General features: G+C 63.3%; 54 protein-coding genes, 1 tRNA gene and 4 pseudogenes (2 of these 59 running past the window's edge). 36 read left to right on the top strand and 23 right to left on the bottom strand.

What is annotated here, in order from left to right; translation table 11 throughout:
• Together G7067_RS15315 and G7067_RS13195 are read left to right on the top strand one after the other, a co-directional pair.
• Positions 1–449, top strand: partial view of a nucleotide-binding protein gene (locus G7067_RS15315; RefSeq protein WP_166325271.1) — the 3' portion only. It extends 304 nt beyond the left edge of the window; 449 of the gene's 753 nt are visible here — the last part of the coding sequence; the start codon falls outside the window, past its left edge; it ends in the stop codon at positions 447–449.
• A gap of 721 nt (positions 450–1,170) precedes the next feature.
• Entirely contained in the window at positions 1,171–1,986 is an 816-nt protein-coding gene (locus G7067_RS13195) for a hypothetical protein (RefSeq protein WP_166325268.1), read from the top strand.
• Positions 1,987–2,123: 137 nt separating this feature from the next.
• On the opposite strand, the pseudogene G7067_RS13190 reads toward G7067_RS13195, so the two are convergent.
• Positions 2,124–3,375 (bottom strand): annotated as a pseudogene (locus G7067_RS13190) (IS3 family transposase).
• Between the two features lie 905 nt (positions 3,376–4,280).
• Here G7067_RS13190 and G7067_RS13185 point away from each other — a divergent pair.
• From G7067_RS13185 to G7067_RS13165, 6 genes are all read left to right on the top strand, one after another.
• Positions 4,281–4,469, top strand: a complete 189-nt coding sequence (locus G7067_RS13185; RefSeq protein ID WP_166325265.1) for a hypothetical protein — start codon at positions 4,281–4,283, stop codon at positions 4,467–4,469.
• Between the two features lie 51 nt (positions 4,470–4,520).
• Positions 4,521–5,552 carry an aminotransferase class III-fold pyridoxal phosphate-dependent enzyme gene (locus G7067_RS13180; protein WP_166325261.1) on the top strand — a complete coding sequence of 344 codons (1,032 nt, stop codon included), beginning with the start codon at positions 4,521–4,523 and terminating at the stop codon, positions 5,550–5,552.
• Between the two features lie 44 nt (positions 5,553–5,596).
• A tRNA-Cys gene (locus G7067_RS13175) sits at positions 5,597–5,667 on the top strand.
• Positions 5,668–5,774: 107 nt separating this feature from the next.
• Positions 5,775–7,112 carry a DHA2 family efflux MFS transporter permease subunit gene (locus G7067_RS13170; protein ID WP_244301131.1) on the top strand — a complete coding sequence of 446 codons (1,338 nt, stop codon included), beginning with the start codon at positions 5,775–5,777 and terminating at the stop codon, positions 7,110–7,112.
• Positions 7,061–7,369, top strand: coding sequence for a hypothetical protein (locus G7067_RS14525; protein ID WP_244301130.1), 309 nt, complete (start codon positions 7,061–7,063; stop codon positions 7,367–7,369). The genes G7067_RS13170 and G7067_RS14525 overlap by 52 nt, the downstream gene beginning before the upstream one ends.
• A gap of 8 nt (positions 7,370–7,377) precedes the next feature.
• Positions 7,378–7,878: a MarR family winged helix-turn-helix transcriptional regulator gene (locus G7067_RS13165; protein ID WP_166325258.1), complete on the top strand. Its 501-nt coding sequence runs from the start codon at positions 7,378–7,380 to the stop codon at positions 7,876–7,878.
• Positions 7,879–7,894: 16 nt separating this feature from the next.
• On the opposite strand, the gene G7067_RS13160 is transcribed toward G7067_RS13165, so the two are convergent.
• Complete coding sequence (locus tag G7067_RS13160; protein ID WP_166325255.1) at positions 7,895–9,844, bottom strand: heavy metal translocating P-type ATPase; 1,950 nt, start codon at positions 9,842–9,844, stop codon at positions 7,895–7,897.
• Positions 9,845–9,973: 129 nt separating this feature from the next.
• Here G7067_RS13160 and G7067_RS13155 point away from each other — a divergent pair, with 129 nt between their 5' ends.
• From G7067_RS13155 to G7067_RS13145, 3 genes are all read left to right on the top strand, one after another.
• Complete coding sequence (locus G7067_RS13155) at positions 9,974–11,083, top strand: XRE family transcriptional regulator (protein WP_166325252.1); 1,110 nt, start codon at positions 9,974–9,976, stop codon at positions 11,081–11,083.
• Positions 11,062–12,240: a tetratricopeptide repeat protein gene (locus tag G7067_RS13150; RefSeq protein WP_166325249.1), complete on the top strand. Its 1,179-nt coding sequence runs from the start codon at positions 11,062–11,064 to the stop codon at positions 12,238–12,240. The genes G7067_RS13155 and G7067_RS13150 overlap by 22 nt, the downstream gene beginning before the upstream one ends.
• A 464-nt stretch (positions 12,241–12,704) precedes the next feature.
• A complete protein-coding gene (locus G7067_RS13145) occupies positions 12,705–14,852 on the top strand; it encodes a choice-of-anchor A family protein (protein WP_166325246.1) in 2,148 nt (715 codons plus the stop codon).
• A 226-nt stretch (positions 14,853–15,078) separates the two neighbouring features.
• On the opposite strand, the gene G7067_RS13140 is transcribed toward G7067_RS13145, so the two are convergent.
• Both G7067_RS13140 and G7067_RS13135 read right to left on the bottom strand, forming a co-directional pair.
• Positions 15,079–15,973 (bottom strand): IS5 family transposase gene (locus tag G7067_RS13140; RefSeq protein WP_425280684.1). Its coding sequence is split into 2 segments (ribosomal slippage): positions 15,079–15,616 and positions 15,615–15,973, totalling 897 coding nucleotides; the frame shifts between segments, so codons are not numbered across the junction.
• A gap of 136 nt (positions 15,974–16,109) precedes the next feature.
• Positions 16,110–16,499, bottom strand: coding sequence for a DUF805 domain-containing protein (locus tag G7067_RS13135; protein ID WP_244301129.1), 390 nt, complete (start codon positions 16,497–16,499; stop codon positions 16,110–16,112).
• A 518-nt stretch (positions 16,500–17,017) separates the two neighbouring features.
• On the opposite strand from G7067_RS13135, the gene G7067_RS13130 reads away from it, so the two are divergent.
• From G7067_RS13130 to G7067_RS13120, 3 genes are all read left to right on the top strand, one after another.
• Positions 17,018–18,199 carry a YibE/F family protein gene (locus tag G7067_RS13130; RefSeq protein WP_166325243.1) on the top strand — a complete coding sequence of 394 codons (1,182 nt, stop codon included), beginning with the start codon at positions 17,018–17,020 and terminating at the stop codon, positions 18,197–18,199.
• A gap of 30 nt (positions 18,200–18,229) precedes the next feature.
• Entirely contained in the window at positions 18,230–19,444 is a 1,215-nt protein-coding gene (locus tag G7067_RS13125; protein ID WP_166325240.1) for a hypothetical protein, read from the top strand.
• Positions 19,445–19,626: 182 nt separating this feature from the next.
• A complete protein-coding gene (locus G7067_RS13120) occupies positions 19,627–21,942 on the top strand; it encodes a bifunctional alpha,alpha-trehalose-phosphate synthase (UDP-forming)/trehalose-phosphatase (protein ID WP_166325237.1) in 2,316 nt (771 codons plus the stop codon).
• A 7-nt stretch (positions 21,943–21,949) separates the two neighbouring features.
• Here the strand turns inward: G7067_RS13120 and G7067_RS13115 are convergent, their stop codons facing one another.
• From G7067_RS13115 to G7067_RS13100, 4 genes and pseudogenes are all read right to left on the bottom strand, one after another.
• The gene (locus G7067_RS13115; RefSeq protein WP_166325234.1) at positions 21,950–23,431 is read right to left on the bottom strand and encodes an ATP-binding cassette domain-containing protein; all 1,482 of its coding nucleotides are present in this window, start codon (positions 23,429–23,431) and stop codon (positions 21,950–21,952) included.
• Positions 23,428–24,242, bottom strand: a pseudogene (locus G7067_RS13110) (ABC transporter permease). The gene G7067_RS13115 and the pseudogene G7067_RS13110 overlap by 4 nt, the downstream one beginning before the upstream one ends.
• Positions 24,239–25,225, bottom strand: coding sequence for an ABC transporter permease (locus G7067_RS13105; RefSeq protein WP_244301128.1), 987 nt, complete (start codon positions 25,223–25,225; stop codon positions 24,239–24,241). The pseudogene G7067_RS13110 and the gene G7067_RS13105 overlap by 4 nt, the downstream one beginning before the upstream one ends.
• A 2-nt stretch (positions 25,226–25,227) precedes the next feature.
• Positions 25,228–26,865, bottom strand: coding sequence for an ABC transporter substrate-binding protein (locus G7067_RS13100; protein ID WP_166325231.1), 1,638 nt, complete (start codon positions 26,863–26,865; stop codon positions 25,228–25,230).
• A 93-nt stretch (positions 26,866–26,958) separates the two neighbouring features.
• Between G7067_RS13100 and G7067_RS13095 the strand changes: the two genes are divergently transcribed.
• Positions 26,959–27,519, top strand: a complete 561-nt coding sequence (locus G7067_RS13095; protein ID WP_166325228.1) for a TetR/AcrR family transcriptional regulator — start codon at positions 26,959–26,961, stop codon at positions 27,517–27,519.
• A 39-nt stretch (positions 27,520–27,558) separates the two neighbouring features.
• Here G7067_RS13095 and G7067_RS15310 read toward each other — a convergent pair whose 3' ends face one another.
• Together G7067_RS15310 and G7067_RS13085 are read right to left on the bottom strand one after the other, a co-directional pair.
• Complete coding sequence (locus tag G7067_RS15310; RefSeq protein WP_425280715.1) at positions 27,559–27,651, bottom strand: hypothetical protein; 93 nt, start codon at positions 27,649–27,651, stop codon at positions 27,559–27,561.
• A gap of 98 nt (positions 27,652–27,749) precedes the next feature.
• Positions 27,750–28,277: a carboxypeptidase-like regulatory domain-containing protein gene (locus tag G7067_RS13085; protein ID WP_166325222.1), complete on the bottom strand. Its 528-nt coding sequence runs from the start codon at positions 28,275–28,277 to the stop codon at positions 27,750–27,752.
• Between the two features lie 246 nt (positions 28,278–28,523).
• Here G7067_RS13085 and G7067_RS13080 point away from each other — a divergent pair, with 246 nt between their 5' ends.
• From G7067_RS13080 to G7067_RS13075, 3 genes are read left to right on the top strand one after another with little or no spacing between them, the layout of a single operon-like run.
• Positions 28,524–28,673: a hypothetical protein gene (locus G7067_RS13080; protein WP_166325219.1), complete on the top strand. Its 150-nt coding sequence runs from the start codon at positions 28,524–28,526 to the stop codon at positions 28,671–28,673.
• A gap of 11 nt (positions 28,674–28,684) precedes the next feature.
• Positions 28,685–28,816 carry a hypothetical protein gene (locus G7067_RS14745; protein ID WP_280115721.1) on the top strand — a complete coding sequence of 44 codons (132 nt, stop codon included), beginning with the start codon at positions 28,685–28,687 and terminating at the stop codon, positions 28,814–28,816.
• 57 nt (positions 28,817–28,873) lie between these two features.
• Positions 28,874–29,206, top strand: a complete 333-nt coding sequence (locus G7067_RS13075; protein ID WP_166325216.1) for a hypothetical protein — start codon at positions 28,874–28,876, stop codon at positions 29,204–29,206.
• Between the two features lie 24 nt (positions 29,207–29,230).
• Here the strand turns inward: G7067_RS13075 and G7067_RS13070 are convergent, their stop codons facing one another.
• Positions 29,231–31,273 carry an NADPH-dependent 2,4-dienoyl-CoA reductase gene (locus tag G7067_RS13070; RefSeq protein ID WP_166325213.1) on the bottom strand — a complete coding sequence of 681 codons (2,043 nt, stop codon included), beginning with the start codon at positions 31,271–31,273 and terminating at the stop codon, positions 29,231–29,233.
• Between the two features lie 409 nt (positions 31,274–31,682).
• Positions 31,683–33,167: a cation:dicarboxylate symporter family transporter gene (locus G7067_RS13065; protein ID WP_166325210.1), complete on the bottom strand. Its 1,485-nt coding sequence runs from the start codon at positions 33,165–33,167 to the stop codon at positions 31,683–31,685.
• A 130-nt stretch (positions 33,168–33,297) separates the two neighbouring features.
• Here G7067_RS13065 and G7067_RS13060 point away from each other — a divergent pair, with 130 nt between their 5' ends.
• Positions 33,298–34,908 carry a sensor histidine kinase gene (locus G7067_RS13060; RefSeq protein ID WP_166325207.1) on the top strand — a complete coding sequence of 537 codons (1,611 nt, stop codon included), beginning with the start codon at positions 33,298–33,300 and terminating at the stop codon, positions 34,906–34,908.
• On the top strand, positions 34,908–35,624 hold the full coding sequence (locus G7067_RS13055) for a response regulator (RefSeq protein ID WP_166325204.1): 717 nt from the start codon (positions 34,908–34,910) through the stop codon (positions 35,622–35,624). Before G7067_RS13060 ends, G7067_RS13055 begins: the two co-directional genes overlap by 1 nt.
• A 174-nt stretch (positions 35,625–35,798) precedes the next feature.
• Here G7067_RS13055 and G7067_RS13050 read toward each other — a convergent pair whose 3' ends face one another.
• Positions 35,799–36,002 carry a cold-shock protein gene (locus G7067_RS13050; RefSeq protein ID WP_166325201.1) on the bottom strand — a complete coding sequence of 68 codons (204 nt, stop codon included), beginning with the start codon at positions 36,000–36,002 and terminating at the stop codon, positions 35,799–35,801.
• Between the two features lie 284 nt (positions 36,003–36,286).
• Here G7067_RS13050 and G7067_RS13045 point away from each other — a divergent pair, with 284 nt between their 5' ends.
• The 5 genes from G7067_RS13045 to G7067_RS13025 all read left to right on the top strand — a co-directional run bounded on the left by G7067_RS13045 (position 36,287) and on the right by G7067_RS13025 (position 42,257).
• Complete coding sequence (locus G7067_RS13045; RefSeq protein ID WP_166325198.1) at positions 36,287–37,192, top strand: NUDIX hydrolase; 906 nt, start codon at positions 36,287–36,289, stop codon at positions 37,190–37,192.
• The gene (gene nadA, locus G7067_RS13040; RefSeq protein WP_166325195.1) at positions 37,192–38,496 is read left to right on the top strand and encodes a quinolinate synthase NadA; all 1,305 of its coding nucleotides are present in this window, start codon (positions 37,192–37,194) and stop codon (positions 38,494–38,496) included. Before G7067_RS13045 ends, nadA begins: the two co-directional genes overlap by 1 nt.
• Positions 38,493–40,199: an L-aspartate oxidase gene (locus G7067_RS13035; protein ID WP_244301127.1), complete on the top strand. Its 1,707-nt coding sequence runs from the start codon at positions 38,493–38,495 to the stop codon at positions 40,197–40,199. Before nadA ends, G7067_RS13035 begins: the two co-directional genes overlap by 4 nt.
• Positions 40,193–41,041: a carboxylating nicotinate-nucleotide diphosphorylase gene (gene nadC, locus G7067_RS13030; protein WP_166325192.1), complete on the top strand. Its 849-nt coding sequence runs from the start codon at positions 40,193–40,195 to the stop codon at positions 41,039–41,041. Before G7067_RS13035 ends, nadC begins: the two co-directional genes overlap by 7 nt.
• Before the next feature lie 61 nt (positions 41,042–41,102).
• The gene (locus G7067_RS13025) at positions 41,103–42,257 is read left to right on the top strand and encodes a cysteine desulfurase family protein (RefSeq protein ID WP_244301126.1); all 1,155 of its coding nucleotides are present in this window, start codon (positions 41,103–41,105) and stop codon (positions 42,255–42,257) included.
• On the opposite strand, the gene G7067_RS13020 is transcribed toward G7067_RS13025, so the two are convergent.
• The 4 genes and pseudogenes from G7067_RS13020 to G7067_RS13005 form a co-directional block, all read right to left on the bottom strand.
• Positions 42,239–43,462: a DUF4192 family protein gene (locus G7067_RS13020; RefSeq protein ID WP_166325189.1), complete on the bottom strand. Its 1,224-nt coding sequence runs from the start codon at positions 43,460–43,462 to the stop codon at positions 42,239–42,241. The two genes, G7067_RS13025 and G7067_RS13020, sit on opposite strands and share 19 nt — an antisense overlap.
• A 111-nt stretch (positions 43,463–43,573) precedes the next feature.
• The gene (gene sufU / locus G7067_RS13015; protein WP_166325186.1) at positions 43,574–44,044 is read right to left on the bottom strand and encodes a Fe-S cluster assembly sulfur transfer protein SufU; all 471 of its coding nucleotides are present in this window, start codon (positions 44,042–44,044) and stop codon (positions 43,574–43,576) included.
• A pseudogene (locus G7067_RS13010) lies at positions 44,041–45,343 on the bottom strand (aminotransferase class V-fold PLP-dependent enzyme). Before G7067_RS13010 ends, sufU begins: the two are co-directional and overlap by 4 nt.
• Positions 45,344–45,469: 126 nt before the next feature.
• Positions 45,470–46,126, bottom strand: a complete 657-nt coding sequence (locus G7067_RS13005) for a DNA alkylation repair protein (protein ID WP_166325183.1) — start codon at positions 46,124–46,126, stop codon at positions 45,470–45,472.
• A gap of 94 nt (positions 46,127–46,220) precedes the next feature.
• On the opposite strand from G7067_RS13005, the gene G7067_RS13000 reads away from it, so the two are divergent.
• Both G7067_RS13000 and G7067_RS14520 read left to right on the top strand, forming a co-directional pair.
• Entirely contained in the window at positions 46,221–46,664 is a 444-nt protein-coding gene (locus tag G7067_RS13000; protein WP_244301125.1) for a trimeric intracellular cation channel family protein, read from the top strand.
• Positions 46,658–46,852, top strand: coding sequence for a hypothetical protein (locus G7067_RS14520; protein WP_244301124.1), 195 nt, complete (start codon positions 46,658–46,660; stop codon positions 46,850–46,852). Before G7067_RS13000 ends, G7067_RS14520 begins: the two co-directional genes overlap by 7 nt.
• Here the strand turns inward: G7067_RS14520 and G7067_RS12995 are convergent.
• Complete coding sequence (locus G7067_RS12995; RefSeq protein WP_166325180.1) at positions 46,830–48,056, bottom strand: MFS transporter; 1,227 nt, start codon at positions 48,054–48,056, stop codon at positions 46,830–46,832. The genes G7067_RS14520 and G7067_RS12995 overlap by 23 nt on opposite strands.
• 200 nt (positions 48,057–48,256) lie before the next feature.
• On the opposite strand from G7067_RS12995, the gene G7067_RS12990 reads away from it, so the two are divergent.
• The gene (locus tag G7067_RS12990; RefSeq protein WP_166325177.1) at positions 48,257–48,733 is read left to right on the top strand and encodes a hypothetical protein; all 477 of its coding nucleotides are present in this window, start codon (positions 48,257–48,259) and stop codon (positions 48,731–48,733) included.
• Positions 48,734–49,018: 285 nt separating this feature from the next.
• Here the strand turns inward: G7067_RS12990 and G7067_RS12985 are convergent, their stop codons facing one another.
• Complete coding sequence (locus G7067_RS12985) at positions 49,019–49,270, bottom strand: hypothetical protein (protein WP_166325174.1); 252 nt, start codon at positions 49,268–49,270, stop codon at positions 49,019–49,021.
• 12 nt (positions 49,271–49,282) lie between these two features.
• On the opposite strand from G7067_RS12985, the gene G7067_RS15305 reads away from it, so the two are divergent.
• Positions 49,283–49,675: a transposase gene (locus tag G7067_RS15305; protein ID WP_425280683.1), complete on the top strand. Its 393-nt coding sequence runs from the start codon at positions 49,283–49,285 to the stop codon at positions 49,673–49,675.
• A gap of 28 nt (positions 49,676–49,703) precedes the next feature.
• Here G7067_RS15305 and G7067_RS12975 read toward each other — a convergent pair whose 3' ends face one another.
• Together G7067_RS12975 and G7067_RS12970 are read right to left on the bottom strand one after the other, a co-directional pair.
• Positions 49,704–50,051 (bottom strand): DsbA family protein, encoded by a 348-nt coding sequence (locus G7067_RS12975; protein WP_166325168.1) that lies wholly within the window; start codon positions 50,049–50,051, stop codon positions 49,704–49,706.
• Positions 49,949–50,653: a DsbA family protein gene (locus tag G7067_RS12970; protein ID WP_166325165.1), complete on the bottom strand. Its 705-nt coding sequence runs from the start codon at positions 50,651–50,653 to the stop codon at positions 49,949–49,951. Before G7067_RS12970 ends, G7067_RS12975 begins: the two co-directional genes overlap by 103 nt.
• 67 nt (positions 50,654–50,720) lie before the next feature.
• On the opposite strand from G7067_RS12970, the gene rsmI reads away from it, so the two are divergent.
• The 4 genes from rsmI (at position 50,721) to dxr (ending at position 54,458) form a co-directional block, all read left to right on the top strand.
• The gene (gene rsmI / locus G7067_RS12965; RefSeq protein WP_166325162.1) at positions 50,721–51,548 is read left to right on the top strand and encodes a 16S rRNA (cytidine(1402)-2'-O)-methyltransferase; all 828 of its coding nucleotides are present in this window, start codon (positions 50,721–50,723) and stop codon (positions 51,546–51,548) included.
• Positions 51,545–52,087 carry a hypothetical protein gene (locus G7067_RS12960; RefSeq protein ID WP_244301123.1) on the top strand — a complete coding sequence of 181 codons (543 nt, stop codon included), beginning with the start codon at positions 51,545–51,547 and terminating at the stop codon, positions 52,085–52,087. The genes rsmI and G7067_RS12960 overlap by 4 nt, the downstream gene beginning before the upstream one ends.
• Before the next feature lie 148 nt (positions 52,088–52,235).
• The gene (locus G7067_RS12955; protein WP_166325159.1) at positions 52,236–53,276 is read left to right on the top strand and encodes an FKBP-type peptidyl-prolyl cis-trans isomerase; all 1,041 of its coding nucleotides are present in this window, start codon (positions 52,236–52,238) and stop codon (positions 53,274–53,276) included.
• 93 nt (positions 53,277–53,369) lie between these two features.
• Positions 53,370–54,458 (top strand): 1-deoxy-D-xylulose-5-phosphate reductoisomerase, encoded by a 1,089-nt coding sequence (gene dxr, locus G7067_RS12950; RefSeq protein ID WP_166325156.1) that lies wholly within the window; start codon positions 53,370–53,372, stop codon positions 54,456–54,458.
• 3 nt (positions 54,459–54,461) lie between these two features.
• Here the strand turns inward: dxr and G7067_RS12945 are convergent, their stop codons facing one another.
• Complete coding sequence (locus G7067_RS12945; protein WP_166325153.1) at positions 54,462–55,193, bottom strand: response regulator transcription factor; 732 nt, start codon at positions 55,191–55,193, stop codon at positions 54,462–54,464.
• 353 nt (positions 55,194–55,546) lie between these two features.
• On the opposite strand from G7067_RS12945, the pseudogene G7067_RS15035 reads away from it, so the two are divergent.
• Positions 55,547–55,846 (top strand): annotated as a pseudogene (locus tag G7067_RS15035) (site-2 protease family protein); the annotation flags it as partial.
• 50 nt (positions 55,847–55,896) lie between these two features.
• Here the strand turns inward: G7067_RS15035 and G7067_RS15030 are convergent.
• Positions 55,897–56,034, bottom strand: coding sequence for a hypothetical protein (locus tag G7067_RS15030; protein WP_244301371.1), 138 nt, complete (start codon positions 56,032–56,034; stop codon positions 55,897–55,899).
• Between the two features lie 42 nt (positions 56,035–56,076).
• Here G7067_RS15030 and G7067_RS15025 point away from each other — a divergent pair, with 42 nt between their 5' ends.
• Both G7067_RS15025 and G7067_RS14735 read left to right on the top strand, forming a co-directional pair.
• Positions 56,077–56,775 carry a PDZ domain-containing protein gene (locus G7067_RS15025; protein WP_341872840.1) on the top strand — a complete coding sequence of 233 codons (699 nt, stop codon included), beginning with the start codon at positions 56,077–56,079 and terminating at the stop codon, positions 56,773–56,775.
• A protein-coding gene (locus tag G7067_RS14735) for a site-2 protease family protein (RefSeq protein ID WP_166325147.1) crosses the window boundary here: on the top strand, positions 56,751–56,776 show its beginning. 241 nt of this gene lie beyond the right edge of the window; the window shows 26 of its 267 coding nt (coding positions 1–26); its start codon is at positions 56,751–56,753; its stop codon lies beyond the right edge, outside the window. Before G7067_RS15025 ends, G7067_RS14735 begins: the two co-directional genes overlap by 25 nt.

The raw sequence follows: 56,776 nt of genomic DNA, 5'->3' as shown, positions 1-56,776 counted from the left end.
GTGTTTATTTGCTGGCAACAGATCAACTTAAGCTCCCGACGGACGTACTTGGGCTGACGCGACTTCCGTACCATTCGAGAGAAGACGGAAACTATCGCGCAGCAGTCAACGGTGCTGCTCTTCAGATCGAACAGCGAATAAGTGCGTTAGGGCCTTTCCAATTCACGGCGCGCTCAAAGGTCAGTGCTGTTGCGAACAACGGTCTAGATCAAGAGCTAGCGATTCTGTGTGCAAACGCTGTAGCCCAAGGATGGACTGTGAAGACAAATAGTCCTACAACTCTGCGGTTGCGCTCTCCAAAAGGAAAAGCACATACTTTCTCGAAAGGGAGCCCGAACAGTACTCGCGAGGCACTTCGGAAATTTGCATCCGAACTCAGCTCCGGAGGGTTGAGGGTGAACAACAGCATCCGTCGACCAGTAGTTGAATCGCCATTCTCGACTACCTAATGCGTATCCCCCTTGTGCTGCTGCCGTGTCGGCGTTTACACAAGGGGGACGACACTCTAACTCGGGCTCTACCGAGAACACCCTTAATGGGCCGCCGTGCCTCGGCCGCATCCCTGAATTGTATTCGGCTCGGGCATCGCGCCTTCTCCGCCACCTGGGCGGGAGCCACAACTTGTAACGCGGCATGTATAGGATAGCGGGCCACCTAAATTCATGCCTGCGAGCCGTCACCTTTTGAGTAACTAGTGGATCTGGGGTCTACATTCGCCACCCCACAGAAGACCTGTGATCTGACTGCTGGCAAACTGGCGGATTCGTTCCTCTACAAGGTCACCCCTGACCAAATTCTTCAGCCATTTGGCCGTGCCGTAGAAGCCTGGGAGGCTATGCATGCGTAGGGCGGCACTGAAAGCTTACGGATGGGGAGATCCATCAAGTCTTTTTTCGCATGAAGGTACTTCCGAGGCAATGGATGGCTCATCTCACCCAAGATCCAATGCACGTCGGAGAGTTCGCCGAAGTTGAGCAGCTTGCGACTTAGTAGAAGTTGCCGAAATGTGAGGCCAACTCTTTCAGTTCAGCAAGGAATGGAAAGTGGACCTCGGTTCATGACCACAGTTTAGCCGTCCTATCGCGAACGGTGGAGGTGCGTCAACGCCCTGTTCATTGATTAGCCGGTGTAGTCTTCAATTCTTCAGCGTATTAGGAAGAGAATTACCCCATGACAAGTTCGGAGTGGCGCCCAGTTCGCGGGACATTGACGACCAGTGACCCGATCGAGGCCTACGGTGGCGTCTCGATCCCTCCCGATATGCTCAGGGAACTGGCGAATCAAATGCAGGCGAGAGATATCCCTTTCCATGTGGATCACAAGCTATCCAGGCCGATCCGGATACGGGGTTTTGACGCCTTTGTGGAGACCCGCCAAGATGGAGTCGACGAATTGAAATTCCGGGCCGAAATCCACGAGGATGACCAGCATCTGCTTGTATCCCACTCTGGGGTATCCGCGACGCTAACAGCCCCGCTGGCTCGTGACCTGAGCGAAGGGCACACAAGCGACGCTGTTATTCGAATAAGTGCTGATCACGCTTGGTTCGCAGATGAGGCTCTCATCGATGCCGAGGAGCAACTTGCCGCGACTGGAGTTGATCGAAAACTGATTGAGGTTCAACGCGCTTACCAGTTCAGCTTTGCTCCTGATCCTCAGATCTTTGTCGACGTCTCATATGCGATTTTCCTTTCGGTTAGCGCCAATGGGATCTGGGACGGAATAAAGAAGCTGTTTAATCAGCGGCGGACGCCCCGCGGCGGAGATTCCTTGGCGGTCACTGCAATCAACGTGTCTATTGCTGACGGTGAGCGCTCGTTCAAAGCGGTCGTCACGACGAACGACGAGACAGTGGCGCGGCGTGCCTTTGATTCGCTCGACCAAGTTGCAACAGGCTTCTTCCAAGACTCACCAGTCATTCCAACGGAAGAGAACCCCAAGAGCGTATCTATCTGGGACGATGCGAGCGGTGTCTGGGGCCCCTAGATTGAAGCCCTGTGCCCGCATAACTAGTCGCTGGCCTGTTGCCGAGCCCGTGGTTGTTTTGACCTGACTTATGGATTTGTTTCCAGATCAGTCACGCTGCGAGAGCTGAAGCGCTCTGGGTTTGTTGGAGACTCAGCTCATTTGATTTCTACCAGTTCTTTGACGCTGGTAACTCCAGCATAGAACGACTCCTCATGCTCTGCCGGGGCACATCACCGAGATAGCTATGCAGCCGCTGCGTGTTGTGCCAATGCACCCAGCCGAGCGTCGCGAGCTCGAGATCATCGATCGTCTTCCACGGCCCCTCTTTCGCTGGCCCACGCACCAGTTCAGCCTTGTAATACCCGTTGACTGTCTCCGCGAGGGCATTGTCATAACTGTCACCAACGGTCCCGATCGAGGGCGTCGCACCTATCTCAGCTAGGCGTTCCCCGTAGCGAATAAACGTGAATTGCGACCCCGCATCAGAATGGCACCGAAGCTCGGGAAGTTTTCTACCCCGTGACCAGCGGGCCATTTCGATCGCATCAAGTACCGTCTCAGTTCTCATGTTCGAGGCGCACCGCCACCCCACGATCATGCGACTGAACGCATCAATGATGAAACACACATACGCGACGCCCTGCCAGGTGGGCACGAACGTCAAATCCGTCACCCACAACTGGTTCGGCCCGTCCGCGGAGAATACCCGGTTCACGAGGTCTGGATGTCTGGGCACTGCCGGGTCTGGTTTCGTGGTCTTCACCCGCTTCTCACGGCCTACTCCCGCAATCTCGAGGATCTTCATGAGTCTCGCGACCTGGTCGCGACCAATACCGATCCCGGCACGCTTCGCGGCTTTCCAGAGCTTACGTACTCCATATACAGAGCAGTTCGTCTCCCAGATCTCGAGCAACTGCGGCGCGACTTCAGCGTCTCTGAGCTGCCGGACCGAGGCTGGTCTCCCGTTCGCGGCGTAGTAGGTTGACGGGGCCACCTGCAGCACGCTGCAGATGAACTCGACCCCGACCCTGCGCCCAGCAACAACATCGTCCTTGTTGCGGTGAATGAATGCCACTAGCTCCGATGTTCGCGGTCGAGTTCCGCCCCGAAGAAAGACGCGGCCCGCTTCAGAATTTCATTCGCGCGTTTAAGTTCACGGTTCTCTTGTTCAAGCTCACGCATACGCGTCTGCTCATCGGTCGTCACTCCAGCATGCACTCCGTCATCAATGTCGGCTTGACGTACCCAGGAACGCACCGATTCTGGTCCATAGCCAAGCTGGTCAGCAACACGCTGCACCGTCCCTTGACTCTTACCGAGTTCTGTCTGGAGAGTCCGTACCATGCGGACCGCGGCCGCTTTCTCCTCAACCGAGTATCTGCGCGCTCTGTTGTTTACTCGTTCCATGACTCCATCCTCTTTCCAAAGTACGGAATCTCCAACAAACCCAGAGCGCTTCAGTTCACCATCGATCTGCGGTTGCGTATGCGCGTGGTTGGCATGTCTGGCCGCGGAGACAATGTTGGTGAGCGGCGTTGCCAACACGGACTGATGCCCCCAGCGAAGATGCAGTGCCTCGTTGTTGATGAAGTGAGGATGCACGATGCGAGTTGCAAAGAAACCCAGGATGAATAGCACCGCCCAAATCGTGAGGATCAGCAGCACGATCCGCAGCCACTCCCAAGGAACGAGAAAATGCACAATCACCAACTCAGCCAAGCTCACTGCGATCATCACCGTAGGGATAGTCATTGTTCCTTTGGTGTATCCGAAGGGTTCTGCGCGGGGAGGCAGCTGCCGTTTCTTCGTAGCTGCCAGGTAGAGGCTTCCGAATGCCCGGAGCTCGGTGACGACGGGGCGAAGCAGAGGCTCTTCTGTTTCGATCCTGTCGAGGAGTCCCGTGTCTGTAGCGTCTGCGGAGCGCCCGAAGCGTTTGAATCTCAGCACAGTGATCGCGAGGAAAGCTAGAAGGAGTGGAACCTCGATTGCCAAGAACAGGCGCAGGGCAATGCCTCCGCTCAGTAATCCCGTGAGGTTGAGCACGAGCAGCGTGAGAACGACAGTGACCGTGAGTGCTGTGTGTACCCGATGCGCCGTTCTCAGCCAAGTGCCTCTCTGCGTCATCCCTCTAGTGTGAACTATGACGCTACGTCGTAGTCAAGCATGTCCCCGGGAAGCTGGGGGCTAGACCTGACAAGGTCTCACCTGCTGCATCCGGATTTCCCCCTATTCTGCTGAACAGATGCAATCTGCTGAACCGTCACTCCGCGTGACCCTGCGTTTCAAATCGATGGTGGCGTAGAATCCATTTCATGAGCACTACGGTCCAGATCAGCGCGTCGGCAGCACAGTCGCTGTCGCGTTGGCGTGCGCAGACTGAAGAGCAGAAGCGTGAGGCCCGGCTCGCTGTGGTTGTAGATCGTGTCGCCTCGAGCATGGCGATGGAAAACGAGCAGGTGTCAGACGCGTGGATCCAACAGGCGAAGCAGACCGGAGTCTGACCCGCAGGTTCACCACGACCCGCTGAGAACTCAGCTACTTGGAGCTAGGTGATGCCGTCGCGCCTCGCCGAACGTCTCGCGCAGCACACGCCCGGCGCACACGCGAAGAAGACGTTTTTCGTCAACTCTGGCGCCGAGGCCGTCGAGAATGCCGTGAAGATCGCGCGCGCCCACACCGGTCGTCGCGTTGTGGCGGCCCTCGATCATGCGTTTCACGGCCGCACGAGTCTCACGATGGCCATGAATCACCGCGTCGCTCCGTATGGCACAAGCTTCGGTCCGTTCGCACCCGACGTGCAGCGCGTACCCAATTCCTACCCGATCCGCGACGGTTTGACCGGCGCTCAGGCAGCCGCCCGCACCATCGAATATCTTGAGCAGCGCATCGGCACTGCGGATCTGGCCGCGATCATTGCGGAACCGATCCAGGGCGAGGGTGGCTTCGTCGTGCCCGCAGACGGGTATCCGCCTGCGCTGCAGGAGTGGGCGACCCAGAACGGCGTCGTATTCATCGCCGACGAGATTCAAGCGGGTCTCGGGCGCACCGGCACCTGGTTTGCGAGCGAGTTTTTTAACCTGGTTCCGGATCTCGTCCTCACGGCGAAGGGCATCGCCGATGGCCTGCCACTCGCCGGGATCACGGGCCGGGCCGAGATCATGGACAGCGCGCATCCTGGCGGACTGGGCGGCACGTTTGGCGGCAACCCCGTTTCGATCGCCGCCGCCCACGCCGTGCTGGATCTCCTCGAAACCGGGGCGCCGTTTGCCCAGGCGGCCAGGATCGAACGGACGCTCACCGACGGGCTTCAATCACTGGCGCAGAAACATGTGGTGATCGGATACATTCGCGGGTACGGCGCGATGATCGCGTTCGAGCTTCTTGAACCCGGCACCACAATTCCGCTCGCGGGCCTCGCGTCGCAGATCGCGGCGCACGCGGCAAAGCGCGGGGTCTTGTTGCTCACCGCGGGCAGTTACGGCAACGTGATCCGTTTCTTGCCGTCGCTCGCCGTCACCAACGAGCAAATCGAGGTCGCTCTCGAAGTGATCGGAGAAGCGCTCGCGGCATACAATGTGGCATAGCCGCACGGGCCGCGCGGACTGGCAACAGTCGTTGCGGCCCACACGGTGGGGTGACCGAATGGCGAGGTCACGACGCGCAACGTCGTGTATGCAGGTTCGAATCCTGCCCCCACCTCGACAGCGGCGGGCGCACCGTGCCGATTAGTTGACAGGGGTCAACGATCTGCATATAGTTGATCTTCGTCAACTAAAGATCGCATGCAGAAAGTTCCCGCTCCTCAGATGTCACAGACACAGACCGAATCCCTGAAAGAATCACCCGTCGAAGGTGTGTTGAAGGGTCGCGAAAAGAACCTCGCGCTCACCGGCCTCTTCATGAGCATGGCCGTCTCCATGCTCTCCATGACGGTCGTTGGTACGTCGATGCCGATCATCATCGCCGATATCAACGGCAACCAGGCAGCCTTCACCTGGGTCGTCACGGGCACCATGCTCGCTTCGGCGATCTCGACCCCGATCTGGGGCAAGCTTGCCGACCTCACCAGCAAAAAGGTGCTGCTGCAGCTCTCCCTGATTCTTTTCACTGTGGGCTCGGCGCTCGCCGGCACCGCACAAGAACCCTCTTGGTTGATCGCGTTCCGCGTGCTGCAGGGTCTGGGGGCGGGCGGTCTCGGTGCGCTCGGCCAGATCGTCCTTGCTGAGATCATCAGCCCCCGCGAACGCGGCAAATACATGGGTATCATGGGCGCAATCATGGCGGTCTCCACGGTCGGCGGCCCGCTGCTCGGCGGCGCCATCACCGACACGCTCGGCTGGCGCTGGAACTTCTACGTTGCCGCTCCGATCGCGATCGCGGCCATCATCGTGCTGCAGCGCACCCTGCACCTGCGCACCGAAAAGCGCAAGATTAAGATCGACTACCTCGGCGCGACCTTCATCTCGCTCGGTTTTGCGAGCCTGCTGATCTGGGTCACCCTCGGCGGTACTGAGTTTGACTGGTGGTCGTGGCAGACCTGGCTGATGGTGGGTGGCGGCCTGCTGATGCTCTTGATCGCGGTGATCGTTGAGCTTCGCGTCGAAGAGCCGCTGATCCCGCTCTCATTGTTCAAGAACCGCACTTTCACCATGGCGGTCATCGCGAGCATCGCCGTCGGGCTTGCCATGTTCGGCACCTCCGTGTTCCTCGGACAGTACATGCAGCTCGCACGCGGCAAGACACCGACCGAGTCGGGGCTGCTGACGATCCCGATGATGGCTGGTGTGCTGCTCGCTTCCACCATTGTTGGCCAACTGATCACCCGCACAGGCAAGTGGAAGGGGTTCATGGTTGCTGGATCCTTCATCATGCTCGCAGGATTGTTCATGATGGGGCAGCTACGCTACGACACCTCCTTCGTGTTTGTCGGTATCGCGATGTTTGTGCTCGGCTCCGGCGTCGGCATGTGTATGCAAAACCTCGTACTCGTGGTGCAAAACACCGTCTCGCCCACGCAGATGGGCGTTGCGAGTTCGGCGGTTACGTTCTTCCGTACCATCGGCGGCACCGCAGGAATGTCCGCGATGGGGCGTTGCTGGCGAACCTCGTTGTCGAATACATCAAGGACGGCCTCAGTAAGCTGAGCCCCGCGAACCTGGTGGGCGCTGACAGTCTTGCAGGGGGCACGATCCCGAAAATTGCGGAACTACCCGAACCGATCCGCATCGTCGTCGAGAGTGCGTACGGTCACGGTATCGGCAATGTGTTCCTCGCGGCATCACCCGTCGCGCTTGTTGCTATTCTGGCGATCATGTTCCTGCCGAATATTCCGCTCAGCAACAAGAGCAACGCCGAAAAGATTGCTGAACTGCGCGCTGAACAAGAACAGTTGGAGCAGTAGGGGTCGCGATGTCCGCGGAACAGTTGGGTGATGCCGTGACCGAAGATGACATGATCGCCCAGATCATGAGCGAGTTCTCCCAGGCATTCGCCTCTGCGCGTATGCGCTGGACTCGCTATGCCGAAGAGGTGCATCCCGAACTGAAGGGTGCGGGCATGCTGGTGCTGCAATCGATCCTCCGCAAAGGGCCGATCACCGCAACGGAGCTGAGCTATCTGCTCGGTATGGATAAGGCTGTGGTGAGTCGGCAAGTCTCGAAGCTGCGGGAACTGGAACTAGCGGAGGCGGTGGCTGCCGCTGAGGATCGGCGAGTCGTCCTGCTGACCGCGAGTGATGCGGCGAGGGCCGCGATCGAAGAACTGCACGCCCATAGCTCGCGCGATTACCAAGAGAGATTCCGAGACTGGGACACCGTGGAGCTTGAAGGCCTGCGAGCCGCGCTCCACCGCTTCAACAGTTCGGCACCGATGGGCGGATCCACCCCCGCGAGTCGCTGCGCCCGACAGTAACGTGGATTGCCCCGCGTTAGGCTCGCGGGGCTGATGTGTCAGGTGAAATCGCGCGCAGCGCCCACAGGATCGCGACCAGGTCGACAATCTCCTGTGTCCAAGCCCCGAGGAGGGCCGGCAAGAATCCGAAGGCAGCCACGATCATCAGGCCGAGGCTGATCGCGATCCCGAGCCAGATGCTCTGCAAGGCGATACGCACGGTGTCCTTCCCGATCCTGACCGCGGTTGCAAGCCCTGAAAAACTGTCGAAGCGGTTTACCACGTCGGCGGACTCGCTCGCGGCCGTCGCACCGCGGGCACCCATAGCAAACCCAACGTCGGCGGCGGCGAGCACGGGGGCGTCGTTGAGGCCATCACCCGCCATGAGAAGCGGCCGCGGCTGCACTTCGGAGACAATTTGTACTTTGTCTTGCGGCCGGCATTCCGCGTGCACCTCGCTGATGTCGAGGGAAGCCGCGATCGGCTCAGCGGTGGCAGCGACATCGCCGGTGACCACCAGCATGCGCTCGAGGCCCAGGGACCGTAGCTCAGCGATGGTGGCGGCGGTATCGTCACGCAGCCGGTCGCGCATCACGAGTGCGCCGACATAGCGCTCGTCGCTCGCCACGTAAATTGCGAGCTCACCGGGCCTAACCTCAGCGCGCTGCAGATCCGCGGCGACTTCGCTCACCCAGCTCGGCTTGCCGACGCGGATCGTGCCGGGTGCGTTGACTACCAAAGTGGTTGCGGCGCTGGTCACAGGGACCGGTGAGAAGACTGCTTCAACCCCATTGGTCGCGCTTTCCGTGGCGGAGTGCACTGGTAGGCGTCCGAGGCCTCGTTCGTCGGCCGCCTGGATCACAGCTTCTGCGAGCACGTGTGAGGAATACACCTCCGCGGTCGCGGCCCACTGTAAGACCTGTTCCTCGGTGAACCCCGGCGCCGGAATCACGTATTCAAGCTCGGGGTGACCGGTGGTGAGCGTGCCTGTCTTATCGAACGCGACGGAGCGCACTTTCGCGAGCTGTTCGAGGGTGCCGCCGCCCTTGACGATGAGCCCTGATTTGGCCGCCCGGCTCATGCCGCCGAGGAACGCTACGGGGGCCGCGATCAGCAGCGGGCAGGGTGTCGCGACGACGAGCACCTCTGCGAAACGCACGGGATCCCCACTCACCGCCCAGGCGATGGCACCAATAGCGATAGCGATGGCGGTAAAGGGCACTGCGTAGCGGTCGGCGAGGCGCACAGTCTTTGACTTGCTCTGTTGGGCGACCTCGACGAGAGCGACGATCTGCTGATACTGACTCTCTGCGGCGATAGCGGTTGTGCGAACGAGGATCGCGGCAGTCCCATTGACGATTCCGCTGGCGAGGGCGTCGCCAGCGGAACGGGTGACCGGCAGGCTTTCCCCGGTGAGTGAAGATTCATCAAACTCGGCGCGCGTAGTGATGAGTTCGGCGTCGACGGGCACGACCTCGCCCGGCCGAACAAGCAGCGTGTCTCCCACGCGGATCTCGTCGACGTCAACCGTCTCCATTGCGGTATTTTCGGGTTCCGGATCTTCCCAGTTGACGCCTCCAACGCCTGCGTCGCTCGTGCCGCCCAGGATCCTGGTTGCCTGACGTGGGGCTCGACTGAGGAGCTCGTCGAGCGCGCGCCGCGAGCGATTCTGGGCGTAGTCTTCGAGTGCTTCACCCCCGGTAAGCATCAGCACGACAACGAGCGCTGCCCACGGCTCACCCACCAACACGGCGGCGGTGATTGCAACAACCGCAAGAATGTCGAGGCCGGGGTTGCCGGCCAGCAGTTCCCGGATCATGCCTATGGCTTGCCACGCGGCGATCAGGAGCGCATAGCCGCCGATGAAGAACCGCGCCGCGGCGGGGAGGGGATCCGGTAGGGCGAGCAGGAGGAGCCCGGTGGCCGCGATCACGAGGGTCACCGCCACCGCCGGGTATGAGCGGATCATCTTTTGAATGGGAGCCATGTAGGTAGCTTGCACTACTTCTGAAGAATTCGCATCGAAGGTGAGGCTAGCCAAAGTTCCAGATCAAGATCCATTTTTGGCAAGGCTATCCTTGGTTGTCCGAGTGGAAGGGGAGTAGGATTCCCTTGCGTGATCCGAATTCAAGTCTTGAGAGGCGGTGGGGCCATGGAAGCTGCGGACGAAGCGGAGCTTGGGGCTCTGCTGCGAGAATTTCGCGATCGAAGTAACCTGACGCTTGAGGCGCTCGCAGAATTATCGGGTGTGTCGGTTCGCACAATTGGCGATATTGAACGAGGAGTGCGGCGGGCGCCGCATCGATACACGCTGAACTCCCTCGCCGCCGCGCTTCAGCTTCCGCCTCATGACGCCCAGATGCTGTTCTCTCTGGTTCGACGGGAACGGGCGAAGGTGGCGCCAAAGCCGCCAAAGCCGCCGAAGCTGCCGAATGTGTTGGGGCCGTTCCCCCTCCCGCGGATGATCCCGGATTTCACAGGGAGGGAGGCCGAACTTCAGCGAGCGATTGAGCTTCTTGTCTCACAGCCATCGCCGATTGTCACGGTCACCGGCCCGGTCGGCTACGGAACGACCACGTTTGCGATCGCTCTTGCTCGCGCTGCCGAGGAAGACTTCGAATCGACGGTCTTTTTGTCGATGGTGAGTCCTGAGAAAAACTCGCCGATATCGCCGGAGGAGGCCGCGCGCAGCATTGTGCGTGCCATCGACCCCTCAGCGAAGCCCACTCCAGATACTGAGGTGATTGCGCAGTACCAGCGGGCGCTGATAGGTCGGCGCATCCTCCTGGTGTGTGACGATGTTGACGGGGAGACTCAGGTTCGTCCGTTGCTTCCGACGCACGGAGAATCGGCGATGATTTTGACGAGCCGGCTTCCGTTGGCGGGGCTGGATGGGGTCTCTCGCCTGCCGCTCGGGCCACTTGAAATCGAGGATTCGATTCGGCTGTTGGAGAGCATTATTCCGGAGGGTCAGCGCACTGCCGCGGATACGGCGGAGCTTGCGCGATTTTGTGAGGGCGTGCCGCTCGGGCTTCGGATCTCGGGGAATCAGGTGGCATCGCATCCGGGCTTCACGGTTGGTTCGGTGCTCCGCAATCTTGCTTCGGATACGGATCGGGGCTTGGGCGCCTTTAGCGCGGGGATCGTAGCCTGCTGGCGGCGTTCGAGCTCTCGTATGAGCGTCTTCGCGCTGAGCAACAGTTGGTGTTTCGCCGCCTCAGCCTGACAGATGGCGGCTTTGCGACGATGGATCTCGTTGCGGTGCTTAGCGGCTTGGACGTGCTTCGTGCTGAGGCGGTGGTCCGCGAGCTCGGTGAGCTGTCGATCGTAGAAGTTGATGAGCACGGCCGGGTGCGAGTGGACGGTTTCGTTGGCGTTTTTGCGAGAATGCAGCTCAAGAAGGATCCCGATGCTGAGGCTGCAAGGGAGCTGGCGGACAGATATTTGCTCTCGGGAATCGCGGCCGCTGGATGGTGGTTTAAGGGATACTCGACGATGTCTGTGGGTGAGGAAGGGATCGAGGTTCGTCACCTGACATCGTTTGAGGGTGCGACGGAGTGGTTACTCGCTGAGGGGGAGTGCTGGCCTGCCGCGTTGCTGCGGGCCCAGATCGCGGGGCGCCACCGGCTTGTGGTGGTTCTGATCAGTCACCTGCACTGGTTTGCGCAACTGTGGCCGCACCGGCAAGCGTGGATAGAGCTGTGGCAGTTGGCAGCGAAATCGGCGGAGGTCATCGGCGACAAAGCTCAGTTTGCGCTCCTGCATGACGAGCTCGCCGGCTTCTTGATTGCGTATCGCCGGGACGCGCCCGCTGCTGCCCGCGCACTCGACGTCGCGGAGCAGGCCGCCGCTGAGTTGGAGGGTCCAAGATACCTCGGTTGGAATTACTTCTTACGGGCGGGCGTTGCGCTTGAGCTGGGGGAGTATGCGCGGGGCTTGCGCTACTGCGACGACGCGCTCCAAGAGATGGGTGACGTGACGGTGCATGAGCCGCTGCTCTATACGCGGATGGCGCGGGCTGAGCTGTTGGTGAAGCTGGGGCGGCATGATGAGGCGATGCAGGAGCTGGCTGAAGTGCGCGGCAGGATCGCCGAGCTTGATCTTCCCGTTCCGCGCATGGCGGAGCTGTTTCTTGTGAACCTTGCGCGCATCGCGGCAGAGTCCTATCGCGCCCGCGGTGATCTGAAGGCCTGCGTCGCGGCCTGCACGGGGGCGTTGGAGGGGCAATCGCATCTGCAGGGGCATCCGGTTTTGGCTGAGATTCTGATGGCTCGCGGATCCGCGCACAGGGATCTTGGTGAGGAAGCAGCAGCAGCGCGTGACTTCTTCGACACGGAGAATCTTTTCGTATCCGCCACGGTCTTCCCGGAGCTTTCCGCATAGCGGGTGCGCAGTTATCCACAACAGGCAACCTTGAGGCAGTTTTGAGGCAGCAAGTCTGTTTCCGCCTGGTTCGCTGCTGCAATGAGTGATGAAGTGTGAATATCAGCTTTGGGGTAAAGGTCGGACCGGCTTGCCGGTCGCGCGCGCGAAGAGGTCTTCGTGCGCGCGAGAGCCGACCCCGAAAGCGAACAGGATACGCTCATGAGAAGCATCAACTCCCAAGGTGTTTGGCGGAGGATCACAGCGACAGCTTTGGTCGCCGGGCTAGGAGTGGCGCTTCTGCCCGGCAGTGCTGGGGCGGTTGCGCCTCAGCCTTCCGTAACGAAGGGCGCGGGGGTCCGCCCTGCCGTCGTGATTGATCCAAATGATTTTGTGCCGGGCCCGTGCGAGGGCCCCGCGTGTCCGCCGGGTGACTTCCCCCAACCTCGGATATCAGCGAGGATCGCGGCTACCGAGATGAAGCGGTGAACGTCTTCGCTGGCGGCAACATCGACGTGGCCGGTTCGGCCGCTGAAATGGAGGGGAAGGTTGTCACGCTCGGCAACTTTACGCAGAATAAGGGACCCGAGTTTAGCTACCGGGGGTACAACGTCGGTCTTGTGGGCAAGGGGTCGCAGGTGCGGCCGCCGGACGGAACTGATTTCTTGACGATCGGCGGGAAGTTTTCGATCGCGGAAGGAAACACGATCTGGACGAACCCGGGCAGGATCCGCTATGCGGAGGCCGGTGACATTCAAGGGAATGTTGATTCGCCGTCGGTGCAGGATCCTGCCGCCGCTTCGGAGTACCGCGGGGTGGTACCGGGACTAACGGCTCGGAGCTCCTGTCTCGCAACGAAACCGGTCACGGGCAGGGTCGATTATGTGGGCCAGATGGTACACCTTGTTGGTGACGGGACCTCGATGACGCAGATCTTTGAAGTGCCGGGCTCGATTCCTGACTCCGGACTCAACCCGTTGGCAGGCGTGGATTTCGAGGGTATCCCTGACGACGCAACGATCATCGTCAACATGTTGGGCACCGAGCCGCAGATCATTACGAACGGCGGCACGATTGACGACTGGAGCGATTGGAACCAGCATCGCAGTCACCTGCTCTGGAACTTTCCGAACGCGCAGTCAATTGCCTTGCGTGGGTTCCAGCAGTTCCAGGGGAGTGTGCTGATTGGAAACCCAGCGAGCACCGCTCAGGTGTCGGTTCCGGGAGTCGCGGGGCGTTTCTTCACCGCGGGAAGCATTCTGCACGTTTCTGAGCCCGGGTTTGGGGGCACCGGCGGTGAGCTTCACAGCTACCCGTTCCTTGGGGAGATTCCCACCTGTGCTTCGGATACTCCTCCCGATGATCCGAACACCAACATTACGATCAATAAGACCTGGGTGGTTGACGGGGAGAGCTACGTTGACGGCGAGCAGCCGTATGGCTTGAGCGCGACGCCCAAGCTGAATGGCGAGTCGGTCGCGTGGGGATCGAAGCAGACCGGCAAAACTGCGGGGGACAGCGTGACGATTGGTGAGACGACCGCGGGTGTTCCCTCAGTGTGCACGATTGATTCGTCTCAGGTGACGAGCCTGAACGGTGCGGCTGTGGCGCAGAACCTTCCGTACACACTGACGCTTGATGAGGGGGACAACACTGTAAACGTCACGAACACGGTGAGCTGTAAGCCGAGGATCAAGATGGTGAAGCGGGTTGTTGGTGGAACGCGGGTTCCCTCGGACTGGAATCTCGTGGCGACACCGCAGAAGGAAGCTTTGCCGTTGGCTGGTGCCGTCGCGGATCCGCAGGAGATAGAGGAAGAGCCGCCTGCTCCGGAGGCACAGCCCGCTCCAGAGACACAGTCGGTGCCGGGGTCTGCCAACGGCAGCTACATCTACGTGAAGCCCGGCAAGAAGTACGATCTGAGCGAAACCGGGCCAGATGACTACTATTTGAACTCGCTACAGTGCAACGTTGGTGAGGATGGTGCCTACGTCGACGTCGCCGAGGTGGAAATCAAGCCCCTGAGTGACATCACCTGCGTCTTCGAGAACACCGTGACTGAGACGCCGATCCCGCCGCTCAGGATCGCTGACTCGCAGCTCACCCTGGTCAAGGTTGTTGACAACGGTCAGACGAAGAAGACCTTTGGCCCGAAAGACTGGACGCTTCATGCGGTGGGTGACTCCGATGAGCTTTCAGGGGTGAGCGGCTCCGATGATGTGACTCAGGTGTTTGTGGATGCGGGCACCTACAAGCTCTCAGAAACCGGGCCGGCCGGCTATAAGGCTTCGGATTGGAAGTGCGAGGGGGCCACCTCGTTCACCGCGACGAGTGTGACGGTAAAGAAGGGAGACAATGCGGTATGCACCGTGACGAACACGGCGATCCCTGACGGGGTTACTCCGAAAGATCCGAAAAAGAAAGGCCCCAGCACTAAGCTCCCCAATCCTCCTACGCCTGGACCCCAGAACCCTGGACCCCAAAATCCTGGACCGAATGGGAACCAGCTTGCGAACACTGGATCAGAGCCCCTGACCTCGCCCGCGATACTCGGGGTCGGTCTCCTCGCAGCCGGAGCGGTTGTGGCAGGATCGGTCGGAGCCGCCCGACTTAGGGTGAACCGTCGCCGCTGACCCGCGCAATGAGTGAAGCCATACTGGCGGTTGAATGAACCTCAATCGCCAATATGGCTTCGCTGTTTTGGGTCCGTGCGGGCCGGTGTGGGTCGATGCGGGTGGCGTGGGTGAGGGTGCGCGGTAGAGCTACGCAAGGCGGATGATTCGCTACGCAACTTTCCCGATTGCGCTACTGGGATACCCTGTCTTGCCGCGCAACTAGTTGGCTAATGTCATGGTTGAGCTAGGGTGTGTTGATTAAGTCTGTTTTGATCCAGATCAAAATCGACGCCAGCGCGACACCGGCCCGATAGTTTCGTGCAAGCTTGTCAGACCGCATCGCGATCCCGCGCCACTGCTTCAACCGATTGAAACACCGCTCAACCACATTCCGCCCCCGATACCTCTGCTGCTGCTCTTCCCCGAACTCGATCGGACGGCCCGCCCGTTTACGTCGCTTCGCGATCTGATCACTGCGCTCGGGAATCGTCGCCGCGATCCCGCGCGCCCGCAGCCAGGCACGGTTCGCCCGCGAAGGATACCCCTTGTCGGCGAGCACTCGATCAGGACGAGAACGCGCACGACCCCGTTCTCGCGGCACCCGAATGTCGTCCAGCGTCGCAGCAAACATCGTGGTGTCATTCACGTTCCCCGCAGTCACCACCATCCCCAACGGGCGACCCTTCCCATCAGCAACGAGATGCACCTTCGTTGTCAGGCCGCCACGCGAGCGACCAATCGCATGATTCTCAGGCTCCACGAGCGGATTCTTGTAATTCGACAGATCCCTTTTTGATGCGAGGCAGCGTCGCACCATGCTGATGCACGCGCGCGATTGTCGAATCAATCGATACCACCCAGTCAATTGCCCCAAGCTGGTCAGCCTGCTTCTGCACCTCAGCGAGTAGCAACTCCCAGGTGCCGTCCTCTGCCCACCTGGTAAAGCGTTTGTATATCGTGTTCCACTTCCCGAACCGCTCCGGCACGTCCCGCCAAGGAGCCCCGGTTCGGTACTTCCACACCATTCCCTCAACCGCGAGCCGGTGATCCGACCACGGACGAGAACGTCCCGCAGGAACCGGCATCAATGGCTCGAACACAGCCCACACTTCATCAGAGATCTCTTGACGCACCACCATGCATTAAGTTTTACCGAGAAACATCCCGAAGGACTTAATCAACACACCCTAGCCCTTGCCGCCGGTTGAGCGTGCCCTCTCTCAACCGGCGGCGCTAGTGCCGCGTATCAAGGGCGAGACGCGGCATGCCCAGTGCTCATTGCGGTGGCTGCTGGAACGCCTGCGTTGGGTACCCTTGCGGGGGGATCCCTGGCGCGGGACCCCAGGCCTGGTAGTCGAAGCGGCGACCCGCGGGGGTCGAGGGCATCAGCACGAGAACAAGTAGCACCACCTGTCCCAAAAGCGGGATGAACGAAAGCAGGGCCCACGGGCCGGGCAGGTTGGCATCGTGGAGCCTGCGCCAGGTGACTGCGAGAATCGGGAGGACCGTTCCAAATTCACTGGCCAAAAAAAGCAACAAGATGAATACCAAGGCAAGGCCCAGGACGCTGTTGACGGAATCGGCGACGGGCGAGCGAGGGTCGAGAGAGTCGCTCACCAGCGCGCCTGCAAACATGAGAAGGTAAGGCAGCAGGCGTGCGAGCATGAACACCAGAAATCCCCACCAAAATTCCCGCGGAGAAGCTCGCCCGGTAAAGTCGGCGTACTTTTGAAAGAATCGCTTGAAGCCTTGCCCGAATGAAGCCTTGTTAGAGCGGCCGATTCAGTTGCCGCGGGTCGCGCGCGCCGTCGAGCGGGTCAAGGTTGAACGCTGTCCCGGTGGCGCCGACGCTTACGGTCATTCTGGGTCCTTCTCATGTGCGCAAATCGCGTTGACGGTATCTGTGTGTCCCATGCTACTGTCACGTGTCGCGCATTCGCTTCGCATCTCCCGGCACTAACTCTTCCTGGGTCTCGCCGCCGAATCAGATTCTGGAGATCGCTCCTACCAGAATTGCTATATTGATAACCGTGTTCAGCAGCTTGCGGCAGGCCTTACGGAAGGGAGTGCGCGGGGAAGCGCACACCCATTCCCATTCCCATTCCCACGACCTCACAGACGGCAGCGTAGAGACCGGCCGCGCTGTGAAATGGGTCACCTTCGTTCTTCTCGGGTGTGTTGCTGTGGCCACTGTGATTGGTCTCGTGACGCTCTGGCCCAACTCTGCCGAGGTGTCTGCGGTAGCGTCTCAGAGCGCCTCCGCGGCGCAAGGGCAGACGCTCGAGCGGGGAGAAGTGCTCGGGATCACCGAAGGCTGCGAAGGTGCTGAAGCTGATCTCGGAGGTCACTGCCTCACCTTCAGTGTGGGAATGCGTTCGGGCCCCGACTCCGGAAGCATGATCCAGGTCCCTGTGCGAGGTGCCCTCGCTTCCGCAGGGATTCAGGTGGGGGACAATATCGAGCTGTCTGCTACTGCGATCCCACCGGCTCAGGATCCTGCGCAACAAGAGGGATCATCTGAACGTAATTACAAGGTGTCCGCAACGTCCTACGGTGTCTCGGGAGTGTTCCGAGGGCTTCCGCTTTTGGTGCTCGCCGTTGTGTTCATGGTGGTTGTCGTCTGGGTCGGTAGGATCCGAGGGCTGCTCGCCCTCGTTGCGCTGGGGGTGAGCGCGTTCCTGCTGCTCGCGTTCATCCTGCCCGCACTTGTGAGCGGCAGCCCCGGTGTGCCCGTTGCGCTTGTCGGGTCAAGCGCGATCATGTTTGTGATCCTCTTCTTCGTGCACGGTTTCACCATGCGCACCACCGCAGCCCTCGTCGGTACGCTCTGCGGGATCCTCATCATGGCGGGAATCTCCCTGATAGCCGTGCATACGACCAGGCTCAGCGGCTTAGGTGATGAATCGGCGGGCTTCCTTTCGGCTGTGGCAACCCAGATCGACTTCCGAGGGCTACTCACCTGCGCGATCATTATCGCGGGACTCGGGATCCTGAACGACGTGACGATCACCCAAGCCTCGGCGGTATGGGAACTGCGCGCAGCCGCTCCGGCCATGCCACGCAGTGAGGTCTACGCTAGGGCGATGCGGATCGGGCGCGACCATATCGCCTCGACCGTATACACGGTGTTTTTCTCCTACGTCGGTGCTTCCCTCAGTGTGTTACTGCTGCTCTATCTCTACGACCGCCCGGTACTGTCGCTCTTGACGCGTGAGGATATTGCGGTCGAGATTGTGCGCACCTTCTGCGGCAGTATCGGCCTGGTGCTGGCCGTGCCGATCACGACCTGGGTTGCTGCGATGTTTACGCCGCCGGGTCGTGACGAAGCGCACGTTCCATGGAAAGCTGGCGCCCCGAGTTTTTGATATTCATTCTCATTATCGTATGGTGGGGGGATGAAAACGAAACGACTCATCATTTTGTCCACCCTCTGCATCGGTACCCTCGCATTCAGTGCTTGCTCTTCTGCCCCTGCCACTGAGCCCGCAGACGCGACGGCACATGAACACGCTGAAGCACGCCTCGTTCTCTCCACCCCCGAGGGTGTCAGCGTGCGTGATGCGGACAGCGGCGAGGAGCTCGCAGCTTTCTCGGCGGGGAAGAACCCCACGCTGACCGCACTCGGACACAGCGGTAGTTTCGCGGTTACCGATGGTGAATCTGGTAACACCTGGCTGGTGGATTCGGGGCTGGGCCTCGTCTCTCACGGTGACCACAGCGACGTCAAGGAAGCTGAGCCGAGCATCAGTGATGTTGTCGCGACAGGCGAGAAACCGACCCATGTTGAGCGCTCCGGCACCAAGACAGCGATTTACTATGACGGAACCGGAGCCACCGCCGTCTACACCGACATCGAGTTGATGGGTGACAATCCCCAGCCGTTCATCACGAAAGCCGCCGCCGCCCCTCACCACGGAGTCGCCGTGCCCCGACAGGATGGCTTCCTGCTGACAATGCCCGATGAGAATCTGCCTCTCGGTGTCGCGTCCTACGATGACAAAGGCAACCTGATCGCCGAATTCCCCGAGTGCCCAGGTCTGCATGGCGCTGCTGTACTCAAAGAGTCCGTGGTCTTCGGGTGCACCGATGGTCTGCTCGAGGTCACTGAAGCCGGCGGCTCGGTCAAACACGAATACCCCGCGAAGGGCGAGGATCGAGTCGGTGCGTTCGCGCACCCGGCCGAATCCGATGCCACACTGATCTTTGGCCGCTACGGCCAGGGCCCCGCGACCACTGTGCTCATCGCTGATCTCGCGGAAGGTAGCACGAAGACGGTCGACGTTGGTGCACCCTTCCGTGCAATGCTTGACCTCGGCGATAACGTCGGCGCTGTGCTCACAACTAATGGTGACCTGGTTCTGTTCGATATCAAATCCGGCAAGGTTACAGAAACGGTTGCCGCCATTGACGCGTGGGAAGTTCCCGAGGGCCACGGCGGAGTGATGCCGGATCTCGCGTTCAGCCATGATTTTGTGTACATCACCGATCCAGTGAACAAGACGGTTGTTGAGATCTCGCGCGACGACCTCGCGACCCGCACGATTGACGTGGGGGTTGCGGGCGCGAAGATCGCGGTCTCGGCTCCCGAGGGTGAACATCACGACCTCTAAGGCTCTGCGCCCAACTTACGCAGGGTGAGATTCCCCGCAGCTCGCGAGAGTTGCGGGGAATTGTCCTTTTGAAGCCTTGGGGCGTTCAGGATCCTGGCGATGTTACCCCACAGCATCCGAGTAGATAGACTGAATGCGATTCTTCGGTTTCGTCGGACACAACACTCGTTGGGAGCGTTGGAATGTTTGAATTGAGTGAGGTCGCCAAGGGGCGCGAACTCGTGATGGTTTCGAATCGGCTGCCCGTGGACCGGATCGTCAGAGAAGACGGCAAGACTGACTGGGCGCCGTCGCCAGGTGGATTGGTGACCGCGGTCGAGCCCATCGTGCGCGAACTCGGCTGTTTGTGGGTGGGTTGGGCCGGCAGCGCAGACGAAGAGGTAGAGCCCTTCGAGATCGGATCCATGCGCCTCGCCCCGATCCCGCTCTCAAGCGAAGAGCTCGAGAGCTATTACGAGGGCTTCTCAAACGGCACGCTATGGCCGCTGTACCACGATGTGATCTCCCCGCCGGTCTATCACCGGACCTGGTGGGACTCGTACCAGCGCGTCAACCTGCGATTCGCTGAGCGGGTGGCGCGCGAGGCTGCTGAGGGTGCTGTGGTTTGGGTGCACGACTACCAGCTCCAATTGGTGCCCGCCATTCTGCGGGATCTTCGCCCCGACCTCACCATCGGTTTCTTTCTGCACATCCCCTTCCCGCCACGGAGTCTCTTCGCGCAGCTTCCCTGGCGGCGCCAGATTGTGCGAGGGCTGTTGGGCGCCGACGTTATCGGCTTTCAGCGTGTGCAAGATGCTGTCAACTTCCGTTACGTCAGCGAGCGCTACGCGGGTGCCCCCGCGCGGGGCAACACGATCGTGCTGCCCGAGACCCCGGATCAGGCCGCGCGCTCGGTGCTCGCGCAGGAGTTCCCGATCTCGATCGACGCAGGCGGATTTGAGGAACTTGCGTCGCGGCCCGAGATACGCCGGCGTGCTGAGGAGATCCGCGAAGAACTGGGCCAGGAACGCACCATCTTGCTTGGCGTGGATCGGCTGGACTACACGAAGGGGATCAGGCACCGGCTGAAGGCCTTCGAAGAGCTGCTTGAGGACGGCGAGATCAGCGCCCACGACACCGTGCTCGTGCAGGTTGCGAGCCCAAGCCGCGAACAGGTTGAGGCGTATCAGCAACTGCGCGAAGAAGTTGAGGTCACGGCAGGGCACATTAACGGTGCCCACGGGTCCATCGGTCACTCACCGCTCGTCTACCTGCACCAAAGCTACTCGCGCGACGAGATGGCGGCACTGTATCTCGCGGCCGACGTGATGGTGGTGACGCCACTGCGAGACGGCATGAACCTGGTCGCGAAGGAGTATGTGGCCTGCAGGGCCGATGAGGGCGGGGCCCTGATCCTGAGCGAATTCACCGGGGCCGCCGACGAGCTGCGAGCGGCGCTCCTGATTAACCCGCACGATATCGAGGCGCTCAAAGCCGCAATGCTCCGAGCGATTCACCTGCCCCGCGAAGAGCAGCGGCGTCGGATGCGGTCACTGCGCAAAGCCGTCTACGACAACGATGTCGCGCACTGGGCGACACAGTATCTGGGGGCGGTGGCTGCCGCGGCTGACACCCGAGAAAAGCAGGTGGTGAGTGAGCAGGCCAGTGATGATGGCGAGGCGCCCCCGCCCGCTGAAGTGTTTATATCGAGTCCGTTGCGGGCGAGGCTCAGACGGCTTGCGACCGCCCCGACGCTGATCGTCGCGAGCGATTTTGACGGTACCCTCGCGCCGATCGTGGGGCGTCCACAGGATGCCCGGATCCTGCCCCGTGCCCGGCACGCCCTTGAAGTGCTGCAGGAGTCACCCGATGTGCAGGTGATTCTGCTGACCGGCCGCTCGATTGATGGGCTGCGGGTGACCGGGCTTGAATCCGACGATTGGATCCTGTCGGCTTCCCACGGAGCGGAGCTTACCGGGATGGAGGCTGCGGGCGCTGCCGCGGTGGGCCCCGATTCGGGATCGCTGACGCCCGACGAGGAAGAACGGCTCAGCAAGCTCTCGCGCCGCTTCGACCGGGTGTTCCGTGATGAGCTGGGCGTGCGGCTTGAACGGAAGCCATACGGGATCGTGGTCCACACGCGCGAAGTCGTCGAGCCGGATCGGGCCGCCGAGCTCCTGGCCGCCGCGGTTGAGCTCGGAGCTGTGCCCGGGATCACGATGCGCGAGGGCAAGCAGGTGCGCGAATTTTCGGTTCGTAACACCAACAAGGGAAGCGCGCTGCAACTGATCCGTGAGGCGCTGCCGGCGGCTCCCGTGCTGTTCCTCGGCGACGACGTGACCGACGAAGACGTGTTTGCGGTGCTGGGGCCTGACGATCTCGGTATCAAAGTGGGGGAGGGATCCTCGCTCGCGCGAGAGCGGGTTGCGGATCCTGAGGCCGCCGCAGCCGTACTCGCGGTGCTCGCCGAACTCCGCACCGGCATCGTGATCGGCTCGGAGGTCGCGAAGGTTCACTGAGCGGTTGTCAGGCGGTGCCAGCAAACACCGCCTCCGTGGGGCCCTGTTCGATGATCCGGCCGCTGCGCATCACCAGCACACGATCGGAGACGGTGCGCAGCGCCGCAACATCGTGGGAGACGAACACGATCGTCAGGCCGCGCTCCCGCTGCAGGCGTCGCAGCAGCTCGAGGATCCCCGCCTGGGTGCGCATATCGAGCGCCGACACCGGTTCGTCGCACACCAGCACATCGGGATCCGCAGCGAGGGCACGAGCAATCGCTACCCGCTGCCGTTGTCCGCCAGACAGCGACGCGGGACGGCGACGCGCCAGTTCGGGTTCGAGGCCGACCATCGCTAACAGCTCCGCCACGGTCGTGTCGGGTAGGCGGTTGGACGCGGCAATGATCCGCTCAACCCGCCACCTCGGGTCAAAGCTTGCGAGCGGATCTTGCGGGATCAGCCGCACCTTTGCCCCGGCGCGGGAGACCGTCCCTGAGTCGAGGCGTTCGGCTCCGACGAGCACCCGTGCGAGGGTCGTCTTGCCCGCGCCCGATTCGCCCAGGACCCCCACTGCCTCGCCCCGACGAAGCTCAAAGCTGACGCTGTCGAGCGCGCGCGTTTCGCCCTTTCCGCCCTTTCCGCCCTTTCCGCGGGCGAAGCTGCGGGTCCCGGCCGTCACGGTGATGAGCGGTTCGCCCGGCGCCCTCGTCGGGCCAGGCTTCGGACCAGACGGCGACGCCGCGAGAAGCTGCTGCGTGACGGTGTGCTGCGGACGATTCAGGATCTGGGTCGCTTCGCCGAGCTCCACGATCCGGCCCCGATCCAGCACCGCAATACGGTTGGCGATGCGCGCGACACTGCGGAGGTCGTGGCTGATGAGCAGCAGAGCGGTGCCGGAGGCGCGGATCTCGGCGAAGAGGTCGAGCACGCGGGCGGCGGTTGCGGGGTCGAGTGCGGTAGTGGGTTCGTCTGCGATGACGAGCTGTGGATTCGCCGCGATCGCCGAGGCGATGAGGGCCCGCTGCCGCATGCCCCCGGACAGCTCGCCGGATCGCTGCCGCAGGTGATCGGCGGCATTCGGTAGGCCCGCACGCTGCAGGGCGTCGAGTACCAACGCCCGCCGGGAGGCGCTATTGCGCCACAACGCTCCTCGATCCCGCACCGCCAGCGCTTCGCCCACCTCAGCCTCGATGGTGCGCAGCGGATCGAGCGACTGCAGCGCATCCTGCAGGATCAGCCCCACCTCGGCGCCGCGCAGCCTGCGCCAGTCACGCTGAGAGGCCGCCCGCATGTCGCGGCCCGTCGCGTCGAAGCGGCCCGCGGAGACCCGCCACTGCGACTCGGCCTGTGTGAGCCCGAGCAGCGTGCGAGTGAGCACCGACTTTCCCGCCCCCGATTCACCCACGATCGCCAGACATTCGCCCGGTTTGACGCTCAGGGTGATGCCGTCGAGGATCGCTTCGCCGCCGAAGTGCACGCTGAGATCCTGAATCTCCAAAATGCTCATGAGACTCCCACTCTGGCGAGCCTGCGCCCCAACGCCGTCAGTGCCGCGGCCGTTAGGACGATGGCGAGGCCCGGAAACACCGTCATCCACCAGGCGACCTCGATGTAGGTGCGGCCCGAGTTCAGCATCGCGCCCCACTCCGGCGATGGCGGCAGTGCGCCGAGCCCCAAGAAACCGAGCGCCGACACCCACACGATCGCTTGGCCCACCCCGAGTGTCGCTGCCGACACGAGCGGCCACAGCGAGTTGGGAGCGATGTGCCTGGCGAACACGCGCAGGGGCTTGCGCCGTCAAGCCGGGCCCACTCCACATAGTCGCTGTGTGCGATCCCGCGCACCCGTGCCCGCAGCATGCGTGCATAGCCAGGGATCGTCGCGATGCCAATCGCGAGGGTTGACGCCGCGGGGCCACCGCCAATCACGGCGATGAACAGCAGCGCCATCACGAGGGTGGGGAGGGCGAACAGCACCTCAAACACCCGGCCGAGCGCCGAGTCGAGGAGTCGCGGCCCGAGGCCTGCAATGAATCCTAGGATCGCGCCGATCCCGACTCCGATTGCGGTCGCGGCGAGGCCGATCCCGAGCGAGGCCGCCGCGCCGTGAACGACGCGGGTGAAGAGGTCCCGGCCGGACTCGTCGGTGCCGAAGAGGTGCGCGGGTGAGGGCGGTTGAAGTGCGTCGGCGGGATGGATCGCGAGCGGGTCACCGGGGGCGATAAGGCGCGGGGCGGCTACCGCGAGCAGCGTCAGGATCAGGATCGCGAGCGCCGTGATCCCGGACCAGCCAAGCCGTTTGTTGGGCGCTGTCGTCATGCGCCGACCACCCCCGGTGCGGCGCGGGCAACCGCGAGCCGCGGATCGACGACGTGTTCCAGCAGCGCAGCGAGCACCATCACCGCAACGTAGAGCAGCGCGATCACCGTGACCACGCCGACCACCACCGGCACATCGCGCACGCTCGCCGCTTCGAGGAGGAGCCGCCCGAGGCCCGGCCGCGCAAACAGCGCTTCGACCACCACGGCACCGCTCAGGAGCGAGCCGTACGCCCAGCCAGACAGTGCCACCCCGGGGAGCGCCGCGTGGCGCAGTGTGTGGCGAAAGAACACCCGAGTTTCGGAAGCCCCGCGCGACCTGGCCGTCGTCGCGAACGGGGCTGCATCGGCCTCGGCGAGAGATCCGTGGAGCACATGCGCGAGATACCCGGCGATCGGAACCGCCAGCGTCACGACGGGGAGGACGAGCCCGGCGGGGCTGGATCCCGTGCTTGTCACCGGAAACCACCCCAGCCCGTTCGCGAACACCAGGATCAGCACCGCCCCCAAGAAAAACTGCGGCACCACGCTCGCCACCGTTTCAATTCCGGCGAGCCCAGCCCGCACGAGGCCCCCGAGGCGTCCGCGGGCCGTCGCAGCGAGGAGTAGACCCGCCACGGCGAGCGCCCAGGCGAGCAGGAGCGCAAGCGTCGCGATCAGGATGGTCGGCGCGAGGTTTTCCGCGAGCAGATCCGCGACCGGCTGCTTGCGCGCGTATGAGTCCCCGAACTGCAGGGTGGCGATCCGCCACAGCTGGGCCAGATACTGCATGATCAGCGGTTGGTCGAGACCGTATGCCTCGGTGGCCCGCTGGGTGGCCTCTGGGCCCGCTTGTGACCCCGGCCCGCCGAGGATCGCCTCGAGCGGGTCGCCGGAGGCCCGCAGCGCGACGAATACGACGGTGGCGGTGATCCACACCACCAACACCGCCGAGCCGAGCCGCGGCAGCAGGAGCCGGCACAGTCGCGCCAGGGCCGTTCTCACTCCTATGAATCCCCGAGTTTGGCGTTGATGAACGTGGGGGTCGCGACGGTGCCGAGCGTGGTGACGCCGGTGGCGCCCTTCACGAGGAAGTGGTTCTGCTGGTCGTAGAGCGGCAGCACGGTGAAGCTCTCCATGATGCGCTGTTGGGCGTCGGCGTAGAGCTCTGCGCGCTTCGTCTCGTCGAGGGTCGCCGAGGCCTGATCGAGGATCGCGTCGAGCTCGGGGTCGCGCAGTTGCGCGTGGTTCGCGAAATACCCCGACGGCGCAGGCACGATGCCGTCGGAGTGGTACAGGATCCGCAGCACGTCGGGGCCGACCTTGGTGTACGGGGCGCTGACCGCCTCGTACTCGTTGGCGCCGAGCGCCCCGTACCAGCTACTGAGATCAACGGGATTCAGGATCACCTCGAAACCCACGTCGGCAGCATTGGCCTGGATCTGTTCGAAGAGGGACTGCTCTGCTGCGACTGACTGGTTGGTGCTGACGGGGAAACGGACGGTGAGGCGCTTGCCGTCTTTGGTGCGCACCCCGTCTGCATCGGACGTGGTCCAACCGGCCTCGTCGAGCAGCCGTTTCGCGGCTTCGGGATCAGTGGCGAAGAACGCCTTGTTGCTGACGGCTGTCGGTTCGGTGCTTGCGAGTGCCGAGGTGGAGCGGGCCGTTGTTCCGAGGTACAGGGACTCGATTCCCGGGGCGGGATCTGCGGCACGAATGAATGCCTCACGCACGCGCACATCGTCAAACGGGGCCTGCCCGGAGTTCAGTTCGATACGGTTCACGGAGCCGGGGCGCGGGGCGTTGATGTGCTCAATCCCGGATCCCTTCTTGTCGGCGGTGACGATCGTGGTGGGCTGAGGATTATCGATGACGTCTACCTCGCCCGAGGAGAGCGCCGCGGCTCGCGTTGCCGCGTCGGGGATAAAGCGCCACTCGATGCGCTCAAGGTAGGCGGCGCCCTCGTGATCCGCTTCGGGGCCATGGGTGCGGTAGTCGTCATTGCGGACGAGGGTGACCTTCTGCTGCGGCGTCCACTTCTCGACAACGAAGGGGCCCGTGCCGATGGGTGCCTGGCAGTTTTCTTCCATGCCGCGTGCGATCCCGGCGGGTGACTGCATCGCGGTCCATTGCTGGCTGAGCGATTCGAGCAGCGCGGAGTCGGGTGCCGAGAGCTGGAACCGCACGTGGGAGGGGTTGACGGCCTCAATACTCGCGATCTTCTCGACCGCGAGGTACCCGGTTGACGACTGGGTCTCGGGATCCTGCAGATGTTCGATATTGACCTTGACGGCTTCCGCATCAAGCGGCGTGCCGTCGGTGAAGGTGACACCCTCCTTGAGTGTGAAATCCCAGGTCAGGCCATCTTCGCTGGTCTCCCACGCGCTGGCGAGCCACGGGGTGATGGTGCCGTCGCTCGTGCGACCGACGAGTGGTTCGAGATACTGGGTCGAGAGGAGCGCCTGGGGGTAGTTGCCGCCGACGTGTGGATCGAGGCAGGTGGGCTCCGCGTCGCCGGTGGCGTAGACCAGCGTGCCACCGCCCTTACTTTCGGTGACGTCTGGGCTTGCGCAGGAACTGAGCGCGAGGGCACCAAGCGTGATGGCGATCAACGTGGCGAAGGAGCGTGGTGCGGATCTTGTCATCGGGCAGACATCCCTAACTTATTGGATTGGGTTCAACAAGCACACCCTAGTCTACGGTCCTGGTGATTTGCGCAGGCATCTAAACTGGGAAGTATGTCTTCGTCTCGCGGCCGCCCCCACGCGTCTTCTCGGGAAATGATTGCAGATGCCGCGTGCGAGCTCTTCCTTGAACAGGGGTACGATGCGACAACGGTGACGGAGATCACGCGGCGCACCGGCGTCAGCCGGTCGACCTTCTTTAACTACTTCACGAGCAAGTCGGCAACCCTGTGGTTTGTACTCGACGAACAGATTGACGCGCTGCTTCGCCAGCTTGCGGATCACGGGATCACACCCGCTGACGCGCTCGACTCGTTTGCGCGTGCGGGCGCACCGGAGACGCTCGCCCTCGCCATAGTCGACGCCCGCAACATGGGTGTTGAGGACGAGCTGCGCACGGGTCAGGCCCTGCGGCAGCTCAGGATCGCCGACGCGATTGCTGCCAGGCTCGAACGCGAAGGTGAGGATCCTGCGCGCGCCCGAGTTATTGCCGCAGGCTACGCCGCCGCGCTTCTCGCCGCCGTGTGGCAGTGGGCGGATCTCGGTGCCGGCCGCCACGATCTGGGGCGAAAAGTCGGAGCGGCACTGCGGACTGCCCGCGAAGTGCTGGGCTGAGGGAGCACTCCCCGAAGCCGGGGCTTAGCGCCAAACCTCCTAATGGAATGACGCCAAGGCGGCATTTGGTGGATGCCTTCTCCTCGCCGTGAGGCTGAGCGCCCCCATCGCTGTCAGCAGCAGCGCCAACACCGCGAGGCTGCTGACCTCCCCGTCCCCGGTTGCCGGGAGCGTTGTCGGGTGGCTCGGCGGGGCGGGGCGGCTCACCGGTGGCAAGGGAGCCACCGGTCTCAAAACAAAATCTTCGCCCTCGAAGTATTCGCCGTCTGCCGTGAGAGTAACGTGCCGTTCGGGTATTTCAGCCGCCAAGCCACCCGGGGTGGTAATGCCGACCACATACTCTCCCGGTGGCAGATCGCTGAGCTGATACTTGCCATCAGCGTTGGTGACGACGGTGCTGCTCGGGGAGTAGGAGCGATCTGCGGTCCCGTGATGTTGATATCGACGCCCGGGATCGCCGCCCCGCTACTATCGCTGACGCTGCCCCCGATGGTTCCGTCGAGCGTGTAGCTGCCGTTCGATGCGGTCGTCACGGTGAACGGGCCGCCCGGCCCCGTGAGGGTAACCGTCGCACCCGCAACTGGAAGCCCGGAGCTCGTGGCAACGGTACCGCTGACGGACACCGGTAGCACCTCGCGCACCCGCAGATCCACGCCGTTCGCGTCGGCCGCTCCGATGTCGATATTGCTGACCGAGGAGCTTCCGTAGGGGAGGAGCCCATTGGGGTAGCCAGCATCGGGGACGCTCGTGAGCTCCACCCGGTACCCTCCCGCCGCGGTGTATCCGAGAAAGGCATATTCGCCGCTCGCTCCCGAGATTGCAGTGGCGAGAGGGGTGCCGTCGGCTCCGAACAGGGTGAGCGTTGCCCCGGGATCGGCACGCCCCTAGGGAGACCTGCGGCGTCTACCAGTTGAACGATCCCCGAAATATCCCGGCCGAGCGAGGCAAACCAGGTCTGATACGCGGGCAGACCGCCCTCTCGGAAGAAGGTGATGGTGAGGCTTGTGAGGGGCACGCTCGGCCTGAACCAACCCGATGCACCCGAGGAGTCGAGCCCGCCGGAATTCCCCGTAACCTCTCCGGTCGCCGGGTTCCACACCGCGGCGTTGCCTGCGGTGCCCGGGCACCCCGGACCGAGTGCGGCCGCACAGTAGTTGAACCCGCCTTGTCAGCCGAGGTCGCTGGGGGCCACCGCCTGGCCCTGGTCGCCGCGCGCGGAGACGACGGCGCGATCCGCATCAATGTCGCCGAGCACGAATGCCCAGCCGCCGGGGGAGTGGGGCGTTCGAAGGTGTAGGTCGTCGTTGAGGGTGATGTGGCGTTTTCTGCCTTGGGGCGCAGCAGAATGTAACTGTTGTCCCTGCTCGATCCGAAGATGGCACCCGGTGGCGTCGCGCCGCTCAGCCACGTCGATGCGCCCGACTCAACACCCATTTGGCCCGCTCGGGAGTCCGAGCGCACGGTCGCGGCGGGAAAGCCGCTCGCCGGCAACTGCATTGACGTGGTCCAGCGGCCCGCGCTGCCGGTGAGCGGCTGCCACGTCGCCCAGCCGCCGGTTGTTACGGCGTGGCTCGGGGTGGAGGCGCGGCGGATCCGAGCATCACCACAAGCAGTGAAAGGCCGCAGATGGCGACGGTGCCCCGCAGTATCCGGATCATTTTTCATGCTACCCGAGGAAAAGGGTTGATGGCCCGCGGCGCAGGGCTTCAGGCTAGAGCCCCGCCGCGAGACGCGTTCCCTGATTGATCGCGCGCTTCGCATCGAGTTCGGCGGCCACGTCCGCGCCGCCGATCAGGCGCGAGACAACTCCCATCTCGGCAAGCTCGTCGTGGAGGTCGCGCAGCGGATCCTGCCCCGTGCACAGCACGATCGTGTCGGCCTCGATAGTGAGACGCTGCGCTTCGCCGTCGGCCACGGTCAGCTCCACGTGCAGGCCGGCATCGTCAATCCGTCGGTAGTGTGCGCCCGGGATCATCCGCACACCGCGCCTGGCGAGTTCGGTGCGGTGGATCCACCCCGTTGTCTTGCCGAGACCCGCGCCCACCTTCGAGGTCTTGCGCTGCAGCAGGGTGACCTGACGCGGTGACGGGGCCTCGACGGGCGCGGTGATCCCGCCTGGGTGTGCGTAGCTCGGGTCGACACCCCAGTGCTCCAAGAACGCTGAGACGTCGGAGGGATCCTCGGCTCTCGAGGCCGTGAGAAACACGGCGACGTCGAAGCCGATTCCGCTGGCCCCGAGGATCGCGACGCGCTCGCCGACGGGTGCGCGATCCCGAAGCACGTCGAGATAATTCACCACGCTCGGGTGATCGAGACCCGGGATTTCCGGGAGGCGCGGCGTCACACCCGCGGCGATGATGATCTCGTCGAAACCCCCTTCTGCAAGCTCAGCGGCGGTCACCCGGTGGCCGAGCCGAAGCCCCACCCCCGTCTCCGTGAGGCGCTGATGAAAGTAGCGCAGGGTCTCAGCGAACTCGAATTTCCCGGGAACCTGCAGCGCCACGTTGAGTTGGCCGCCGATGAACTCAGCAGCCTCAAACAGCGTCACCGCGTGCCCGCGCGAAGCCGCGGTGGTGGCGCATGCGAGACCGGCGGGGCCGGCGCCAACGACGGCAACACGCTTCCGCAAATGCGTCGGCGAGATGATGAGCTCGGTCTCGTGGGCGGCGCGCGGGTTCACGAGGCAGGAGGTGATCCGGCCGGAGAAAGTGTGGTCGAGGCAGGCTTGGTTGCAGCCGATGCAGGTGTTGATGCGCTCGGGGGTACCCGCCCTCGCCTTCGCAACAAACTCGGGGTCCGCCAAGAATGGCCGCGCGAGCGACACCATGTTGGCGTCACCGGCTGCAAGGATCTGCTCCGCTGTCTCCGGGGTGTTGATCCGGTTCGTGGTGATGAGCGGGATCGACACCCGGCCCATCAGTTGCCGCGTCACCCAAGAGAAAGCTCCGCGCGGAACCGAAGTCGCGATCGTTGGCACGCGTGCCTCGTGCCAACCAATACCGGTATTCAGCATCGTGGCACCGGCGGCCTCGATCCGCTGCCCGAGCTCAATGACCTCGGCGAGCGTGGAGCCGTTGGGTATCAAATCGAGCATCGAGAGTCGGTAGATGATGATGAACTTGGGTCCGACCGCCTCGCGCACCCGCCGCACGATTTCGAGCGGGAAGCGGATGCGGTTCGCGGTGGATCCGCCCCACTCGTCCGTGCGCTGGTTGGTGTGGCTCACGATGAACTCGTTGATGAGGTAGCCTTCAGAACCCATGATCTCGACGCCGTCGTAGCCGGCATGCTTGGCGAGCTCGGCGGTGCGCACATAGTTGGCGATCGTGCGTTCGATGTCTGCGCCGGAGAGCTCCCGTGGCACGAGCGGTGAGATCGGCGCCTTGATGGGACTGGGAGCGACAAGCCCCGGGTGCGCCGCGTAGCGCCCTGCGTGCAGGATCTGCAGCGCGATCCTGCCACCCGCGCCGTGCACTGCCTCGGTGACGACCCGATGCTCGGCGGCTTCGGCGTCGTTCGTGAGCATCGCCGCCCCCGGGGTGAGCTGCCCCTCCGCATTCGGGGAGATGCCTCCCGTCACGATCAGCGCTGCACCCCCGGCCGCGCGCTCTCGGTAGAACTCCGCCATACGCTCGAAGCCGCCGGGCGCCTCTTCGAGCCCGAGGTGCATTGAGCCCATCAGGATCCGGTTGGGCAGGGTGGTGAAGCCAAGATCGAGGGGGGTGAAGAGGTGCGGGTAGGTCTGCGCTGACATGATTCCCTTGCTACGTGGGTCAGGGTGGTGATCCCGAACCTATCCGGCAACCGGGTCACCCGTCGAGCGCTCTGTGGCGAGTGTACAAATCTGGCCCGCGCCCTGCGTCCCTGCGTCCGTGAGTTCTGCGTTCCTCGTCCTGCGCTCCTGCGCTCCTGCGCTCCTAAGCTCCTAAGCTCCTAAGCTCCTAAGCTCCTAAGCTCCTAAGCTCCTAAGCTCCTGAGGTCCTGCGTCCTGCGCTCCTCGTCCTGCGCGCTTCGTCCTGCGCCCCTGCATCCCCAAGGTCGCACCCGTATTCCCTGCACCCTTGCGTCCCTATCTCCGCAGGCCCGTACCCTCCCTAGCGTGTGCGCAGATTGTTGTTATGGGTGCGCGTAAGAACAACTCGCGCACACACGGGACCGAGGGGTTATCGGGTGGTTGCGGTGTCGAGCTCGCGAGGGGTGGTGGGATCCGCGGAAGGCGTGGGATCCGCGGGGGTGGCGGGGGCTGAAGGGGCTGCGGGATCCACGGCTGCGGGATCTGCGGGCGTGGGATCTGCGGGCGCGGGATCTGCGGGCGCGGGATCCGATTCCGAATTCGCCGCCATCATCGACTCGATGAAGGGATCCCGACCCGACAGCACGTCAGTGACCTTGCTCTTGTTGATTTCCCGCGTCCAGGTGCCCACGAGCACGGTCGCGACCGCGTTGCCGGTGAAGTTGGTCAGCGCACGCGCTTCAGACATGAAGCGATCGATACCAACGATCAGCCCGACCCCGTCGACGAGATCCGGACGGTGCGACTGCAGCCCGCCCGCGAGGGTCGCGATCCCGGCCCCCGTCACACCCGCGGCGCCCTTCGACGCAATGATCATGAACACGAGCAGCGAGATCTGTTCGCCGAGCATCAGCGGCTTCCCCATCGCGGTCGCCACAAACAGGGCCGCCATGGTCAGATAGATCGCGGTGCCGTCGAGGTTGAAGGAATAGCCCGTGGGCACGGTCACCCCGACGACGGGCCGGGAGACGCCGAGGTGTTCCATTTTGGCGATCAGGCGCGGCAGTGCTGGTTCGGATGACGAGGTCGAGAAGATCAGCAGGTACTCGCGGGCCAGGTACTTCATCAGGCGGAAAATGCTCACGCGCGCCACAGCCCACAGCAGCGATCCGAGCACCACCACAATGAACAGCGCGCACGTGATGTAGAACGCAATCATCAGAGTCGCCATGCTCACGATGGCCTGGAAGCCGGTCGAACCGACCACCGCGGCGATCGCGCCAAACGCACCCACCGGTGCGACCCACATGATCATCGTCAGCAGACGGAACACGAGCGTCTGGATCTGTCCGATCGCGGTCAGGATCGGCTGACCCTTCTCGCCCATTCGCTGCAGAGCGAAGCCCGTCAGTAGCGCGACGAACAGGGTCTGCAGGATGTTCCCGGCGGTCAGTGACGAGAGTAGCGAGGTGGGAATGATCCCCATCAGAAATGACGTGTTGCCGCCCTCGGCGGGCGCGGCCGGCGCGTCATAGTGCATGTTGCTCAGGTCAAGTCCGTTGCCGGGGTGGATCAGGTTTCCCACGAACAGGCCGATCGCGAGCGCGAAGGTCGACATCACGACGAAGTAGCCGAGGGCGAGGCCGCCAACCTTGCCGATTGTGGCGGCTTTGGCGACGGAACCCACACCGAGGGCGATCGTGCAGAAGATCACGGGCGCGATCATCATCTTGATGAGGGCGACGAAGGCATCGCCGAGGGGCTTCAGCTGTTTCGCGAACTCGGGAGCCGCGAGGCCGAGAACCGCGCCCCCGACAACGGCGACGATCACGGCGATGTACAGATAGTGCGATTTGTCGATGCCGCGGCGCTTCGGTGAAGCACCTGCGGGCTTGATGACGGTGACGTTGGCCACGACGACTCCTTTGTGGGAATGGCTATTCTGCTTGTGTCATTCTGCGGTAGTGCCGACCCGCGACAGGTGTTGTGTTCATACTGTTCACGGCCGGTGCCGCATCGACTCCGCGCGATGCGAGAATAGGGCGGTGAAGAATTGGAGCATCGCGACGCGGCTTTTCGTGGGCCAGCTGTGTCTCGTGCTCGTCGCGGTGAGTGCGCTTGCGGTCGCGCTGACTCTTGACGCGAAGAACCAGGCTGAGCGTGAAGCCCAAGACCGAATGCTCTCACTGTCGGCCGCGCTCGCCGTCGATCCATTCGTGATCGAGTCGGTGCAGTCGCCGGATCCGACCGCCCTGCTGCAGCCCTTCGCGCAATCGGTCATGGAGTTTGCCGCGGTCGACTATGTGACGATCATGGACACCGAAGGGACGAGATACACGCACCGCTATCTGTCTGAGATCGGCGGCACCTTTGCCGGCCCAATTGCCGAGGCGCTTGCGGGGCATGCCGTCAATCAGATGCGTGACGGGCCGCTCGGCCCAACGATCCGGGGCATTGCTCCGGTGCGCGATGCCGATGGAAAGGTGATTGCCCTGGTGTCAACCGGGGTCACCGTGGCGCGCAACAACTCGCTGCTCGTGACGCGGATCCCGCTGATTCTTGCGATCTCAAGCATTCTGCTCGTCGGCGGGGCATTTGTCGCGCTGGGGCTGCGGAGGTATCTCAACCGGGTGACGCTGGGGCAGGGGCCGGAGGAGATCGCGCAGATGTACGCGCTCTACGATGCGGTGCTGCACACCGTTGACGATGGCATGCTGCTGCTGGGGCGCGACGGCAAACTGGTGCTGCACAATGATCGTGCGCGGGAACTGCTCGGATTGAGCGCCGAACCTGCCGCGACCTCGGCCGCTGGTGACGCCCGGACGCAGATCCCGGAGGACCTCATCAATGTGCTTGCTGGCGGCGACGTTGTCGACAACGAGGTCGTGTCGGTGGGGGATCGGATCCTGCTCGTGAGTCGCCGCGAGGTGCGACCCGAGCGCGGGATCGGAGCCGCGCTGGGCACCGTCGTGGTATTGCGTGATCGTACGGAACTGCTGCAGCTCAGCACCGAACTTGATACGGTCCACACGATGGCCGATGCACTCCGCGCGCAGACTCACGAACACGCGAATAAGCTGCACACGATGGTGACGCTAGTTGAACTCGGGCGGGGCGAGGAAGCTGTGCGGTTTGCTGCGTCGGACCTGCGCCGGGGTGAAGTGCTCGCGGATCAGCTGCTTGACGCCGTCGAGGAGCCTGCGATCTCTGCGCTGTTGCTCGGGAAATCCGCGCAGGCCGAGGAGCGCGACCTCGAGTTCAGTGTGGTGAGTGAGGGCAGGATCCGCGCTGGCGCGCTCGATCCTCACGACGCCGTCACGATCCTCGGCAACCTCATCGATAATGCGATGGACGCGGCTGCTGAACAGGAGTCTCCGGATGACCGCTGGGTTGAGGTAGAGCTGATCGCGTCGACCGAGCAAGTGGTGTGCGTTGTCAGCGACGGGGGCGCGGGGCTTGGAGGCGCCTCTTCGGAGGAGATCCTGCGGCGCGGGTACACGAGCAAACGGAGCGACAGCTTTGGGCGGGGGATCGGTCTCGCGCTGGTGGCGCAGGCGGTGCGACGTGCTCGCGGTACGCTGCACTTTGAAGACGGTGCGTCCCGCGGTCAGGGGACCCGCTGCACGGTGGTGCTCCCAATGCAGGAGGAGGAGTGATGACTCGGCCGATACGCGTGCTGATCGTTGAGGACGAGCCGTTGACGGCCGAGGCCCATGCCGGGTTCCTCTCCCGGATGGACGGCTTTGAGGTCGCGGGGACCGCGGTCACCGGTGCTGCAGCGCTGCAGATGCTGACGAGTCGATCACACGGTGCGATTGATGCGGTCCTGCTCGACATGCACCTCCCGGATATGAGTGGCATCGAGGTTGCGCGGCGCATTCGTGCGGTGCCGATCAAGGTCGACATCATTGCCGTCACCGCCGCGCGGGAGCTCGAGACGGTCAGGGCCGCCATCGCGTTTGGTGTGACGCAGTATCTCTTGAAGCCGTTTACCTTCGACATGTTCGCGGAAAAGCTGCTGCGCTATCGGCAAACGGTGACGGAGTCGCCTGCAGCTGCCGTTGGATCTGGATCCAAGCCGCAACGGCGTGTTGCCCAGGAGGACATCGACGCCGCACTGTCGGCGCTGCGGGGAAACGAGCGGGCCTCGCTACCGAAGGGGTTGTCGGCTGCAACGCTGCAGCGGGTGGTGGAGTATCTGCGGCAGAGCGGGGCGGCGGTGTCGGCCGCGGAGCTGACGGAGGTGCTGCCGATCTCGCGGATCACGGCCCGCCGGTATCTTGAATACCTCACGAGCACCAGACAGGTGCTCAGGGAATCGCGCTACGGCACACCTGGGCGGCCCGAGATCGAGTACCGCTGGGCGCGCTAGGGCCTCGGCGCCGAGACCATATGTTCTCGACGAGATGCCATCTGTTTCGCGCAGATTCGGTGGCGGATGGACGTGGTGATGGCGGCTCGGTGATGTTGGTGGTGGGGAGCGAGCCCCGCAAACGCACGGAGGGGGTGGGGCCGAAGCCCCACCCCCTCCGCACATCTAGTCGCTTTAGAGCGCGACGATGTTGGTCGCCTGCAGGCCCTTCTGGCCCTGCTCGACATCAAATTCTACGCGCTGCTCTTCGAACAGGTCGCGGCGGCCGTTGCCCTGGATCGCGCTGAAGTGCGCGAAGACGTCGGCGGAGCCGTCGTCAGGAGCGATGAAGCCGAAGCCTTTTTCGGAGTTGAACCACTTAACAGTTCCCTGAGCCATGTGTATTTCCTTCGTGTTGCAGATCGCAGGTGCGATCTTTTGTTACCACGGCGACGGTGCCGACGTGGAGACTGGTAGCGTGCTGCGCAAGGCGGCAAATAAAACGTGCTTGAGATTTCCCCAACGTTCGGCATTACTGGTCTTACGGCCTGAGCCTACCTTAAGAGTCTGATTTGTGCTTGTATCGTGACCTTCTTGTGTCCTAACGGCAGCTTTGCCTTTTCGCCAAACGGGGTTACACTGGCTTTTGGTCAACCTGACCAAAAGTAACCTGAGGGGCACGAGTGCGGTACGCAGGGGTAAGCGCGAGCGAACGGCGCTATCTGCCGCCCGCTGTCGCGGTGTCAGTTGTGGCCTTCGCGCTGCGTCCTCCCCGGAATGCCACGACAGGAAGTGGCGGGCTTGCGGCTGGCGAGACCACAATTTGGGTGCCGTTGGTGCGACGCACCCGCGCGCCGTTTCTCGGGCTATGGGCGCTCCCCGGAGGGCCAACGGAGTGGAACGAAACACTTGGCGACACGGCGCTCAGGGTGTTGCGCGCCGCCGTGCGATGCACCCCGGGCACACTCGAACAGCTTTACTCCTTTGGAAGTGTTGAGCGATCCGCCGATGCGCAGCGGCTCGTGACCATCGCCTACTGGGCGCTCTACGGCGAACACGAACTCGACGCCTGCGATCTGGGAGAACCGGAGCCCATCTCCTCGGAGGGAGGGCACTCGCAGCGTGGTCTCCCGGTGCCCGAACCGCGGCGCTGGGATGATCCGATCCCCGCGCCCGAAGCCGCAAGGGATGCCGCCGACCCGAACAGCGCAGATACGGGCGACGACAGCGACACAAATGTCGCCTGGTTCTCGGCTGACGAGCTCCCCGAGCTGGCCTTTGACCACGCCGAGATTATCGCCCATGCGCTGTCACGGTTGCGCGCCAAAACCGAGTATGCCTCCGTCGCCCACCGCTTCCTCGGACCCGAATTCACGCTCGGACAGTTGCGTGCGGTGCACGAAGCCGTGCGGGGAACGCCGGTGGATCCCGCGAACTTTCGCCGACAAGCACTTGCCCAGGGCAAGCTCATCGACACCGGACGATATGAAACCGGCACCCCGCACCGCCCGGCGCGACTCTACCGGTTCGCGGTGGATCCCGAACTCGAAGCAAGATCTCCAAATACTCAAGTGGCTAGGAGCAGGTAATGACAAGCGTGCACGAACTCATCCGCGACGCAGCAGAGCGCGAGGCGGCGATGAAGCGCGGGAAACCGATCGCGCTCCGTGCGACCGGGGTGTCGAGCTGCGACGCCGGATTAGTGAAGGAACCGTGGGCCATCGACCGCGTCCCCGGCTACGGCCCGGGAGCCTCACTCGATGATGAGATCCCGGGCACCGCACCGCGCCAGGGGCCGCTGCCCGCGCGCTACATTGAGGCGAGCGACGAAGAGCTGCGTCAGTGGATCGTCGACGCTAAAGCCAAGCTTGGTGAGCGCGTCGCGATCCTCGGCCACTTTTATCAACGCGACGAGATCATCGAGCACGCGGATTTTGTGGGCGATTCCTTCATGCTCGCGCAGGCCGCAAAGGGGCACCCCGAAGCAGAAGCCTTCGTGTTCTGTGGCGTGCACTTTATGGCGGAGACGGCAGACATCCTCTCCGGCCCGGAGCAGGCCGTGATCCTGCCCAACCTTGCCGCGGGCTGCTCTATGGCAGATATGGCCACAATCGAGCAGGTCGAGGATTGCTGGCGGGAACTGACTGCAGCGCTGGGTCCCGCGGCCGAGGGCGAACTGCAACCCGTGATCCCCGTGACCTACATGAACTCGTCGGCGGCGATCAAAGCCTTCTGCGGTCGCAACGGCGGCATCGTGTGCACCTCCTCGAACGCGCGAACCGTGCTCGAATGGGCGTTTGCGCGCGGCCAGAGAGTTGTCTTCTTCCCGGATCAACACCTCGGACGCAACACGGCGAAGGCGATGGGATACAGCGAAGACGTGATGCCGCTGTGGCGGCCGCACCTGCCGCTCGGGGGAAACACGGTCCAGCAGTTGCGTGATGCCCGCGTGATTCTGTGGAACGGGTTCTGCTCGGTGCACAAGCGGTTCACCGTTGCGCAGATCGACAAGGCCCGCGCGGACTATCCGGGCGTGCGCGTCATCGTGCATCCCGAGTGCCCGGCCGCGGTGGTGGAGGCCGCCGACGGTGCGGGATCCACGGACTACATTCGCAAAGAAATCGAGGCGGCCTCACCGGGGGACATCATCGCCGTCGGCACCGAAATTAACCTCGTGAATCGGCTGCAGGATCAGCACCCCGAGCTGACCATCTTCTGCCTCGATCCCGTGGTTTGTCCGTGCTCAACCATGTATCGGATCCACCCGGCCTACCTCGCGTGGACGCTTGAGTCGCTCGTCGCGGGGGAGCAGCCGAATCGGATCCGCGTCGATGCTGCCGTCGCTGGCGACTCGCGCCTGGCGCTCGAGCGGATGCTTGCGGCCAAGCCGTGAGCGAGCGGCCTGGGGGAGGAAGCGGCCCTGACGCGGGCACCGGCTCAGCCTCGGTGATCGTGATCGGGGCAGGGGTCGCGGGGATGTCGTGTGCGCTCGCCGCGGCTGGCGCGGGGGCGCAGGTGACGCTCGTCACTCCGGGCGCGTGTGCCGGGCCCGGGAGCGCTGATGTCCTGAGAGACGATCCCGCGATGCGTGCCCTCGCCGGCGGAAACACGGCGCTTGCCCAGGGCGGAATCGCGGCGGCGATCGGTGCGCAGGATAGCCCGACGCAGCACGCCGCCGACACGGTCTCCGTTGGGGTCGGGCTTGTCGATGCGGCGGCAGCCGATGTGCTCACGGTCGAGGGTGCCGCTGCCGTGCGCGCTTTGCTGGCAGCGGGGTTTGAAGTCGATCGCGACCCCAGTGGGGCGCCGCGTCTCGGGCTTGAGGCCGCGCATGAGCATTCACGTATCGTGCACGCAGGCGGAGACCGCACCGGGGCGATGCTGCACGCGTTTTTGTTGGCCCGGGTGCTGATCGGGGTGCAGGCCGGGCGGATCACGCTGATGGAGGGGCGCACTGCGATGTCGCTCATCTCCGAGAGCGGTGTGGTCAGCGGGGTGGTGGTGCAGGATCCGCGCGGATTCGCCGAGAACCTGAGCGGCGACGCAGTGGTGCTCGCGACCGGCGGCTACGCCGGCCTGTATCCGCGCACCTCAAATCACGCGGGCGCGCGCGGCGAAGGCGTGGTGCTGGCCGCCCGAGCTGGTGCTGCGGTGGCGGATCTTGAATTCGTGCAGTTCCATCCGACGGTGTTGGCAGGCTCGGGGGAGCTGATCTCTGAAGCGGTGCGCGGCGCGGGGGCTCGACTGCTCGACGGCGCAGGACACGCGTTCATGGCCGACCGGCACCCGCGCGGTGATCTCGCGCCCCGCGATGTGGTGTCGCGAGAGATCCACCGCGTACTTCGTGAGCGCGGCGACTCCTGCGTCTGGCTGGACGCAACGCACATCGAGCGCGACGGAGCGTTAGCTGGGCAACCCGGCACGCTCGCGCGCCGTTTCCCCGGGATATCCGCTGCGGTGGCCGCGCGGGGGCTGGATTGGCGCCGGGAGCCGATCCCGGTCTCTCCGGCCGCGCACTACTCGATGGGCGGCGTGCTCAGTGACCTCGACGGTCGGAGCACGGTGCCGGGGCTGTACGCGGTCGGTGAGGTGGCGGCGACGGGGGTCCACGGGGCTAACCGTCTCGCCTCGAACTCGCTGCTTGAAGGACTCGTGTTTGGTGCCCGTGCCGGGCGTGCCGTCGCAGGATCGGCGGCTCGGGCGGCGCGAGGTGACTGGCAGCTGCGGGGTGAGGCCGCACGTGAGCTTGCGCGAAACGCTCACGCCGCCTCGATCCTGTGCCCGGGTCACGACGCCGATCGGCACCGGGAGAGTGTCTCGAGTGCGCTCGCTGCGGGGCTCGGCATCGAGCGGGACGCTGCCGGTCTGGCTGCCGCGGGTGAGGTGTTCGCGCAGGCCGCAGGACCCGCCGCCGAGCTGGCGGCGATGATGCAGGTGGCCGCGCTTGAACGCACGGAATCTCGCGGGGCGCACCAGCGCAGCGATGCCCCGTACACCGACCCCGCGCAGGCCTCGCGCCGCGCCTACCGTTTTGTGATCTCCGGGACCCTCCCGGAGGTTGACGATCAGCAGCTGAGGAGCCTGGCATCTTGTTAACTCGACACATCATCGATTCCGTCGTTTCGAACGCGCTGGCTGAAGACGCCCCGTGGGGCGATCTCACCGCCGAACTGGTGATCCCCGAATCCGCGACGATCTCCACCCGCCTGGTGGCCCGCGAACCGGGGGTGTTCGCGGGGGGCGCTCTTGTTACGGCCGCGTTCACGCAGCTCGACCCACGCACCAGCGTCACTGATCTCCTCGAAGAGGGCCAGCCGTTCGGCACCGGTGATGTGCTCGCCCGCATCGACGGTCCCGCGCGCGGGGTGCTCACGGGAGAGCGGGTCGCCCTGAACTTTTGTCAGCGTATGAGTGGGATCGCAACCTTGACCTCGCGCTTTGTTGGCGCGGTGGCGCACACGCGGGCACAGATTGCCGATACGCGAAAGACCACCCCCGGGCTTCGCGCGCTCGAGAAGCATGCGGTGCGCGCAGGCGGAGGCTCGAATCACCGCTACGGGCTCTCCGACGCCATCATGGTGAAGGACAACCACCTGGCTGCCCTCGGCGCCGTCGATAGTGCCACAACAACGGAGGCGCTGCGCGGGCTTCGAGCTCGGGCCGGTCACACCACCGCCATCATCGTCGAGGTTGACCGGCTCGAGCAGATCGAGCCGGTGCTCGCCGCGAACGTCACGGGGATCCTGCTCGACAATTTCACGCCCCAGCAGTTGGTGGCAGGAGTCAAGCTGATCGCGGGGAGGGCAATCGCGGAGGCGAGCGGGGGAGTGAACCTCGATACCGTCGCGACGATCGCCGAAACCGGCGTGGATGTCATCTCGGTGGGCCAACTCACGCACGGGGCTCGTGCGCTCGATCTGGGGCTCGATGCAGAGTGACGGCGCACCCTGGCCCCGGACGGGCCGCATGAGGACCGGCGGGCAGACGAAGGAGAGCGCCGTGGCACACGAGTATCTCGACGCTGCGGCGACCGCGCCGCTTCGCGCAGAGGCCCGCGCCGCGATGCTTGCCGTGTTCGACGCGGGGGCCGCGAACCCCTCAAGCGTGCACGCTCCGGGAAACCGCGCGAAACGGTCGCTTGAGGAGTCCCGGTTCAGGATCGCCGCGGCCTTTAACGCGCGGCCTGCGGACCTGGTGCTAACCTCCGGCGGCACCGAGGCGAACAATCTCGCGATCATCGGCCTCGCACTTGCCACACCCCGAGGGCGGCACCTCGTCACGACGCCCATTGAGCATCCCTCCGTGCTTGAGAGCTGTCGATATCTCGAGCGGGTCTTTGGCTTTGAACTGACCCTGCTCCCTGTCAACTTCGACGGCCGCGTGGATCCCGCGGACGCCGCCGCCGCTCTGCGCCCCGACACCACCCTGATCTCGGTGGGGCTTGCCAATGCCGAGGTCGGCACGGTGCAACCGCTCCCCGAGATCGCGGCCCACGCCGCCAGTCTGGGGGTACTCGTGCACACGGACGCGGTGCAGGCGGCCTCGTCCCTTCCGTTGAGTTTTGCAGGTGAAAGCTGGCCGGGCCCGGACATCCATGCGATGACGGTGGCGTCGCACAAATTTGGCGGACCGCAGGGAATGGGGGCCCTGTTCGTGCGCAGGCATCTGCCACTCGAGGCGATCCTCCACGGCGGCGGACAAGAGGGTGGCGCGCGATCCGGCACCGAGAATGTTGCCGGTGCCGCAGGATTTGCGGCCGCGGTCTCAGCCACCTGCACGGGGGTGGGCACGCGGGCACTTGAACTTATCCGGAGCCGCGATGCGCTCATTGACAGGGTACTCGCGGAGGTGCCGGGGTCCCGCTTGACTGGGCACCGCAGCGAGCGTCTTCCCGGCCACGCATCGTTTGTTGTTGCGGGTGTGAGTGGGGAATCGTTGCTCATCGCGCTCGATGCGACAGGGATTGCGGTTTCATCGGGATCCGCGTGTGCCGCGGGGATGGACGGGCCATCGCCAGCTCTCCTCGCGATGGGGGTAGATCCTGCGCTCGCCCAAACCGCAATTCGCTTCACCTTTGCTGAGGCGCTGTCTGAGGAAGCGGTGGAACGCATTGTTCGTGCTCTCCGGTCCGAGGTTCAGGCGGCTCGCCGCTGATCCTGCTCCTGCAGGTAGGCGCGCACCGGTATAGAAACCAGTTTCTCGATCATCGTTGCAAGCGGGTGACCGGGGGCCAGCGACAGTGCCTCCTCTGCTTGCCGCTGTGCGACGGTCTGATTGCCGAGGAGCCACCACACCCAACTACTCAGAGCAGACAACGCCGGTCGCTCGGGCTCCGGGGTTTCGGAAAGCGCCCGCAAGAGCTGATCTCGCACCGGGAGCAATCGGTGATGATCTGTGAAGCCCGGGCTGAGACCAGCGAGTACCCCGCGGATATTGAACCGTGCGTGCTCCTGAAGCTCACTCTCCCCGCCACCATCGATCTCGGTATCGGCACAGCAATCGATATCAACTCCGGTGAACGGTGCGGCGGACATTGCGCAAGCTAGTTCAGAAGGAAAGTCTGGCCGGATGAGGATCCCGAATGAGAGGAGCAGCCAGCGATCAGGGTGAGCGGCACTGCGGATCAGTCTTGCCGTCATTTCGGGGCTCAGCGCCGCCGCGTTCGCCAGCGCGCGAACAATCTCGGCCGTTTCTTCAAACCAGGGAGGGATCTCGTGATCGTCGTCGTCTGGGGAATGGGAAGAGTCGGCATTCGTCGAAGGCAAATGTGTCGGGTAGGGCGGGAGTTCCTCTAACGCCGCACGAACGAGATCCGCACGCGCTGGATCTGCCTCGGGGATCTTCCCCAGCGCTGACAGTTCCGGGACGTCGAGCCAGTCAGTGTCGGCGGCGAGAGCGAGTGCGCTCTCTTCGATGTCGCTCAGCGGCCGGCCACCGGGCGGGGTCGAGGGATCGAGATAGCTCGCCCAGCCGTCGGCGGCGAGGACACAGAGCTCCCGCAAGCCCATGCGTTCCATACGCACGCGCCGTTCGATGCGTTTGGCAAGCCGCAACCGCGGCGGCCCACCGTGCTCCCGAAACGTCTCGGACGAAGTGATGGCGATTGCCGGTTCGCAGCCAGCGTGATCGGCTCCCATATCGCGCATCACCTCGACGATGAAGTCGAGGAGACTTGCGGCAGCGCGTGGCGCGTCTGACTCCGGAAGATCTATGCGCACGGCATCACCTGAATGGGCACCGGAAAAGAACACCACGAACAGGCTGTTCTCAGCGGTGAAACCGGTGAGCTGGGGCAGGGCGGCGAGGAAGTCTGCGGTCGTGTCGCAGCGGAGGACTTGGAAAGAATTGTCTGTATGCATGAGACGATCCTGCGCCAAAAACAAACCCAAATTGAGTTGTCCACAGAAAAAATTCTTGGCAAGCCTAGAAACGGGGATTTCGCTCCCTGTGAGCGGAGGTTGGGGTAGCGGTTAGGAGCGCTGCGCCTCGACCTGGCGCAGATCCGCCTCGAGCGCGACCCACCCGAGCATCGCGCACTTCACCCGCATCACAAACTTGGAGACCCCCTGCAAGGCGACGGCGTCACCGAGCAGATCTTCGTCGGGCTCACCTTCGCCGCGAGCCTGGATCATCTCGCGAAACGCATTGATCCGCTCCTGAGCCTCCTCCATCGTGAGGTCTTCGTCGCGCAGCAGTTGCGACAGAATCGAGGCCGAGGCCATCGAAATCGAGCAGCCCTGACCCTGCCACGCCAGATCGGTGACAAGCCCCGTCTCGGGATCAACCGAGATCGACAGGTCGATCTCGTCACCGCAGCTCGGATTGAACTCGTGGTGTGACGCCGTGAGGTTGCCCTCGGAACTCTCGAGATCACGCTTGCCAATGGGGCGTTTTGAGTGATCCAGGATCACTTCTTGATACAGGCCATCAAGTGCGCTCATGCCGTTACCTCCACGCCAAAGTACCGCTGGGCGCCGCGGAGCGCGTCGATGAAACGATCGACCTCGTCTTCGGTGGAGGTCAGATGTACGCTCGCCCGCGTGCTCGAAGTGATGCCGAGGGCGCGGTGCAGGGGTTGCGCGCAGTGGTGTCCCACACGCACAAGAACACCCTGCTCGTCGAGAAACTGGCCAACGTCGTGCGCGTGCAGCCCGTCAACCGACACGGCTGTGAGCGCCACCCGTTGGGTGGGATCCTGGGGTCCCAGCAATCGCAGCCCTGGCGTCGCGAGGATGCCCTCGACGAGCCGTTCAACGAGCACGTGCTCGCGCGCTTGAACACGATCCATGCCGACAGCCTCCGAGAAGGCGACTGCCGCGCCGAGCCCGACAACCTGCGACACGGGCTGGGTTCCCGGCTCGAATCGCAGGGGCGGGGCATAAACTCCGCAGACTCCATGGTGACCTTGGTGATCGCGGATCCGCCGGTGCGCGACGGGGGGAGCGCCGCAAGCGCCTCGGGGGTGCCGTATAGTACCCCGATGCCGTTGGGGCCGAGCATCTTGTGCCCGGAGAATGCGGCGAAGTCGACACCGAGAGCGGCAAAGTTGACTGGAATGTGAGGCACCGACTGGCAGGCGTCGAGTACGGTTACGGCCCCACCGAGCGCGCGAGCTGCGCAAGCTCCGCGACGGGGGCGACGTAGCCGGTGACATTCGAAACGTGCGCAAAGGCGAACACGCGCGTGCGCTCGGTGATCGCTGCACGGGCATCGTCCAGGGTCCAGGTGCCGTCCTCGCGCACGGGAATGTACTTCAGGGAGGCGCCGGTCTTCGCCGCGAGTCGCTGCCACGGGATCAGGTTCGCGTGGTGCTCGGCCTCGGTGACGAGGATCTCATCGCCCGCGCCGAGTCGATAGCGATCGCTGCCGGCAACCCCGAGCCCGGCGTTCACCTCGCCGATCCCGAGCGCCACGATGTTGAGTGCGTCGGTCGCGTTTTCGGCCCACACGATCTGCTCGGGCGTTCTGGCGCCGACGAAGCTCGCAACCGCAGCCCGGGCGCCCTCAAACGCTGCCGTCGCAGCTCCCACCGCGCCGCTCGTGCCGCGGTGCACGGCCGAGTTCGCGGTTTCAAGAAATACGCGTTCCGCGTCCAGTACCGCCCGCGGCCGCTGCGAGGTCGCAGCCGAGTCGAGGTACGCGACGGAGATGCCGTCTTCGCGGGGCGGAGCATTGAAATAGGGGAAGGCCGCCCGAAGTTCGGCGATCTCAGTAGTGCTGAACGAAGGCATAACTCCCATTCTTTCACCTGGTGGTGATCCTCGGAAGTACAACAGTGGTGGAGCCTCCACTATTCCTCAGCCTGCCGATCGCGCTCACGGTCGCCGCGCACCGGTACCTGCGAAGCGAATTTATGGCGCAGGACACTAGAGGTACTTTGACCCCTCGCGCACCGACAGCGGCGCCAGCTCACTTCGGTGCCGACCGATAAAACCGCGAACCCACTCGGGATCCGTCTTCGAATAGTCGCGTAACGCCCAACCGATGGCCTTGTTAATGAAAAACTCGGTGTGCCCGAGATTATTCAGGATGATCCGTTCCAAGAGCGCGCGGTCGGTTTTCCTTTTGCGGCCCAGCTGATGGTCAATCGCGATGCGACGCAACCAGATGTCGTCGTGGCTGCTCCACCCCAGGAGCACCGCATTGACCTCCGGAAATGCCAGCGCCAGGTCACCGACCACCCTGTCGAGACCGTCAATGGTGTCCCACCAGGATTTGGTCTGCGCCAGCACCTTGATGCGGTCCATATCGCCAGGGCGAAGAAGTCGCTGCACCGCCGTCAGATACCCGACCGCGACGTATTGAAACTCTCGATAGGGCGAGTCCCAGCACGCCTGCACAAAATCCCAGTCCACAGATGCCGCAGTCCGTGCTGCTGCCAGAGCCGGTTGTGAAAGCCGCCGACGAAGCGGGGTCGGCACCCCCAGAAACTCGAACTGGTCGCGCATATACGCGCGCATTCCCGCAGCCTTCTCGGCATCAGCGTGTGCGTGAAACTCTGTCAGCATTGTCGCGACATCCATCGCCGATGTTCTCCTCTGCCGTGATGGTTCCTACCTGCACCACCATATCCCGGGCCCACGATTTCACGGCGCCGAACCAGATACACTCGTGGCCGTGACAGCAGACATTGTGTACGAGGTTCTTCAGCTCGCCGGGATTCTGGCTTTCGCGATTTCCGGGGCGCTTGTGGGGGTGAGGCGGCAGCTCGACATCCTCGGCGTGGTGGTGGTTGGCGCCTCCACAGGGGTGGGTGGCGGGATCCTGCGCGACATGTTGATCGGGGTGCATCCGCCACTGTCGTTTCTGCACTGGCAGAATCTCACCGTCGCGATCGTGGGTTCGCTGATCGTGTTCTTCCTGCACCCGAGTGTGACGAGGATCCGCTACTTCGAGGTTGTGTTTGATGCCTTCGGCCTCGGCCTGTTCTCCGCCAACGGCGCGGCACTCGCCTACGTCTCCGGCCAGAGCACCATGACGTCGATCCTTGTCGGCGTGATCACCGCGATTGGTGGCGGCGTGATTCGTGACGTCCTCGTGAACACGGTGCCGGGGTGCTGACACGCGAACTCTACGCGGTGTCGGCGATACTGGGCGCGGGCAGTGCCGTTGCGGTGCTGGCGCTTTGGGGAGACACCACGACAGCTTCGCTGATCGGCGGCACACTCGCGATCACCCTGCGTCTCGCGTCACGGAAGCTCGGCTGGCATCTCCCGAAGCCGCGCATTATCGGCGGCCAGACGGCGTAAGTACCCAGTTGATGCTGCCCGCGAGCACGATCATGAGCGACGCCGCGAGCGGCAGTATCAGGGCCTGCGACGTCCCGAGATTCTCGGCGACACTGCCGGTGACCGCGGCGGCGAGCGACTGCCCGAGCATGATCCCGGATCCGAGCATCGTCATGACCGTGGCGGAACGCCCGTTCGGGCTCCGTGCCGCACCAAAACTGTACAGGGTGACAAGCAGCGGGCCGATCCCGACCCCTGTCAGCATTAGGCTCAGGATCACCGTGGCGATGCTGTCGGCCGCGGAGAACAGCGCCGAGCCCCCGACAATACACACGGCAAAGCTGAGCCAGCGGTGACGGAGCGTGAACTTGGGTGAAAAGAACGCGACGCTCAGGGCAAGGATCGCGGATCCGACGCCCATCGCACCGTAGATGAGTCCGGCGGATTCCGCCGCGCCGCGTTCCTGCATGAACGCCGTCAACGAGGTCAGCGTGGAACCGAACACCAAGCCCACCGAGAAGATCCCGAACACGACAACGAGGAGGGACGGGCGCACAAGCTCGGACGCGGGGGAGAGGGTGGCGGCGCGTTCGGCGGCGGAGCGAGCGGGCGCGCTGGTATGGTGCAGCGCGAACGCCGTCACAAACAGGAGGGTGAGTGCGGCGGCTCCCGCGACTGGCGCCCAGGCACCCACGCTGGTCGCGAGCAGCCCGACCACCACGGGTCCGAACACAAACACCATCTCGTCGGCTGCCGATTCATACGCCAGCACGGTCGAAATGGTGCGTGGCCGGCGCTCGGCGGGAAGCGCGGTCTGAATGATCGAGACGAGGCGGGTGCGCGACATGGGGGAGGTTTGTGGCCCCGATGCCCCGGTCGCGAACGCGATGGCGAGCATCGCCCAGCTCGGCAGTGAACTGTATGCGGCCCACGCGAGCGCACCGAGCGCGATGCTGTTCGCTGCCGCCGCGATCAGCAGTGTGGGTCGTTGCCCAAACCGGTCCGCGGCCGCGCCGATGAGCGGACCGATCGTCGCGGCCCCGATCCCCACCAGCGCCGAACTCAGCCCGCCAAGCTCCACCGATCCGCGGGCGGACACGACGAGCGTCAGCACACCGATCACCATCATGGCGAAGGGCAGTCGCGACACAAACGCGAGCGGGAAGTACGCAATCCCGGTGCGCGAAAGCAGCGTGACGGGGGCAGGATCAGGGCTGTGAGGCATGGGGCCTCAAGCGTAGCAGCGCGTGGCGCACTGCTCTCCGAGTTGGGTGAGTGTGGGCAGAAGGCTGACGCCGGTTTAAGCTGTGGAAAGTCACGACAGGTTTGTGCGCCGCGCTCAGTGGATTCCTAGATTGGATGATTAGTTTATCGCCATGAGTGCGCACCCCACCCTCCGGTCGACGAGCACCGAATTGCGCAAGCGTGTCTAGCGAACGTTTCGGTGGGCTTACGGTCGTTCCAGGGCTGGGGATCGCGCTCGGTGATACGGGTGGAGCACACGTGGTATTTGCGGTAGCCGGGATCCTGAGCCGCTCACAAGCCGGTGAAGAAACGGTCTACTCTTGGGGAAACATCGACAGTGTCGACGCCGAAGTGCCCGACACCCTGTGGCCGACCCCCGTGATCGGTGATGTGATCATTCCACTTGCGTTTGCAGTGTTTGCCGCCACCGCGGAGGTGCCTGATGTGAAGCCACTATCAATCACGTTGATCATGGATGGTGTAGAGACACGGCTTGACCTGGCCCCGCACCACGCCGTTGGCTATAGGCGACGCCACGCGCGCGCCATCGAACGACTGATTGTCACGCTGGTTGAAGCTCCCAAATACAGAAGCCTGCTTGATCAGCCCGCGGCGATCCTGAGTCGCCTGAAACGGAATCAGTTGACGCGTGAATAATGGATTGGCGCCCCCGTTCTCACTGTTCATCAGTGACACAAAGTGAGCATCGCTGGCACCAAGTGGCCTTAATCGGTGCAGCGTGAAGGGTACCGATGCCCTCCGCTGAGCGAAACCTGAGGCAGGTAGCCCTTATCACCGAGCGCGATCCCCAGCCCTGGCGCGAGTCAGGTCAGACCAACGTGCTCGTCTGCGTGGGACGAGACCGAAGCGGTCGTATCGCCGGCGCTCAAGGCCGTTTCGTTCTCAGCGGGCCCCGGACATCGCGAATTGGTGCAGAAAAGGTCACCCACGGCGCTGAAATAGCCCTCGCCGTGCCGGTCCAGGAGCGTTCTGTTTTGCCTCCGCGACCAGGCGGCTGAGCTCCGCGTCGGGATGCCCGTTGAATCGGGAGATGATCTCGTTCCAAGTGCTGGCAGCTTGCACTGGTTGGTTCAACTCGTCTCGCAGGACGATGGCGCTGTTCTTGGGGGCCAGCGCTACTCGGCGCTGCATCACCGTCGACGGGAAAGCGATGCGCGGGTCAGGAGCCGACACGTCACCCGGAGCGTGAAAATATTGCCGATCCCCAAACAGGTAGATTTTCCGTACGCCACTTACGCGCTCCAAATTATGCGTTCCACTGAGGCGAGGGAAGGCAAAGACGCGAAGAGTGAGATTGTGTACGTGGTCACCAACGTACCGAAACGACTCGCGAGAGCAGCATGGATTGCCGGGTGGGTTCGTAAACACTGGCATATCGAGAACCGGCTCCATTGGGTACGAGATGTGACCTTCGCCGAGGACAAATCTCGTATCTGTACCGGGAGTTCACCCAAAGTCATGGCGTCATTGCGGAACGCGGCGATCGGGTCTCACCGGTTGGGTGGCGCGACCAACGTGGCTGAATCGTTGCGGTACGCCGGGGCGAGGCCCTCACGAGCATGGGGGAGAGTCATCTGACGTTAAATTCCCCGGAGGGTCTCGGATGCTACTGCAGCGCGATGCCCTGCGCCTTCAAGAATGCGCGAAACGCCGCGCCGTCAGCGAGGTCTCCGGCATAAGGCACACCGTTCACCACAGCCATGGGGGTTCCCTCAACAGCAAGCTTCGGATCCTTCGCGAACGGCACAGGGTTCGCGAACACCCACTTCGTGAGCTCGAGCGCGAACGGCTGGTAGCGCTCTTCCGTGATGCAGGATCGTGTTGCATCGTTCAGCCCCGGCAGCGCAGCGATCAGTTCTTCATTGGTGTATGCACCCGTGCCTTCTTCCGGCTGGAAATCCGGATCGAGCAGCGTCTTGTGGGCGTCCCAGGCGTATTCCGGCTGCGTATCCACGACACACGCCATCGCCCCGAGGCGCGGGAAGAATAGTAGGTGCCAGCAGAAAACTTGTCGAGGAACGCCAGGGGGTGCAACTCGAGCACGGTATCGCCTGACGCGAGGACCGCTTCAAAGGAATCGACGTTCGCGGCTTCGAACAGGGAGCAGTAGGGGCAGCGGTAGTCAACGTAGAGCTGGATCCTGTTGGGTTCAGCGCCATCAGCGGTGGGCGCGAGATTTGAAACAAGAGGCTGGGCACCCTCGGGCAGTGCTTCGGACTTGACGACAGTGACTTTTCCGTCGTCTCCGGTAAAAGCAATGCTTCCCGTTGCCATGTTCGCTGGCCAGCGAGTGACGTTTGCGGGCGTGGTGGGAACCGGTTTGGCAACTTCAGCGCTATCGCTGCTGTTGCTGCTGTCGTTCTTGTCGCCGCCATTGTTGGGATTGTTCGAGTTGCTCAGCACAACGAACACAATGGTGGCAACGATCAGGACGACCGCCACACCGATGGCCCCGAATATGAGGCCGCGGCGCCGGCCAGATCCGGGGTTGCCGCCCGAAGACGCGTAGGGGTGTGGAGGTGGGCCGGGAGTCTGGGGAGTCTGTGGCGCGCTCATGTCTTCTATTCTGGCAGCCCGGATCCTGACCGCAGAGTTGTTTGTATTAAAGCTCTACCATTAAGGAATGATCCTTCTCGCCGCCACCCCCATCGGAAATCTTGGGGACGCATCCCTCCGGCTTCGAGAAACTCTCGAAGAGGCGCGCGTGATCGCGGCCGAAGACACCCGACACACGGCGCAACTGCTGCGCCTGCTCGGCATCGAGAACCGGCCGGAGCTTGTGGCCCTGCACGACCACAACGAGCATGAGCGTGCAGCTGCCCTCGTGGAACGGGCAACCACGGAGGACATTGTGCTGGTGAGTGACGCCGGTATGCCGACGGTCTCTGATCCTGGTTTTCGGGTGGTGCAACTCGCGGCCGAGCGTGGGGTGGCGGTCTCCGTGATCCCAGGGCCGAGCGCGGTCATCACGGCGCTCGCCGTCGCAGGTCTCCCCACCGATCGCTTCGTCTTCGAGGGATTTCTGCCGCGCAAACACGGTGAACGATCGCGCGCGCTCGCTCAGCTCGCCGCTGAGCGACGTACCCTTGTCTTCTTCGAGTCCCCCGCGCGTCTTGCTGCGAGCCTCAATGATCTCGCGTCCGCTTTCGGAAAGGACCGGCCCGCCGCGGTCTGCCGCGAACTGACCAAACTGCACGAAGAAGTCCGCCGGGGCACGCTCAGTGAGCTCGCGGAGTGGGCCGCCGAAGGTGTGCGCGGAGAGATCGTGCTTGTGGTGGGCGGGGCGGCCGAACACGCCACTTCGCCTGAGGCAGCGCTCGCGGAAGTGCAGCAGCGAGTAGCAGATGGCGAGCGGCTCAAGGATGCAACCCGAGCCGTAGCCGAAGCGACGGGGCTGGCGTCCAGGGAGCTATATTCGGCGGCGCTCGCCGCAAGAGAGGATCACGCATGAGCAACCGCGAGGCTTCCCGAAGCTCGGCAGCCCAGGGCATCGACCCCGCTGCGATCGAACGGACCCGGATCAAGATCGAGCTGTGGCGGTTGGCCCTCCCCGTGCTGTGGTTTGGGATGATTGCCGCGATCTCATTTATCGAAGCGCCACTCAAATTTCAGGCACCCGGGATCACGATCCCGCTCGGGCTTGGTATTGGGCGATTGGTGTTTGCGGTACTCAACATCGCTGAGGCCGCGATCCTGTTGGCCATCACGCTGCTCTCGTTCTGGCCCATCAGCGCCCGGATCGAGGGGCGCAGACTGCTTGTGTGGTTTGGGCTGATCCTCGTGTTCGCCGCGAAGGTGGCCGGGGTGCGACCGCCACTAAACGCCCGAACGGACCTGGTGATCGCGGGGGCGGATCCCGGCCAGTCGCCCTGGCACTACCTCTATATCGCTTGCGATCTTGTCACAATGGTGCTGTTGGTGCTGCTCGCCGTGACTGCTGCCCGAGCGATACTGCACCCACGCAACCTGCCTCCGCGCACGCTTCGCTAGTGCGCCTCCGAACTAATGTCCAGCGACCGCACAGAAAACAACGCGGTCGATGCAGCACACTTGGAAGTAACTGCGCCGGCTCTGTCGTGGGCGCTCGCGCTGCGGGTGCTCTCTGCGGACGGCCACACCCCTGAAGATAGGACTCCCTGTGAAGCGTTCGCACGCCCTCGTTCCCATTGCCCTCACGGCAACTCTGCTCATGACCGCTTGCTCCGCAGGAGGTAACTCAGACGCGAGCGGTGAAGCCTGCCTTGCTTCAGGCTCGGTGAGTAACTCAATCAAAGTTGAGGGCAAAGTTGGTGAGGAGATGGAACTCACCACGAAGACTCCAATTTCGACCGACAAAGCTCAGCGCACGGTCCTCACCGAGGGAAAGGGTGACATGCCCAAGGAAGGTGAGTCTATCGAGACGTCGTTCGCAATCTTCAGCGGCGTCGATGGCACGCTGATGCAGCAGTCTCCCGCGACTCCGGTTGATCTGGTGAAAGATCAGATGCCAAGCTGGGCCTATGACGCCGTTCGTTGCGCAATCCCTGATCAGCGCGTTGCTCTCGTCGCCCCTTTGAAGGACGTTACGCAGGGGCAGGAACCTTCGGCCTTGGGGTTGTCTGACATCACCAACGATGATTCTGTCGTGATCGTGATGGATTTCGGCAAGGTGGGCAAGGGAACGAACCCCGCGGCTTCTGAAGCGCCCGGCACGCTCGAACCGGGCGATCTGCTGGCTAAGGCCGAGGGCAAGGCAAAGGACGCACCCAAGGGCTTCCCGACCGTGAAGCTTGCTGAAAACGGTGAGCCAACGATTACGATGCCAAAGGACACCGACGCTCCGAAGGATCTAGAGATCGCCACGCTCATCGAAGGCAAGGGAGAGACCGTTGAGCCTGGCGACCGTGTCTACGTCAACTACCGAGGCGTGATCTGGCGCACCGGGGAAGAGTTTGATTCGAGCTGGAGCCGCGGCGCCCCCGTACCTTTCCTGACGAACGAGGTCATCGAAGGTTTCACCAAAGCAATTGAGGGGCAGAAAGTCGGTTCGCAGGTCATCTCGATCGTTCCTCCGGCGGCAGGCTACGGCGACCAGACAGAAGCCAAACTCAAAGCGAGCAACCCCGACTTTGACGTCACCAATGACGACACACTCGTGTTTGTGCTCGACATTGTAGGAGTGGTGCACGCCAACAAGTAGGGTGTGTGCAGCAGAAGCGCCCGGGAGTGAATGCTCTCGGGCGCTTTCTGTCTTTTGCGGCTACCGTGCACCATCCCTGGCAGAATGGTGAGCATGAAACGAGTCGTGATTCTGGGGTCCACTGGATCAATTGGTGAGCAGGCGCTCGACGTGATCCGCAAGAATTCCTCCAAGTTTCAGGTGGTGGGGCTTGTCGCGGGCAGCAACGCGGATCGGGTGCAGCAGCAGGCTGACGAATTTAACGTGGAGCACACGGGGCTCGGGGCGACGGATGCGGAAACGATCGTGCGCGACGTGCCCGCTGATGTGGTGTTGAACGGGATCACCGGATCGATTGGGCTCGGGCCGACGATTGCGGCGCTGAAAGCCGGGCGTACCCTTGCGCTTGCCAACAAGGAGTCACTTATCGTCGGTGGAGATTTGGTGACGGATCTCGCTGGTCCCGGCCAAATCGTGCCAGTTGATTCCGAGCACTCGGCGATTGCTCAGGCGCTTCGTGCGGGCGGCCGTGACGAGGTGCGCCGCTTGGTGCTTACGGCGTCTGGCGGTCCCTTTCGGGGACGCAGCCGCGAGTCGTTGCGAGATGTCACGCCGGCGGAAGCGCTGAACCATCCCACGTGGGATATGGGGCGAGTGGTCACCACGAACTCCTCGACACTCATCAATAAGGGTCTCGAGGTCATCGAGGCACACCTGCTCTTTGGCGTGTCCTACAGTGATATCGATGTGGTGGTGCACCCACAGTCGATTGTGCACTCGATGGTCGAGTTCGTGGACGGATCCACGATCGCTCAGGCCTCGCCGCCCGATATGCGCCTCCCCATCGCGCTCGGCCTGAACTGGCCACACCGGGTCGAGGGGTCCGCCATGCCGCTTGACTGGTCGACCGCGACGAGCTGGGAGTTTTTGCCGCTTGACGACACGGTGTTCCCTGCGGTGCAGCTCGCGAAGGCGGTTGGCCGAGCCCGCAAGACGTTCCCCGCGGTGTACAACGCATCAAACGAAGAAGCCGTTGATGCGTTCCACGAACAGCGCATTGGTTTCCTTGACATCGTGAGCATCGTCGAAGAGGTGCTTGAGCGGCACACGGCCCCGGAGGATCTCACGCTTGCTTCGTTGCTCGATGCCGAGCGCTGGGCCCGGGCCGAAGCGCAGCGCGTGATCCTCCAGCGTGCAAGGTAACTGTCAGGAGACAGGCTTCAGGATGTATCCCGCGCCACGCACGGTATGCAGCATCGGGTCGAAGTCGCTGTCGATCTTCTTCCGCAGGTATGACACATAGAGTTCAACCACCGTCGACTTGCCCGTGAAGTCGTACGCCCATACGCGGTCGAGGACCTGTGTCTTGGAGAGGACGCGTCCCGGGTTGCGCATGAGGTAGCGAAGCAGCTCGAACTCTGTGTTTGTGACTGGAATGGGTCGACCGGAACGCTCAACCTCGTAACTGTCTTCGTTCAGCGTGAGGTCACCAACTCGCAACACGGGATCGTGCAATCCTGGGTGCGAAGCCTTCGAAACCTGTGCGCGGCGCACGAGCCCACGCAGGCGCGCAACAAGCTCTTCCGGGGCGAAGGGCTTGACCATGGCATCGTCTCCGCCTGAGGTAAGACCGTTCAGGCGCTCTTCCTCCGATTCGGGAGAGCTAAGAAACAGCACCGGAAACATGTCGCCAGCGGCGCGCACGGTGGAAAGGAACTCCATTCCGTCAAGGTCAGGGAGGCCGGTGTCGAACACCGAGACATCGGGGGCGTGCGCGCGAATCTTTTCGAGGGCCTCTGCTCCGGTCCCAGCCGTTTCGACATCCCAGCCCTCATATCGCAACGTCATTGCGATGAGTTGAGCAACTCTCGGATCATTGTCTACGACGAGCGCGCGAATTTTTTCGCCGCCTGATTGTTGCGGGTTCCGTACTGCCATTTCAACTATCCGATCCATAAAATTGGGGTCGTTCGCCAGCGCTGATGTGTTCCAGCGTGAATTGTTAATCGACCCCCCGATTTCACTGCTGCTTCCCCTCGCGACCCCCCCGATCGCGGAATTTGTTCAATGAAAGACTACTTGAATTTCCGACAAAGAGCATTTTTTAGCTGACAAACGTCTGTGATTTTCCGCAATTGTTGACATTGCTAACATCAAGCTTAAACTTTGTCGGTACAGTGCCCTTGCTTTCGCTCCGCATCGCCGAAGCGCCATGTAGGACGTCGCTGGTACACCCCCAAAGCTTATTCGAAGCCCAGGCGCTGAACAGACGAAGGGACTACCCTGGGTCTGTGATTGAGGTGTTGCTCTACGTCTTCGGGATTCTGATTATAGTGATCGGTCTCGGTGTTTCGATCGCCCTGCACGAGATCGGGCATCTTCTCCCCGCGAAGCTCTTCGGGGTGAAAGTTACCCAGTACATGATTGGTTTCGGCAAGACGCTGTTCTCCTGGCGCAGGGGCGAAACCGAGTACGGCGTGAAGGCGCTTCCGCTTGGTGGGTATGTCGCGATGACGGGTATGTATCCGCCGCAGAAACCGGGGGAGGTGCCGCGGGCATCGACCACCGGGTTTCTGAACTCCGTTGTGCAGGAGGGTGCACCAAAGGCGCGTACGGGCTTTGGTGTCGACGTTCAGGATGCTCACGAGCCCCCGAGATTATTGCGGAGATCGAGCGCATCGGTGATGTTGAGGTCTCCGAGGAGCGCCGCGGGATCGCGGGCCTCGTTGATGAGGCACGGGCCGCGAGCGCCGAAACCATCACGCAGGGTGAGGATCATCGCACTTTCTACCGGCTTCCCGTGTGGAAGAAGATTGTGATCATGTTCGGTGGCCCGTTCATGAACCTGCTTCTCGCGTTCGTGTTCTTCGGCATCGTTCTCGTGGGATTTGGGGTGCCGCAGTCGAGCACCACACTCGGGCAGCTCAGCGTGTGTCTTGTACCGGCTTCGAGCGGGGCGAAAGATTGTGCGGCGGGTGATCCTGCAGCCCCCGCCGCCGCCGCGGGATTGCGGCCAGGCGACCGTCTGATCGAGGTTGACGGTGCTCCCGTAGACGAGTGGGAACAGTTCCGCACGCTCGTGAGTGAGTCGCCGGGCAAGGACTTGCGGGTGTTGATCGAGCGCGATGGCGCGGAGCAGACGGTGCAGCTGACGCCGGTCGCCAACGAGCGCCTGAAGGTTGATGCCGCGGGAAAAGCGGTGACCGACGCGAACGGCGATCCGGTGTATGAAACGGTCGGCATGATCGGCGCGACGCCCGCCTCTGAGGTGGTGCAGCAGCCGATCACCGCGGTGCCCGGATTTGTCGGGGAGAACATCCAGAACGTTGCCGGCGTGATTGTGCGGCTGCCCCAGCGAATGGTCGACATCTGGAACGCGGCCTTTGGCTCAGAGGCTCGGGATCCGAACGGGCCGATCAGTGTGGTTGGCGTTGGCCGGATCGCGGGCGAGATCGTGAGCATCGAAGACGCCCCGTTGCCGCGAGGGCGAGTGCGATGTTTAGTTTGCTTGGCTCGCTGAA

Origin of the sequence: Leucobacter insecticola (genome assembly GCF_011382965.1) — a bacterium.
In the GTDB taxonomy this organism is placed as follows: domain Bacteria; phylum Actinomycetota; class Actinomycetes; order Actinomycetales; family Microbacteriaceae; genus Leucobacter; species Leucobacter insecticola.
The sequence above is the reverse complement of the archived record's forward strand: the minus strand, read 5'-3'. Positions and strand labels throughout refer to the sequence as shown.

Excerpts from the sequence above, each read along its gene's own strand:
- G7067_RS13120 (WP_166325237.1), top strand. The coding sequence starts at position 19,627 with ATGTTTGAATTGAGTGAGGTCGCCAAGGGGCGCGAACTCGTGATGGTT.
- G7067_RS12945 (WP_166325153.1), bottom strand. The coding sequence starts at position 55,193 with ATGGCAGTACGGAACCCGCAACAATCAGGCGGCGAAAAAATTCGCGCG.
- G7067_RS15025 (WP_341872840.1), top strand. The coding sequence starts at position 56,077 with ATGTTCGGTGGCCCGTTCATGAACCTGCTTCTCGCGTTCGTGTTCTTC.
- G7067_RS13135 (WP_244301129.1), bottom strand. The coding sequence starts at position 16,499 with ATGCTCGCACGCCTGCTGCCTTACCTTCTCATGTTTGCAGGCGCGCTG.
- rsmI (WP_166325162.1), top strand. The coding sequence starts at position 50,721 with ATGATCCTTCTCGCCGCCACCCCCATCGGAAATCTTGGGGACGCATCC.
- G7067_RS15030 (WP_244301371.1), bottom strand. The coding sequence starts at position 56,034 with ATGATCCTCACCCTGCGTGATGGTTTCGGCGCTCGCGGCCCGTGCCTC.
- G7067_RS12960 (WP_244301123.1), top strand. The coding sequence starts at position 51,545 with ATGAGCAACCGCGAGGCTTCCCGAAGCTCGGCAGCCCAGGGCATCGAC.
- G7067_RS13195 (WP_166325268.1), top strand. The coding sequence starts at position 1,171 with ATGACAAGTTCGGAGTGGCGCCCAGTTCGCGGGACATTGACGACCAGT.
- G7067_RS13185 (WP_166325265.1), top strand. The coding sequence starts at position 4,281 with ATGAGCACTACGGTCCAGATCAGCGCGTCGGCAGCACAGTCGCTGTCG.
- nadA (WP_166325195.1), top strand. The coding sequence starts at position 37,192 with ATGACAAGCGTGCACGAACTCATCCGCGACGCAGCAGAGCGCGAGGCG.
- G7067_RS13070 (WP_166325213.1), bottom strand. The coding sequence starts at position 31,273 with ATGTCAGCGCAGACCTACCCGCACCTCTTCACCCCCCTCGATCTTGGC.
- G7067_RS12995 (WP_166325180.1), bottom strand. The coding sequence starts at position 48,056 with ATGCCTCACAGCCCTGATCCTGCCCCCGTCACGCTGCTTTCGCGCACC.
- G7067_RS13005 (WP_166325183.1), bottom strand. The coding sequence starts at position 46,126 with ATGGATGTCGCGACAATGCTGACAGAGTTTCACGCACACGCTGATGCC.
- G7067_RS13170 (WP_244301131.1), top strand. The coding sequence starts at position 5,775 with ATGTCACAGACACAGACCGAATCCCTGAAAGAATCACCCGTCGAAGGT.
- G7067_RS13115 (WP_166325234.1), bottom strand. The coding sequence starts at position 23,431 with ATGAGCATTTTGGAGATTCAGGATCTCAGCGTGCACTTCGGCGGCGAA.
- G7067_RS12970 (WP_166325165.1), bottom strand. The coding sequence starts at position 50,653 with ATGAGCGCGCCACAGACTCCCCAGACTCCCGGCCCACCTCCACACCCC.
- G7067_RS13020 (WP_166325189.1), bottom strand. The coding sequence starts at position 43,462 with ATGCATACAGACAATTCTTTCCAAGTCCTCCGCTGCGACACGACCGCA.
- G7067_RS13165 (WP_166325258.1), top strand. The coding sequence starts at position 7,378 with ATGTCCGCGGAACAGTTGGGTGATGCCGTGACCGAAGATGACATGATC.
- sufU (WP_166325186.1), bottom strand. The coding sequence starts at position 44,044 with ATGAGCGCACTTGATGGCCTGTATCAAGAAGTGATCCTGGATCACTCA.
- G7067_RS13125 (WP_166325240.1), top strand. The coding sequence starts at position 18,230 with ATGAAAACGAAACGACTCATCATTTTGTCCACCCTCTGCATCGGTACC.
- G7067_RS13050 (WP_166325201.1), bottom strand. The coding sequence starts at position 36,002 with ATGGCTCAGGGAACTGTTAAGTGGTTCAACTCCGAAAAAGGCTTCGGC.
- G7067_RS13180 (WP_166325261.1), top strand. The coding sequence starts at position 4,521 with ATGCCGTCGCGCCTCGCCGAACGTCTCGCGCAGCACACGCCCGGCGCA.
- G7067_RS13100 (WP_166325231.1), bottom strand. The coding sequence starts at position 26,865 with ATGACAAGATCCGCACCACGCTCCTTCGCCACGTTGATCGCCATCACG.
- G7067_RS13055 (WP_166325204.1), top strand. The coding sequence starts at position 34,908 with ATGACTCGGCCGATACGCGTGCTGATCGTTGAGGACGAGCCGTTGACG.
- G7067_RS13160 (WP_166325255.1), bottom strand. The coding sequence starts at position 9,844 with ATGGCTCCCATTCAAAAGATGATCCGCTCATACCCGGCGGTGGCGGTG.
- dxr (WP_166325156.1), top strand. The coding sequence starts at position 53,370 with ATGAAACGAGTCGTGATTCTGGGGTCCACTGGATCAATTGGTGAGCAG.
- G7067_RS13095 (WP_166325228.1), top strand. The coding sequence starts at position 26,959 with ATGTCTTCGTCTCGCGGCCGCCCCCACGCGTCTTCTCGGGAAATGATT.